This is a genomic window from Mycolicibacterium hippocampi, from assembly GCF_010723735.1.
Classification (GTDB): Bacteria; Actinomycetota; Actinomycetes; order Mycobacteriales; family Mycobacteriaceae; genus Mycobacterium; species Mycobacterium hippocampi.
On sequence record NZ_BLLB01000002.1, the window covers coordinates 5131980 to 5189650 of the forward strand.

Sequence of the window (57671 nt, forward strand, 5' to 3'; positions counted from 1 at the left end):
ATCGTGCTGATCGTGCTGTCACCGGCGGTGTCAGGCGGGCCGACGTCGATGATCCGCAGCGTCGACTTCTCCTTCTTCCCGCTGGCCAACCCGGGCATCGTGTCGATCCCGCTGGCCTTCATCCTGGGCATCGTCGGAACCCTGACGTCGCCGGACGACGAGGATCCGAAGGTCGCCGCGGAGATGGAGGTGCGGTCGCTGACCGGGATCGGTGCCGAAAAGGCGGTCGCCCACTAGGAGCGCCCTCCGCCGGAACGGTATTCCAGCAGGCCGCTACTCGCGAATCGCCTGCTGGAATACCGTTCCGGCACTGAGGGGTCAGCGGATCAGCGGGGTAGCGGATCAGCCGCTCTTGCGGCGGAATTCGCGACGGCTCTCCAGCGGCCCGTGCGCCCGGGGCTGCTTGGCGCCGATGTCGGTGTGCGCGGAGCCTGAGGCCGACTTGGACTTCTTGCGCTCCAGCGCCTCGCGGAACTTGCGCTTGGTGTCGTCCTCGGAAGACTCCTGAGACTCTGCCGACTCCGTGGATGCCATGACCGCAGCCTAGCGCCTCAACGCAGTCCCGGCGGCATGCCGTAGACGTGTGAGATGGGCAGAGTCATCAGCACCCGCCGATCATCGACCATGGCTCTGCGGAAGTCCTCCCAATCGGGGTGCTCGCCGGAGATCTCGCGGTACAGCGCGACCAACCCCTCGACGGTGTCGTCCCCCGGGTCGGCCGCCGGCGGCGTGAGCTCGGCGTCCCCTTCGGCCACCGCGTAGGACCACCCGTCATCGGAACTGACGTGCAGCGCCGCCCGTGGGTCGCGGCGCAGGTTGCGGGTTTTGGCCCTGGGCTCGGTGATCGACACCGAGAGGGTCAGCGCCCGCGCATCGAAGTGGTAGGAGACGTTGGACAGCTGCGCCCGCCCGTCCCGTTTGATGGTGGCCAGCACGCCCAGCGAGTTCCCGGCGATCACCGCCAGCAGCTTGTCGTCGAAGACATCGCGCGTCATGACACGAGCCTACGACGCACATCCGTCTGGGATGATCGAACAGATGGCCCGAAACCAGGTAATCGACGGTGACGTCCTCGACGGCGTGTCCGCCACGACGCTGTGGACGTTGCGCAACCGCGCCGTCGAGGCCAAGCGCTCCGACGGGCTGATTCGGGATCCGTGGGCGATCACACTCCTCGACGCCATCGCCTATGACTACGAGAAGTTCGGCCGGCCGGGTCAGGTGCACGCCTTGAGGGCCAAGGCGTTCGACGCCGCGGCACGCGAGTACCTGGGCACCCATCCGAACGCGTCGGTGGTGGCACTGGCCGAGGGATTGCAGACCAGTTACTGGCGGCTGGCCCGCGATCACCTCGGCGCCGACTCCATCTGGTACTCCATCGACCTCCCGCCGGTCATGGAGCTGCGTGCGCAGCTGCTGCCCGCCGAGGACCGCATCGTCGGGCTGGCGCAATCGGCCCTGGACCGTAGCTGGATGGATCGCGTGGACGCCACGAACGGGGTGTTCATCACCGCCGAGGGGTTGTTGATGTACCTGGAGCCTGATGAGGCGCTGGGGCTCATCGGCGACTGCGCACAGCGCTTTCCCGGTGGCGCCATGATGTTCGACTCCATTCCCCACTGGTTCAGCGGCCGAACCCTGCGGGGTCTCAAACTCTCCAGGCGCTACGCCGCACCGCCGATGCCGTTCGCGCTCAGCGCCGACGAAGGAGTCGCGCTGGCCGGCAGCGTCCCCGGGGTGCGCGCGGCACACGATGTCAGGCTTCCCACCGGCCGGGGCTGGTTCAAGATCGCTGCCCGGCCCAACCTCGACCGTGGACTCCTGCGCCGGATCCGGCCGAGCGTCACGCTGCTGGAGTTCGGCTGATGACGCGATATGCCGCGTTTCTCCGTGGGGTCAACGTGGGCGGCGTCAACCTCAAGATGGCCGCTGTCGCCGAGACCTTGCAGGACGCCGGGTTCACCGACGTCACGACGATCTTGGCGAGCGGCAACGTGCTGCTCGACAGCCGATCCGGGGTGGCCGCCGTCAGGCAGAAGGCCGAGCGGGCCCTGCGCGACGAATTCGGTTACGACGCCTGGGTGCTGTGCTACGACCTCGACACGATCGCAGAGATTTCGGCGGCGTACCCGTTCGAGCGCGAGGTCGAGGGCCATCACTCCTACGTCACCTTCGTCAGCGACGAGACCGTGCTGCGCGAACTCGCCGAGCTCGCCGACCGGGCCGGCCCTGGTGAGAAGATCGAAGTCGGGTCCGGGGTGCTGTACTGGCAGGTGCCCCGCGACGGCACCCTCGACAGCACCATCGGCAAGACGATGGGCAAGAAGCGCTACAAGTCGTCGACCACCACGCGCAACCTGCGCACCCTCGACAAAGTACTGCGCAGACAGCGCGGAGCGGAGATGGATCACCGATGACTGCAAAGCACACCGTCGACCTGACCGGGGTGCCGGAGACGGCGCTGATGACGCTGCTGGTCCGCGCGTCCGAGGCCAGGCGGCCCGACGGCATCCTCGACGACCCGATGGCAATCCACCTCGTCGACTCCATCCAGTACGACTTCGCCAAGTTCGGGTTCACCCGGCGCCAGGATATGGCGTTGCGCGCGTTGGCCTTCGACAAGCAGGCCCGCCGCTACCTGCTCGACCATCCCAGAGCCACCGTGGTCGCGCTCGCCGAAGGTCTGCAGACGAGCTTCTTCCGCCTGGACGCCGCCGGCGTCGGTCACGACTTCCGCTGGTTGACCGTCGACCTACCCCCGATGGTCGAATTGCGCCGCAAGCTGCTTCCTGCGTCCGACCGGGTGGAGATGTGTGGGCAATCGGCGCTGGACTTCAGCTGGATGGACAAGGTCGATACCGACGCCGGAGGCGTCAATCCGGCCACCGAACATGGTGTCTTCATCACCGCTGAGGGGCTGTTGATGTATCTGCAGCCCGAGCAGGCGATGGCGCTGATCACCGAGTGCGCGACACGGTTCCCGGGCGGCCGGATGATGTTCGACCTGCCGCCGTCGGCCTTCGCCGCGCTGGCGCGACGCGGCGTGCGGACGTCCCTGCGCTACCGGGTGCCGCCGATGCCGTTCACGCTGTCGGTGTCCGAGGCAGCGGACCTGGTCAACACGGTTCCCGGGGTACGCGCGGTGCACGACGTTCCCGCAGAGCGGGCCCGCGGAGCGGTGCTCAACGCAGTGCTCTGGACGGTGCAGCGCACACCGCTGCTCGACCCGATACGGCCGGTGACCACCCTGCTCGAGTTCGGCTGATCAGCCGAACGCCGTCTCCACGTAGCGCAGCGCTTCCACCTTGTCGACACCGAGCGCCCGCGCCGCGGAAACATAGGTGTTCGCTGCGGTGGCCATCGCGGCGTCGGCCGGGTCCGAACGCGCCACGAAAGTGCCGAAACGTCCCCTCGTTTCGAGAATGCCCGCTGCTTCCAACTCTCGGTACGCGCGCGCCACGGTGTTGACTGCCAGGTTGATCTGACCCGCCAGCTCGCGGACCGTCGGCAGCCGGGTGCCCGGAGTGAGCTCCCCGTCTCGGATACCGTCGATGATCTGCGATCTGAGCTGGTCGAACAGCGGCCTGGCAGCGTGCGGATCAACGCGTACCCAATCCCCCAACTCGGCCACGTGCCCAGTATCACCCACAGCGGCTAGTTTGGTGGGGTGCAGGTGACGGTATGCAGCGGAGCCGGGATCTCCGCCGAGAGCGGAGTGCCGACGTTCCGCGACGTCGAGACGGGTTTGTGGGCCAAGGTCGACCCCTACGAGATCTCCAGCGCGGAGGGCTGGCGTGAGCACCCCGAACGGGTGTGGGCCTGGTATCTGTGGCGCCACCACATGATGCGGGCCGTCGCGCCGAACAACGCGCACCGCGCGGTCGCGGCGTGGGAGGACTACGCCGACGTGCACGTCGTCACGCAGAACGTGGACAACCTGCACGAGCGCGCCGGCAGCAGCCAGGTGTACCACGTACACGGCAGCCTGTTCGATTTCCGTTGCGACGAATGCCAATCCGTGTACTCGGGCGAGGTGCCGGCCATGCCGGAGCCGGCCGAATCGGTGGTGCCGCCGCGTTGCGAATGCGGTGGGCTGATCCGGCCCGATGTGGTGTGGTTCGGCGAGGCGCTGCCCGATGACGCGTGGCAGCAGTCGGTTGACGCCGTGGTCGGCGCCGACCTGGTCGTAGCGGTCGGCACGTCGTCGGTGGTCTATCCGGCGGCCGGACTTCCGGAGCTGGCGGTGGCCAACGGCACCCCCGTGATCGAGGTCAACCCCGAGCCCACCCCGCTGTCGAGGAGCGCGACGGTGACGCTGCGGGAGTCGGCGGCCACCGTGCTGCCCGGGTTGTTGCAGCGGCTACCGGCCCTGCTCGGCTGAGGGCGCTTCGCGATCAGGCAGGCTTGACCGCGACGCCGATCGCGAATTCGGCGACCGGCACCGGCACCCAGGCGGGAAACGTCCAGTCACGGCGGGCCCCGGTGACCTGAAATCCGGCGCCGACGATCGTCGACTCGGTGTGGCGGTGGGTGTGGCAGTTGCCCAACAGCCTCGGCCAGAACGTGGCGTCGGCGAACTTCTGCAGGCGAGCGCGCGCCCCGGTGCCGGCGACGTGTTCGAGGTAGCGCAGCTGACCGCCGGGACGCAGTACCGAAAACAGCTGCCCCAGCACCTGTTCCGGGTCGTCGACGGAACACAGCACCAGCGAGCACACCACCGCGTCGAACTGCCCGCCGCCGAGGTACTTCTCCACGGTCTCGGTCTCGACCGTGACCGGTATCGGGGCCGTCGCCGCGGCACGTTCGGCCAGCACCGCGAGCCGGCGCTCGGGCTCGACGGCGACCACCTCGATAACGGTGTCGGGGTAGAACTCGAAGTTGGTGCCGGTGCCGGCCCCGACCTCCAGGACGCGGCCTGACAGCCCGGCCAGGTTCTCCCGCCGCAGGCGGCGCAGCGATTCGGGCTCCCGCGCCGACATCGCTGTCCACAGCCGCGCGAAGAACGGGTTATCGACGGTGTCGCTCATCAACGATCTCCTTCAGCCAGGTCACCATCTCGCATGGTGAGTCGGACGGACGGACGGCCCCGGACACGACGTGCCCGAAACACACCGCACGCAGCACACGGTCGGCGAACTCCTCGACATCTCCCCACGGCAGATACGGACGCGAGATCAGCATCGCCGCGACCCCGTGAGCTGCGGTCCACAGCTCCAGAGCGAGCATCGTGGCGTCGCCCGGAGGATAGATTCCCTGGTCGATCAGAGCCTGCACCGACGCACGCATGTGGACGAACGCCGAAATGTTCAGTGTCGTGTCGACGTCGCTGCCGGGGTGCCCCTCCCCCATGGTCGCAATGCGGTACAGCTCTGGGGTTTTCAGCGCGAAGCGCACGTACGCCAATCCCTGGGCCCGCAACACGTCGACCGTGGATGCGCCACCGGTTTGGCCTGCGTGACCGGCGACTTCCTGCATCTCTGCGTCGAGCTTTTCGAAGTACTGCACGCACACCGCATCCAACAGCGCGTCCTTGTCGGCGAAGTGCAGGTAGATCGACGGCGGGGTGACCCCGACCCGTTGCGCCACCGACCGGATCGAAACTGCTTTCGCGTCACCGGTTTCCAACAGCAGATCGGTGGTGGCGCCCAGGATCTCTTCTCTGAGCTGATCGCCCGAGCCCCGGGGGGCGCGGTGCCGCCGCAGGCGCTGGACGGTCACGCTAACCGGCTTCTCGTCCCGATGCGACGCGGTCGCCGGCCGGAGGCGGGCCCGGTGCTCGATCGTCGTCGACGTTCTCGCTGAAGCCGATTCGTTCGTGCAGCCGGGCCAATGGTTTGGGAGCCCACCAGTTCCAGCGACCCAGCATGTGCATGAAGGACGGCAGCAGCAGCATCCGGACCAGCGTGGCGTCGGCCAAGATCGCCAGCGTGAGGCCGACACCGAACATCCGCATGAACGCCACTTTAGCCGTGATCAACGCCGCGAAAGAGATCGACATCACCAGTGCCGCGGCGGTGACGACACGACCGGTTCTGGCAAGCCCGAGGGCGACGCTCTCGTCGTTGTCCGCGGCGGTCTGCCCGGATTTGAGCCAGTACTCGCGGATCCGCGAGATGAGGAACACCTCGTAGTCCATGGACAGGCCGAACGCGATGCAGAACAACAGCACCGGCATGTTGGCCACCAGAGTGCCGGTGGGTGTGGTGCCCAGTGCTCCGAGGTGGCCTTCCTGGAATATCCACACCAGGGCGCCGAACGCCGCGGTCAAGGACAAGACGTTGAGCACCAAGGCTTTCAGCGGCAGCACAACGCTTCCGGTGAGCAGGAAGAGCAGCACGAACGTGATCGCGGCGATGATGGCGAGAACCATCGGCAGCCGGGAGGTGATGGCACCGGCACTGTCCCGGTTGATCTGGGCGAGGCCGGTCAGCTGCGCCTGCTGACCGGCGGGTGGCTCCACCGAGTGCAACCGGTCGAGCTGGGCCTCGGAAGCGTCGGTGAACAGCGGCGCCGAGCTGGCCACGGTGAAAAACGCGCTGCCGTCGGTCCAACCGGTGGCAGCCGACGGCGGACCGGACACAGCTCCGTCGACGAACGTGCCGCCCGGGGCGGAGACCGAGGAGACGTCCTGGACACGGGAGAGTTCGGCGGCGTAGTCGTCGAGCGCGTCAGGGCGGACGCCGTCTGTGCTCGGCAGCACGACAGTGACATTCGTCGAGGAGTCGACGGCGAAGTCCTCCCGCAGCGCGTCGCCGATCTGGCGTGCCGACGCCGACTGGGGAAGCACCCTGTCGTCGGGAAAGCCCCATTTGGCGCCGAGGAACGGGACACCGAGCAGCACCAACAGCGCGACGACCGCGAAACCGATCGGCACCGACCGCCGCATCACGAACTTCGTCGATCGGTACCAGAACATCTGCTCGATCGGCCTGGGCGCGGGCTCGGGCCTACGAAAGATGCGCCGCAGCAGCTTGCGCACATCCAGCGAGTCCAACCGGTCGCCGGCGAGAACGATTGCGGCCGGTGCCACCACGATTGCCGCCAGCGCCGCGAACCCGACCACGGCGATGCCCGCGTAGGCGAACGATTTCAGGAAGTACATCGGGAACAGCACCATCGCCACCATGGCCAGAGCGACCGTCATCGCCGAGAACAGCACAGTGCGGCCTGCGGTCACCATGGTGCGCACCAGCGCGCGGTTCCGCTCGGCGGAGCCGATCAAAGGGCCAGAGTCGGCGGAGCCGATCAAAGGGCCGGAGTCGGCGGAGCCGATCAAAGGGCCGGAGTCGGCGAGTTCGTCGCGGTATCGGCTGATGATCAGCAGCGTGTAGTCGATCGCCAACGCGAGGCCCATCGCGATCGTCAGGTTCAGCGCGAAGATCGAGACGTCGGTGACCATCGTGACGGCGCGCAACACCGCCATGGAGCCCAGGATCGCGAACGCGCCGACAGCCAGCGGCAGCGCGGCGGCGAGCAAACCGCCGAACACCCACACCAGCACGACGAAGCTCAGCGGGATCGCGATGGCTTCCATCGTCAGCAGGTCTTTTTCACTCTGGGTGTTGATCTGCACGTAGGTCATCGCGACGCCACCGGCCCGCACGGTGACCCCGTCCCGGTCGTGGACGAGTTCGTCCGTCAGTTCCTTCGCGTGCCGCTGGGCGACGCTCTCGCCACCGGTGATGCCCGCGACGATCAGGCCGGTCCTGCCGTCCTCGCTGATCAGTGGCGCGGTCGCGGCAGGCGGCGCGGTCCACGCGGAGGTGATGTTCGCGACGTACGGGGAGCGCTCCAGCCGGGCGGCGATATCGGTGCCGGCGTCCGTCGCCGCGGCTCCCTCGACGCCATCCGCGGAGGTCACGCTGATCACCAGTTCCATGTCGCCCTGACCGAACTTGTCGACCAGCAGCGCGGTGGCGTTGGCAGACTCCGACGTCGGATCCTGGAAGCCGCCGGCGGACAGGTGTTGGGTCACGGGCACGCCGAAGATTCCGCAGCCGATCATCATCAGCAGCGCGGCGACGAGGATGCGCCGCGGTGCTGCGATGGCGGTCGAAGCGATGCGCTGGAGCACAGGCCCCCTCCTTGGATATCGCCGCTAAGTTATCAACGATAAGTTAGTGGGTCAATGGCGTGCGATGAGTTTGGGGGCAGTTCCGAGTCGACATGATCATGAACCAGCCCGCTGCACAGAATTCGGCTCCGGCGATAGATTCGTCCACGATGACGACCGAACAAGAGACCCCCTCGACATCTGGTGGCGGCGACATCGGCCTACTGCTGCTGCGACTCGGCGTGGGCGCAGCCCTCCTTCAGGCCGGACTGATCAAGGCCATGGACTTCTCCACCACGTCCCAGTTCATGGCCGATGCCGGCTGGCGGCTGCCGAAGTTCGCGGCGTTCATGGTGACCGCGGCGGAGACGCTGGGCGGCATCGGCCTGCTGCTCGGAGCGCTCACCCCGCTGGCGGCTAGTGCCGCGGTCGGCTCCATGCTCTGCGCGTGGTCGGTGAATGTCTCCGGTTCGGCTTTCTGGTCCGAACCGTTCAACATCCCGTTCCTGATCGGCGTCGGCGCGCTCGCGCTGCTGTTCACCGGGGCGGGCGGTTACTCCGTCGACCGCCTGGCCTTCGACCGTCCGCACTGGCCGAAGCGGGTCGCCGTCGTGCTGCTGGTCATTGCGTTCGCGGCAGCTGTGCTGACCTGGGTCGCGCTGTACGGCGTCAACCCGATCCACCTCACGACACCGACTCCGTGAGGGCTACCAGCCAGTAGCTCACCGACCCTACCGAGCGGTAAGGATTGCCACCATTTTCCGAATCGCGGCTCACAGATTCCTTAATGGTCGTGGTTACTGTTCAGTACATGTGGATCGACGACACCAGTGCTGATGTCATCAAGGTTGACTTCGAGGCTCTCTACCACGGCGATGTCCTGGTAGAGGGAGTCACCGCGGAGCAGCTCGACGACGAGCACGCCCTACCCACCGCAGTGTGAAAAACGCGTGCCCCACCGGGGCGCGCGTTCCTCGCTGATCGGTTGCCGGACGCCGGCGTGCGCTCCGTCTGGATGCGCCCCGACGTCTGCGTCGCATCTACCGGCTACACCGTCGCCTTCTCCGCGGCCGGTGCCAGCATGTCCGCCAGTCGCCCGCTGATCAAGCTCTCGGCCTCGCCGACAATGCGTGCGACCAGGTCGCCGACCGTCGGGATGTCGTTGATCAGTCCCATGGCCGTGCCCACCGTCCAGATGCCGGCGTCGATGTCGCCGTCATCGAACACCTTGCGACCGCGCACCCCCGCGACAAGGTCCTTGACGTCGGAGAACTGACCGCCATCGGCGAGGATCTCCACCACCTCACGCGACACCGCGTTCGAGGCCACCCGGGCAGTGTTGTGCAGGCTGCGGAAGATCAACTCGGTCCCCCGCTCGTCACCGGCGACGATGGCTTCCTTGACGTTGTCATGGATGCAGGACTCCACGGTGCACATGAACCGGGAACCCATGTTGATGCCGTCGGCGCCGAGTGCCAGCGCAGCGACCAGTCCGCGGGCGTCGGCGAAGCCGCCCGAGGCGATCATCGGGATCTCGATCTTGTCGGCCGCGGCCGGGATCAGCACCAGCCCCGGGATGTCGTCCTCACCCGGATGCCCGGCGCACTCGAAACCGTCGATGCTGATGCCGTCCACACCGAGGCTCTGCGCCTTGACCGCGTGCCGCACCGACGTGCACTTGTGCAACACCTTGATGCCGTTGTCGTGGAACATCGGCAGGTGCGGCGCGGGGTTGGAACCCGCGGTCTCGACGATCTTGATGCCGGCGTCGACGATCACCTGGCGGTACTCGTCATACGGCGGTGGGTTGATCGCCGGCAGGATCGTCAGGTTCACCCCGAACGGCTTGTCGGTCAGATCCCGCGTCCTGGCGATCTCGTTGGCCAGATCCGCAGGCGTCGACTGGGTCAGCGCGGTGATAAAGCCCAGGCCACCCGCATTGGCCACCGCCGCGACCAGTTCCGCGCGGCCGACCCACTGCATACCGCCCTGGGCGATCGGATGCTCCACACCGAAGGTCTCGGTGAACTTCGTGGTGATGCTCATGTGTGCTCCCTGCTCTTCGCGCAAGCGCTCATCGCGGCGCCATCCGGATGGCGCCGTCGAGGCGGATCACCTCGCCGTTGAGCATCGGGTTCTCCACGATGTGCACGGCCAGCGCGCCGTACTCGTCCGGGTCACCCAGGCGCGCCGGGTGCGGCACCTGCTTGCCCAGCGAGGCCTGGGCCTCCTCGGGCAGCGAACCCAGCAGCGGCGTCTTGAACAGACCCGGGGCGATCGTGACGACGCGGATGAACTCGCGGGCGAGGTCACGGGCGATCGGGAGGGTCATGCCGACCACGCCGCCCTTGGAGGCGGAGTAGGCGGCCTGGCCGATCTGCCCGTCGAACGCCGCCACCGAGGCGGTGTTGACGATGACGCCGCGCTCCTCGCCAAGAGGTTCGGTCTTGGCGATGCGCTCGGCCGAGAGGCGCAGCACATTGAAGGTGCCGATCAGGTTGACCTGGATCACCGCGTTGAAGTAGTCGAGCGGGAACGGTCCGTCCTTGCCCAGTGTCTTGATCGCGTTGCCGATGCCGGCGCAGTTGACGTTGATCCGCAGCGGACCCATCTCCTCGGCGGCGTCGAGCGCGGCCGTGACCTGCTCCGGGTCGGTCACGTTGGCCTCGACGAACTTGGCACGCGAGCCAAGTTCCTTGACCACGTCCTCGCCTTTGAGGTCGATCACGACGACCGACGCTCCCCGGTCGAGCAGTCGCTTCGTCGTCGCGAGTCCGAGCCCGGACGCACCTCCGGTGACGACGGCTACGGCGTCTTTGATCTCCACAGATCGGTTCCTTTCTCTATTCTTAAACCCATTCCTGCAGAACAGCTTCGGTGTCAGCTCCGGGCACCCCGGGCGGCTTCGGCGCGGCCGGAGCGCTGCGGGAGAACCGCGGCGCGGGCGCCGGGTACAGGTAGTCGTTCTCGCGGTAGAAGGTGTCGCGCTCGGTGTTGTGCGACTCGGACTCGACCTCGTCGAACGACAGCACCGGCGTCACGCACGCGTCGGTGCCGGCGAAGACGCCGGCCCAGTGATCGCGGTCGTGGGCGGCGAACGCCTCGGTGAGCCGGGCCCGCAGTTCGGGCCAGCGGCTCATGTCGTTCTGGTCGGGCAGCTCGGCCGGGTCGAGGCCGACACCGGTGAGCATCTCGGCGTAGAACTGCGGCTCGATGGCACCCACCGCGACGTGACGGCCGTCGGCGCAGGTGTAGGTGTCGTAGTACGGGGCACCGGTGTCGAGCATGTTGACGCCACGTTCGTCGCTCCACATGCCCATCCCGCGGAATGCCCACATCATCATCGAGAGCACGCTCGAGCCGTCCACCATCGCGGCGTCGACCACCTGGCCCTCGCCGGAGCGTTCCCGCTCCCATAAGGCCGAGAGCACGCCGACGAGCAGGAACATCGACCCACCGCCGAAGTCACCGACGAGGTTCAGCGGCGGCACCGGCCGTTCACCGGCCCGCCCGATCGCGTGCAGTGTTCCGTTGAGCGAGATGTAGTTGATGTCGTGGCCGGCCTGCTGGGCACGCGGGCCGTCCTGACCCCACCCGGTCATCCGCGCGTAGATGAGCTTGCTGTTGACCTTCGCGCAGTCCTCGGGGCCGAGGCCCAGACGTTCGGTGACACCGGGCCGGAAGCCCTCGATCAGCACGTCGGCCTTGGCCACCAACTGCAGCACCAGGTCGCGACCCTCGTCGCTCTTGAGGTTGGCCGTCACCGATCGCCGATTGCGGAGAAGGTAGTCGCCACCCGGCTTGGTCGCAGGTCCGGGACCCTTTCCCGGACGCTCGATGCGAACCACGTCCGCGCCGAGGTCACCGAGAATCATCGCCGCGTGCGGTCCCGGGCCGATACCGGCGAGTTCCACGACGCGCAGCCCTTGCAGTGGTCCAGCCATGCCAAACCGCCCTTCATCAGAATCGCTCAGTTGACCGCCGACATAGCTTACTTGTATAACCAAGTCGACCGGCCACGGGGCATCGACCCCAGATGAGGGGACGTGCATGACGACCATCGATTCCGGCGCCAACACATACGCGGGCTTCGACGACCTGACGATCTCACTGGACGCCGGTGTCCTCACCGTGACGTTGAACCGGCCGGAGAGCCTCAACTCGCTCACCGCCCCGATGCTGAGCACCTTCGCCGACACCCTGGAGCGCGCCGCGGGTGACCCGCAGGTGCGGGTGGTCCGCATCGGTGGAGCCGGCCGGGGTTTCTCCTCCGGCGCGGGAATCAGCGAGGAAGACCACTCCAACCCCGGCGCCGCCGGAACACCGGCCGACGTGCTGGACGCGGCCAATCGCTGCATCCGCGCGATCGTGAACCTCCCGCAGCCGGCCGTCGCCGTGGTGCATGGCGCCGCCGCCGGTGTCGGAGCCTCCCTGGCACTGGCGTGTGACATCGTATTGGCCTCGGAGAAGGCCTTTTTCATGCTGGCGTTCACCAAGATCGGTTTGATGCCCGACGGTGGGGCCTCGGCCCTGATCGCCGCGGCGGTGGGCCGGATCCGCGCCATGCGAATGGCATTGCTCGCCGAGCGCATCTCGGCGGCCGACGCGTACGGGTGGGGGTTGGTCAGCGCGGTTCATCCCGTCGAGGAGTTCGACGCCGCGGTCGACCAGGTGATCGCCACGCTGGTGGCCGGCCCGGCGGTCGCACTGCGCAAGACGAAGGACGCGGTCAACGCCGCCACGCTGACCGAACTGGAGAGCGCGCTCGAACTCGAGAAGCAGGGCCAGTTGGCGCTGCTGGCGTCCAACGACTTCCGCGAGGGCACCAGAGCCTTCCAGCAGCGCAGGACCGCGAACTTCACCGACTCCTGAGGCGCGAGCCCGCTCTTTCATTGAGATTGCATACCTGGCGGAGAAGTGCGAGTGGGAGCCGCCGCCAGCGCAGTCTCACCGGCTGAGGGCTCCGGATCCCGCACCAAAAATCGTTCGACGCGCACGCCGGGCGTCGGCGACCATCGGTGAGTGAGCACACAATACGAGATCGAACAGCCGGTGGCCGAGGCCGGCTGGCGTGTGCTCGCGCCGTTCCGGTTCCGCGAATTCCGGCTACTGATCGCGGCTGTATCCCTGTCGATCTTCGCCGAGGGCATGTGGACCGTGGTGATGACACTGCAGGTGATCGCACTCGACAACGACCCGGTGTCGCTGTCCTTGGTCGCAGCCTGCCTGGGCGCCGGCCTGGTCGCGTTCGTGTTGGTCGGCGGGCTGGCCGCCGATCGCCTCAGCCAACGCGGCATCATCATCGTCGTCCAGGCCGTCAACACGGCGGTGGTATCGACGGTGGCCGTTCTCGGTGTTGTTGGGGCACTACAGATCTGGCACATGGCGGTGGCAGCCGCGGCGCTGGGCATCGCTGCGGCGTTCTTCTTCCCGGCCTACAGCGCCCTGCTGCCGCGGATCCTGCCGGCCGAGCAACTGCTCGCCGCCAACGGCGTAGAAGGTGTGGTGCGCCCGGTGTTCCAGCGCGCTGCCGGACCTGCTGTCGCAGGCCTGGTGGTCGGGGCGACACTGCCGTCGCTGGGCGCGGCGGTGGTGGCTGCATTGTTCGGCTTGGGATTGCTGCTGCTGGTCGCCACCAGAGCGCCGGTGAAACTTCCTGCACCACAGCCTGAGCGGAAGCTGCTGCAGGACCTGCGGGACGGCTTGGTCTTCGTGCTCGGCACGCCCTGGTTGCTGTGGACGCTGTTGTTCGCCAGCGTGTTCGTGCTGGTGGTGCTCGGCCCCATCGAGGTGCTGCTGCCCTTCATCGTCCAGGAGCGGTTCACCCACGGTGCTCAGACCTACGGGTTCATCCTGGCATTCTTCGGGATGGGAAGCGCGCTGGGTGCTCTCGGCGTCTCATCGAGGCGGCTACCGCGCCGCTATCTGAGCGTGATGATGGCGATGTGGGGCCTCGGGTCGATCCCACTGGTGATCGTCGGGGTCACCTCGTCGTTCCCGCTGATGGCCGCGGCGACGTTCGTCATCGGCGTCACCGACGGCGCGGGCATGGTCATCTGGGGCACGCTGCTGCAGCGCCGGGTCCCGCCGGCGATGCTGGGCAGGGTGTCGAGCCTGGACTTCTTCGTGTCGCTGGCGTTCATGCCGGTGTCATTCGCGGTCGTGGGCCCGCTGTCCAAGGTCGTCTCGATGGAGGCTATCTTCCTGGTGGCCGGAGTAACACCGATGCTGCTGGCCGCGGTGGCCGTGTGCGCCGCCAGGATGCGCCGCGACGAACTCGCCCACCCGCTGCGCTGAGCCTCAACCGGTTTGCGGCGCAATCACTGCGGTACCGGCACGTCACCCCCCAGTAACGCCGCTCCATTTGGCTCTGTGCATGACCAAGAAGTTCCATCTGGCGTGGTTCCTCAATTTTGTCGCCGACGAATGGAACGGCACCTGGGGCGACGGCGCCCGTGACTTCACCGGGGAGTTCTATGTCGAGATGGCTCGCGACCTGGAGCGCGCCAAGTTCGACTACGTGCTCATCGAGGACAAGCTCATGGTGTCGACGGCCTACGGCGGCACCATGGAGTACGACCTCAAGCACGGCGTGAATCCCAAACACGACCCGGTTCCGCTCGCGGTGCTGATGGCCAACGCCACCGACCGACTGGGTGTCGTCCCTACGATGTCGACAAGCTTCTACCCGCCGTTCCTGCTGGCCCGACTGTGCAGCACCATCGACCACATCGCCCGCGGGCGGTTCGGCTGGAACGTCGTCACCTCCGCCGAGGACCGCGCCGCCCAGAACTTCGGGCTCGACAAGCTCTACGAGCACGACGAGCGGTATGTGCGTGCCAGCGAATACCTCGATCTGGTCGGCAAGCTCTGGGAGTCGTGGGAACCCGACGCCGTCGAACGCGACCACACCACAGGGGTATACGCCAACTACAAGAAAGTGCACACCGTCGATTTCGTGGGCAAGTACTACAAGTCGCGCGGCCCGTTGAACACCGCACCCTCCCCGCAGTACCGTCCCACGATCGCCCAGGCCGGCGCGTCGCCGCCGGGCCGGGAGCTGGCCGCCCAGCACGCGGACACCATCGTGGCACCGGCCAACGGCGTCGAGGCGATGAAGGCCTACCGTGACGACATCCATGCCCGGATGACGGCACACGGTCGAGATCCCGAGCACTGCAAAGTGTTCTATTTGGTCTCCCCCATCGTCGCCGACACCCGCGAGGAGGCGTTGGCCAAACGCGATCGCTGGTTCAACGATCCGCTGTACATCGAGTACATGTTGGCCGAGATCTCGTCGATCACCGAGATTGATTTCGCCCAGTTCGATCTGGACGAGCCACTACCGGAGGTGTGGACCAACGGTGAACGCGGGTCGCTGGAGAGCTTCATATCCCGGGGCAAGGACAAGACCTTGCGCGAACTGGTGACGGGTAGCGGACTCACCGGAAATGTCCAGTTCGTCGGCACACCCGACGAGGTCGCCGAGGAGATGGGTTCGGTGATGGAGCAGGTGGGCGGCGACGGCTTCCTGATCACCAGCCCGGTGATGCGGCTCAACCGCCGCTACGTCACCGAGATCACCGACGGCCTGGTGCCCGCGCTGCAGAAGCGGGGCCTGACCCGCGGCGACTACACCACCACGATGCTGCGCGACCACCTGCGCGAATTCTGAGGATGACGGTCATCGAAGCGCGACCGCGCAACTCGGGCATCGACGACTCCGGCCGCTCCGCGGTTGCGGTCGGGGTCGCGGCTTTGAAGTCGGGCGGAATGGTGATCGTGGTCGACGCTGAAAACCCGGACGATGACGGCGATCTCATGATCGCCGCCTCTCATGCCACACCCGATCGAGTGGCGTTCATGATGCGTCACACAAGTGGCATCCTCTGCGTCCCGATGCTCGTGACCGACCTCGATCGGCTGCATCTGCCTCCGATGGTTGCGCTCAACGAGGATCCCAACGGTGCCGGCTACACGGTGTCGGTGAACGCCCGCAACGGTATCGGCAGCGGAATCTCGGCGGCTGACCGGGCCAGGACAATATCGATACTTGCCGACCCCAGCAGCAAGCCGAGTGACCTGAACAGACCCGGCCACGTCTTCCCGTTACGGGCGGTCGAGGGAGGGGTGCTTCGCCGGGCAGGACACACGGAGGCAGCCGTCGATCTGGCTCGGTTGTCGGGGCTGCCACCCGTCGCGGTGATCTGCGAGGTTGTCGACGACGACGGTGCGGCACTGCGCGGTTCCCGGCTGCGCCTCTTCGCCGCCCAACACCGGTTGCCCATCGTCACGATGTCCGAACTGGTCACCTATCGACGCAGTACCGAACGGCTGGTCGAATTCAAGGCGGCCAGCCGACTGCCCACCGACTACGGCGTGTTCCGGGCGTGCGGTTTCCGTTCGGTACTCGATGGCCGAGAGCATCTGGCGCTGGTGATGGGAGATATTGCGGAGCCGGGGGTTTCGCCCACACTGGTACGCGTCCACACCGAGTGCTTGATAGGCAACGTCTTCGGCTCCGAGGGCTGCGACTGCGATGCACAGTTGGCCTATGCGATGAAGATGGTTGCAGCCGAGGGCCGAGGTGTTGTGCTCTACCTACGTGGCCACGCAGACCCACACGGAGGCACGGATGCCCGCGATCAGGGGGTGGCCGCGCAGATCCTCGCAGACCTCGGGGTGCGGCACATGCGCCTGTTGACGAACCATCAGGTCGGTCGGACCGAGCTGGTCGGCTATGGCCTCGAAGTCGTCGAAACACTGCCACTGCCTGCCTGATTCAGTCCACGATGTAACCGGGGCGAATCACCAATGGCAGATTGCGTTAACAATGTGCTGCTTCCATGTGCGGGTCGGGGGTGGCGAAGGGAGCACCGAACAGTGTCAGCGGGCGAACCATACGGGCGGTGTAGGCCGAAGTTCCGGCATACCGGGTCGATCCGTCCCGACGTGCTCTACCAACGACAGCGCCACAGTCCGGACCGGCTGAACAACTCTCAACGGCGCACCTACGACCTGCTGCGGTCGTCCATCCTGTCGACGAGCAAAAGCCTGCTACTTGTCGAACGGGAACTCACCGATGCCCTCTCGGCCAGCCGGGGCACGGTGCGAGCCGTACTACAGCAACTAGCCCGGGAGGGTCTGGTCACCCGCGAACCAAAGAATGGAACCCGAGCCACCGGTTCGCTGCTGCTGCCCCTCGATGAGCTCAGGACGATGGCCCAGCTTCCCGGCGACTGTTCTCCCCCGGTCGAGTCCCGCACGATCGAATGCCGGCCGGTCGGTTGCCCGCCGGTGGTGCGTGACCGCCTGCGGCTGACCGCCGGCTGGAACGTCCTGATGATCGAAAGCCTGATGGTCCACGACGGGCTCACGATCGGGGTCGCAGTCGGCTACATCGGCGTGAGCGAGTCGCAGTCTCGCCGTATCGATGCGGAGGGTCAGGACGTCATCTCGATCCTGGAGCGGCAGCTCGGCATCCGCATCGGCCCCAGCCGCACCACCGTCAGCGCCGTCACCGCCGACGAAGAGACCGCTGACCTGATCGGTGTCGACATCGGCGCTCCACTGATCTGGCTCGAGGATGTCCTCGAAGACCAGGAGGGACGGCCCAGGGCTCTATCGCAGCTCCGCCTGCGCGGTGACCGAGTCGCGTTCAGCGCCAACGCCCGTCGAACCGCTTGAAGGTTCAGAAGCTGGTCAGGTTTCCGCGTAGGTGCGGGGAGCCATAGGAAGTCCGAGCGAGTCCGCGTACCTGTAGCTCCGGCACCAAGCCATCGGCGATCTCGGCTACCACCCGCCGGTTGAGGGGCCCGGCCACGAACAGCACACCGTCACCGCCGACCTCACCGATCATCTTGCCCAGCTGGTCGGCCACCTCAGCCGGGGTGCCCACCGGTTCGATGGCATGAGTCTGCGCCGCGACTTCTCGCAGGGTGCGGCCTGGATCACCCAGACGTGCAGCCAACGAACTCTGGTGGCCGTTGGTCTCGAACGTCGCGGACAGGTCCCGCAGCGGGGTGTCGACGTCGTAGGGCGAAAAATCGATATCGGTGATGAAGCCGAGACCCGCCAGCCCGGCCTCGGGATTTTCCCAGACCTCGTCGTCGTGACGCTTCTTGCGGTCCACCGCTTCCGCATGGGTCTCCCCCAGGTAAGGCGTACACAGGAACAACACCTTGACTCCGGCGGGATCTCGCCCCGCCGCTTCCGCACGGCCGAGGACGTCGTCGCGGTACTCCTTCATCTCCTCCACAGAGGTCGCTGCGGCGATGATGCTGTCCGCGTTCCGGGCGGCGAATTCACGGCCGGCAGATGATCCGCCGGCCTGGATCAGAGCCGGCCGGCCCTGGGGAGGCGGGGCGGTGTTCAACGGTCCGCGACTGCGAAAGAACCGACCGCTGAAATCCACCGGTCGCACCTTGGTGTGATCAGCGAAGACTTCGGCCTCGAGGTCGGCAACCACGGCGTCGGCGTCCCACGACGACCACAATGCGCAGACCGCATCGGTCATCTCCTGCGCGATCTCGTAGCGGAGGTCGTGCGCCGGCTGGCCCTGGTTGCCGTAATTCTGCGCGGCCCGGTCCGAGCTACCCGTCACGATGTTCCACCCCGCCCGGCCGGCGGACAGGTTGTCCAGCGTCGCGACCAGCCGGGCCAGCAGGTAGGGCTGATACTCCGTCACCGCCAGCGTGGGGACAACACCGATATGCTTTGTTGCGCTGAGCATCACAGTGGCCAGCACTGCCGGATCGTGCTTGGGCACCGCTCGTGCGTGCTGAAGGTAGTAACGCGTCGATGCTTCGTACCCATCGGGCACGTAGGCGGAGTCTTCGATGATCAGATAATCGAAGCAGGCACGTTCGAGCGCGCGGATGAAATCGACATGGAACTCACCGTTCATCCAGCTGGTTGCGGCGTTGCCGCGCCACTGACTCTTCCAGTCGTGCACCCCGAAGCCGTTGCCGAGAAACCAGGCCAGGTGCATCCTTTGATCGCTGTCCACCCGAGCCTCCTCGCCGACGCCGACCCCTGGTTCCCCCACCACCGGATGTTGTGTGTTGTGGAACCACTCAATCCGGCGTGCGTCATCGACGTGTGTCGGACAACGAACGACCCCATTGCGCCGGGCCCGGGCGTCGACCCCGGGTGACGGTGATCACCGGTTGGCCGCGCCCGCGTAAAGCTGCCGACTTCTCATCGGCGAAGAGATGAAACAAACCATTTGTTAATTGGTGTCAACACATCCACGCCACCCGCCTGAAGAGGAGGATTTCATGAGAATCGACCTTCACGAGCTCTTGACCTTCGGCGGTGTGCAGTGAGGCCCAGCCCGACCCGGCCTGTGCGGCCCGAGACGCTCTACCAGCGGAACCGCCAGACGCCCGACCGCCTCAACAACTCGATGCGACGGACCTACGACTTGCTGCGTTCGACCCTGCAGAACGGACGTGGTGACCAGTTTCTCGTCGAGGGCGAGCTCATCGACGCGCTGTCGGCGAGCCGCAACACCGTCCGGGCAGTGCTGCAGCAGCTCGCCAAGGATGGCCTGGTGACCCGAAGCCCCAAACGCGGGACCCGATCGGCGGCCGCAGTGATGCTGCGCATCAACCAGCTTTCTCCCGTAAGGGAATTCGGTGGCGACGCGAGTATCCGCACCGAGCTCAAGACCCTCGAGTATCGAACCCTGGGGGGTCTGCGGCTGGTGCGCGAACGACTGCGCCTACCGTCCGATTGGACGGTGCTCATGATCGAGTCGCTGCTCATGCAGGACACGCAGCCGCTGGGGATTTCGGTGAGCTATATCGCGATTCACCCCGACGAGTCCCGCGACCTCGAGTTCAACGAGCCCGACCCCCTCCTCTTCCTGGAGAGGCAGCTCGATGTGAAGATCACCGGCAGTCGTACCACGATCGGCGCCACGGCGGCCGACGCGCAGTCGGCAGCCCTGGTCGGTGTAGTGCTCGGCGCACCGATGATCTTCTTGGAGGACATCCTCGAGGATGCGAGCGGCCAGCCGCGTGCGCTGTCGCAGTTCCGGATGCGTAGCGACCGGATCGCCTTCACGGCGTGTGCGTCGCGTTCGGCCTGACTCCGCCCACAGTTCCAAAGCGCTCACCTGTCGGCCGACCTGTGGCTGACGCGGTTGGGCGACGAACCGATTCGCGAGGTCGGGTCAGTGAGTGGTGCTCGGTGTTGGCCGACCACAGCGCGGCATAGCGGCCGCCCAGTGCCAGCAGCTGCTCGTGGGTGCCGTCCTCGACGATCAACCCGTTGTCGACGACCAGCACACGCTGCGCGGCGCGGGCGGTCTGCAGTCGGTGGGCGATGACGATCGTGGTGCGGCCCCGCGACACCTGAGTCATGGCACGCTGCACCTGCGCCTCGGTGGCCAGGTCCAGGTTGGCCGTCGCCTCGTCCAGCAGCAGGATGCGCGGGTCCACCAGCAGGGCTCGGGCCAGCCCCAGCAGTTGGCGCTGCCCGGCCGACAGCGAACCGCCCTGCTCACTGACGGGAGTGTGGTATCCGAGGGGCAGTTCAGCGATGAAGGCGTGCGCACCGACCGCACGGGCGGCTTGTTCGACGAGCAGATCCGGCGCTTCCGGGTTGCCGTAGGCGATGTTGGAGCGAATCGTTCCGGAGAACAGAAACGGCTCCTGCGGCACATAGCCCAGTTGGCGGCGGTACGCCACCAGGTCGAGCTCCCGCAGAGGCAGCCCGTCGATCAACACGGTGCCGCAGGTGGGGTCATAGAACCGGGCGATCAATTTGACCAGGGTCGACTTGCCCGCCCCGGTAGTGCCGACCAACGCCACCGTCTGACCCGCCGGGATCTCCAGGGACACATCGTTCATCGCGACAAGGCCGGTGCTCGGGTAGACGAACGTGACGTGTTCGAGCTGGATCCGGCCGTCGAGCCGCTCCCTGCGGGCACCCGACGCCGCCGCAGGTGTAGCACTCGGCGTCCTCAACAGCTCGCGTAGCTGGGTCAGCGCAACACCGGCCTGCAGCCACTGATCGAACACGAAGGACAGCTGCTGAATCGGTGTGAAGAACAGATCCAGGTACAGCAGGAAGGCGATGAGCACGCCGTAGCTGAGGTCGCCTGCGGCCAGGCGCGGTGCCGCGACCGCGAGGGCGATCGCCTTTGCAACGATGCTGAGCAGTAGCAGGAAGGGAAAGAACCGGGCCATCAACTCGGCCGAGCGCACCCGCGCCGTGCAGTAGGAGTCCGCCAGCACCGCGAACCGCGCCTCGTTGGCCGGTTGCTGGCAATAGGCCTGGCTCACCGCAACGCCCGCCAGACTCTCCTGCATGTTGCCGTACAGAACCGAGACCCGCTCACGGGCAAGCAGATAGGTCCGCCCCGACTCGCGGCGGAACCACAGCGTCGCAGCGATGAGGAACGGCAGCACCACGGCGGTCGCCAGCGCCAGCTGTGGATCGAAGATGGCCAGCGCCACCGCCACCCCGGCGCAGGACAGCAGGCTCACCATCGCCGTCAGCAGGCCCTGCTGCAGGAGCTGGGCGAAGGCCTCCACATCGGAGGTCATCCGGGTCATGATGTGGCCCGCCATGAACTGCTCGTAGTAGTTGAGCGCGAGCCGCTGCAGATGGGCGAAGGTGCGCACGCGCAGACCGAACAGCACCCGCTCCGCCGTTCGCTGGGTGAAGACGACCATCACCCTGGTGTTGATCCAGATCAACACCTGCACCGCCGCAAGCACCAGGCACACCACGACCAGAGCCCGGTGGGAGTTCTTCAGGACGCCGTGGTCGAGCCCGTACCGAATCAGCATCGGCGCGGAGATCCACAACAGCCCGTCGAACACCACCAGCAGGCTCGCCAACAGCAGTGGCCGGCGGAACGGTCGGAAAACGCTGCCCATGGAGAGTTCCCGAACCGGCGCGGTCGCCTCGGCCATGTCGATGTCCGGGCTGTCCCGCAAGGGCGGCAACGCCCGCACCGCGTCCGTCAGCTTGGGGGAGACGCTCGACAGCCCGGCCAGCGTGGAGGCATCTCCACTCATCCCGGGACCCTGCGACCCCGAGGCCGCCCGGGTGGCCGCCTCGCTGGTGAAGCTGCTCATCTTCGGCGCGCCCATCCGGGACACTCCCTCGGGCCAAGCGGCCTCGTCGAGCTCGGTCACCGGCGCCTCGGCCGATGCCGAGGCGGCGGATTCCGCTGCGGGGCCGGTCAGCAGCTCTCGAAACAGCTCCGACCGCCCGAGCAGCTCCTCGGTCGTTCCGCTGTCGACGATCCGGCCCCGGTCCAGCACGATCACCCGATCGGCGAGCATCAGGGTCGAGCGTCGGTGCGCGATGAGCACCGTGGTGCGTCGGGCGCGCACCTCCTCCAGTGAGCGGTGCACTGCGTGTTCGGTGCGTGCGTCGATCGCCGACGTGGCGTCGTCGAGGATGAGCACCGTCGGGTTGGTCAGGGCCGCGCGAGCCAGCGCCAGTCGCTGGCGTTGGCCACCGGACAGCGTGAAGCCACGCTCTCCGACCAGCGTGTCGTAGCCTTCCGGCAGCCCCGCGACGAATCCGTGTGCGTGCGCGGCCACGGCGGCGCGCTCGATTTCGTCGTCGCCGGCGTCGGGGCGGCCGAATGCGATGTTGTCCCTGATCGTCGTGGAGAACAGGAACCCTTCCTCGAAGACGATGCCGACCGTCGCGCGCAGCGAGGTCAGGCTGTAGTCGCGGACGTCGCGCCCGTCGAGCCGAACCGTGCCGGCGGTGGGGTCGTGAAAGCGGGCCAGCAGATGGGCCAACGTCGACTTTCCGGACCCGGACGCGCCGACGATGGCCACCGTCTCCCCCGGCACGACCCGCAGACAGATGTCGTGCAGGACCGGCTCGCCACCGGAATAACCGAAGTCGACATGGTCGAGTTCGACCAGGCCGACCGGTTCGGTGAGCACGACAGGATCCGGCCGCTCCCGGACGCGCGACTCGATCGACAGCAGCTCCACGATCCGTTGCGCTCCGGCCCGCGCCTGCTGGCTGGTAGCCATCAGCCCGGACAGGAAGCGTACCGGCGCGACGAGTTGCAGGATGTAGCTGCCGAAGGCCAGGAACACACCCAGGGAGACCCGGCCCTCCATCACCAGCCACCCCCCGAGTGCCAGCATCGCAAGCTGGGTGAGGCCCGGAATGGCGTCCAGTGCGGCGGAATAGACAGCGGTGATCCGGGCTGTGCGCAGTCGGGACTGAAACAGCTTGCCCGCCTCGGCATGCAGTGCGTCCTGTTCCTGGCTCTCCTGGCCGAACGCCTTGACGACACGGACACCGGTGACTGCTTCCTCGACCACTCCGGCGACGCTGCCCTGGAAGCGTTGGTCCATCCAGCTGGCCGGAAAAGACCTGCTGCGGAATCGCATCGCGACGATCAGGAAGGTGGGCACCGACACCACCATGATCAGCGCGAGCAGCGGCGACAGCACCACCATGACGACCAGGGAGACGACGAGGAGTGCGATGTTGCCGTAGGCAACGCCGAGTTGTTGCAGGAACATCTGGATCAACGTCAGGTCGCAGGTGGCACGCGACATGATGTCGCCCGCCCGCAACTCGTCGCGGCGGGAGGCATCCAGGTACTGCATGTGATGGTGCACCCTGACCTGCAGATCACGCTGGGCGCGGACCGCCGCACGGCCGCCGACGGAGCGCCGCAGATAGTTGGCCACGAAGCTCGCCAGGCCCGCGGCCAGCAGGATGCCCAGCCACAGCGGCAGGGAGCGCCGGTGTTCGACGATCGTGTCGTCGAGGATGATCTGCTGGATCAGCGGGACCAGACCGATCAGACCCATGGCGATGATGGCGAGTACCACCCCGGCCCAGATGCCGATTCGGTTGCGGCGGCTCAGCACCGGCGCCAGCAGACTCAAGGTGCCGCGTCCGAACCGTCCATGGTGCTCCGACTCGACCGGGGGCAACGGAGAGGAGTTGCCGGTGTTCGCTTCCCGCATGTCGAGTGGAGCTGTCATCTCTTCATGGCACAACTTCTGCGATTCCGGCCGAAAACGTCGCGGTTGCCAGCGGATTGCGCTACCGCAACGCCTCAGACGGTGACGCGTGGGTCGGCGACGGCCTGCATGAGATCCACGATGATGTTGGCCAGCACGTATAGGGCGCCGATCACCAACGTGACGCCGGCGATCGTGTTGAAGTCTCCTTTGGAGATGGCTTGAGCGATGAAGAGACCGATGCCGGGCCGGGCGAAGATCAGCTCCACCACGATGCTGTTGCCGATCATTCCGGCGAGCTGCAGACCCAGCAGGGCGAACACCGGACCCACGGCGTTGCGTAGCGCGTGTTGCACCAGGATACGTTTCTCACCAATGCCTTTGGATCGGGCAGTGCGGATGTACTCCGATCGCATGGTGCCCTCCAGGCTGCTGCGCAGCACTCGGCCCACGGCGACGGCGGGCGTGATCGCGATGCACAGCGCGGGCAGAATGAGGTGTTTGAGCGCGTCCCAGAACAGCACTGGCCGGCCCGCCAGCAGGCTGTCGATCAACAGGAAATGAGTCGGCCCGGTGGGTGCGTCGTACATCGAGGTCTGCCCGGTGACCGGCAGGATGTCAAGCCAGCGGTAGAACACCAGCATCGCCAGCAGGCAGGCGAGAAACACCGGCACGGACGCACCGGAGATCATCACGACCCGGAGCACCCCCGACCCGCGCCAGCCCTGCGCCGTCGCCAAGCCGAGGAAGCATCCGATGATTGCGATGAGGATTCCGGCGACAAAGACCAGTTCCAATGTCACAGGGAGGAACTCGAGGATGTTTCCCGCCACCGGGGTCCGTGTCACGGTGGACATGCCGAGGTCGCCCTGTAACGCCTTGCCGAGATACCCGAGCAACTGCACAGGCAGCGGGTCGTTGAGTCCGAGTTTCTCCCGAGCGGCTTCGTAGACCTCGGGAGGTGCCTTCTCGCCGACCAATGCCACCACCGGGTCGACCGGGGCGATCTTCTGCAGCGTGAACACGACCACAACGAGCGCGAGCAACACGGGTACGGCGCCAAGGAAACGCCGGCCGAGTGTCATCAGCATGGCGGCTCCTACTCAGCGGTCGCGGATGCGGTCACGCAGTGCGTCACCTGCGAAGTTGCTGACGATGGCGATGAGCCCGACGGCCACGGCGGGGAAGATGGGGATCCACCAAGCACTGAAGATGTGGGTCAGACCCTGGGCACTCATCGCGCCCAACTCGGGCGCGGGTTGTGGAGCTCCGAGCCCAAGGAAGGACAGGCCGGACAGCAGCAGCACCAGGGCCGAGATGTCCAGGCTGGCAGTGACGATGGTGACCGGGACAGCCCCTGGGAGCAGATGACGGGTGAGCTGACGCCGCCGGCCGGCACCGGCGATGCGCGCCGCCTCCATATGGGGTGAGGCGCGCAACTTACGGATCTCGGCGCGCACGATCCGCGCGTAGAGCGGCCACCACACGATCGCGACGCCTATGAGGGTGTGGATGTAGGACGGGCCCATGGCAGCTACCACGGCAATCGCCAGAATTGGCCCGGGCAAGGAGAGGAATACGTCGGTGATCCGCATGAGCGCGGCGTCGACGATCCCCCCGGTGGCCCCGGCGATCAGGCCGATGAGGCCGCCGATCAGCACCCCGGAGGCGACCACTGCCAGCGCGCCCCACCAGCTTGTCGACATGCCGACCAGTACCCGGGACAACACGTCACGGCCCACGGTGTCGGTGCCCAGCCAGTTCTCGGCGCTGGGCGCGACCATCGCCTTTCCCGCAGGCACCAGCGGGTCGAAGGGGGCCAGCACGGGTGCGAAGATCGCCACCAGGAACATCACCGCGAGCGCGCCGAAGGCGAGCCAACTCGGCACCGAGGTGCCGCGGAAATAGTCCTTGACTGCCAGGGTGGCTTTCCACCCGGAAGGAAGCGGAACCCGAATTCCGGGTATGTACGGTTGTGCGACTGCCACGGTTCCTCCTGTGGGGACTGCATGGAACGTCTCTGGTGCGAAGTTCACACGCAACCGGTATCGCCAACAGATCGATCATGTTGCGAGGCGATTGCGCCTCGGGCCTTGAGGTTTCACCGGATGTCATATGCCGCGCTGCGCGCTCAACCCGGGGCGGGTGCGGGCGGCGGGAACCGGCGGGCGGTGCTGCGGGCGAGCATGGCACCGGCCGCAAGGACACCCGACACCACCGCCAGGCCGCCACCCGCACCGAGTGTGGCGATGAGGAGGTTGACGCTTCCGGCCCCGAGAAACGAGCCCATCCCACATGCGATCCGGTAGGTGGCCACCCCGGTGGAGGGATTCGGACTCAGCGCCACGATGAGTACTGGAGGCGCAGACAGGGCGATACCGTCGACCACGCCGAACAGGGCAGCGGCCGCGAAGAACCCGCGAAGATCCTGCACGGTGGCCAACAGGACCACCGCGGCGATGCCGAGCAGGAGCGCGCCCGCGAGGCATCGGGCCGGCGGTACCCGTTCGAACAGGCGCCCTGACAGAGCCAGCACTCCGATCTGCACCGCAGACAGGATCCCCAGCGCCACACCGATGTTCGCCGCAGAAAGCCCATAGGCATGGCCGACCAACGGCAGCGCAGTGTTCTCGATGCCACTACGCAGGTAGTTCCCGAACAGACCCAGCGCGAGTGACATCCGCAGAACCGGAGGCAAGCTCAGTTCCGGCAACCCGACCCGGGGCCGGTGACCGTCAGCGGGCGGCGGCAGCCCGGGCAACAGCAGTACTGCCGCCCCGGCAACCACGACACCGAGCCCGGCGCAGACCAGGAAGCTGAGTCGGTAACCGTCCAGTCCGGAGAGCAGCCCGGCGATGATGCCGCCGGTAGGTGCCCCCAGAGCCGCGCCGAGCAGCTGCAGCCCCTGGTTGGAACCCAACACCTTGTGGGGGCGGCTGTGCATCCGGACAGCGACCTGCAACGCTGCGCCTGCGACCACGGCGCTGGCGAAACCCTGCAGTACGCGCGAACCGATCAGGCCAGCTGTCCCCTCGGACAGCATGAAGCACGCCTCGCTGGCTGCGAACAGTGCGAGTCCGATCGCAATCGTCGCTCGTGCGTCGACGCGGGTGATCACCCGCGTTCCGAACACGTCGACAGCAACGACGCCGAGCGCCGAAACCAGGATGAACGCGGTCACCTCGGCGGTGGAAAGGCCCAGTTTGATGGCATAGAGCAGTTCGATCGGCGCGGTCATCGCCATGATGAAGCCGACCAGGACCATGGTGAGCGAATAGCTCCATGGGTGCGCGCCCGGAATATGCCCTTGCTCTGCTGGTGGGTTTGGCGTGGTCACCGCTGGCCACGCGGAATCTGGTTGATGTCAGTGCCCTCAGATCAGTGCCCTCAGAACTCGCGGAGGGTCTCGCGCAGAGTCGTTGTGGTGTAGGCGGTTCGGGTCAGGCCCCGCCGCTGAAGGGCCGGCACCAGCCCGTCACAGATGGACTCGATGTACTTTCGCGAGAGGTCCCAGCCGGGCTTGGCGATCAGGAAGCCGTCGCCACCGACGTGTTCCATGGCCTCGCCCATCTTCTCGGCGACCTGATCCGGGGTGCCGACGAGTTCCAGACCGCGCTTGGCCCGGTGCAGCACGAGTTGGCGCAGTGTCTTCGGCCCGGGGGTGCCGTCGCCGCGCATGAAGTACTCCAGCGACCCGCGTTCGCCGTTGGTGGTCAGATCCGCAGGCAACGGCTCGTCGAGATCGAACTGTTTGAAGTCGATCTCGGTGTTCGACGAGATGCTGACCAATGACTTCTCCACGTAGGAAGGATGATCGAGCAGACGGTCGACCTCCGCACGGGCTTCGGCCTCGGTCGCCGCGATCGTCGGGGAGACCACGAACAGAAGCTTGACGTCATCGGGATTGCGACCCGCAGCCGCGGCTCGGGCGCGGATGTCGTCGCGGTACTCCTTCATGCCCTCGAGACCGGTACCGACCGCGACGATCGCGTCAGCGGCACCGGCAGCGAACTGGCGGCCCTTAGGCGACGCACCCGCCTGCAGGAATGCCGGCCGGTGCTGCGGCGACGGCACCGTGTTCAACGGGCCACGGGACTTGAAATACTTCCCGTCGAAATCGATGGTGTGAACCTTGTTGAAATCAGCGAAAGTGTGGGTCTTTCGGTCCATCACCACCGCATCGGCCTCCCACGAATCCCACAACTGGTTGACGACGTCGAAATACTCCTCGGCCACGTTGTAGCGCTCATCGTGCTCGGGCAATCCCTCCAACCCGAAGTTCTGCGCCGCCCGATCCTCAGCCGAGGACACGATGTTCCACCCGAACCGGCCCTGTGCAATCGAGTCGACGGTCGAACACAACCGCGCCAACAGATACGGCGGATAAAAGCTCGTCGACATCGTCGACACCACACCGAGGTTGCTGGTACTGCACGCCACCTGCACGGCCAACGGCACCGGGTCGTGCTTCGGCGCGAACGCCGAGTGCTTCAGCGCGCCTTCCATGGTGCCGCCATACGCATCGGCCACCATCACGGTGTCCTCGATCATGATGAGGTCGAAGCAGGCCCGCTCCATGGCCCGCGCCATGTCGACGTAGAACCGCCCATTCGGCCACATCCGGACATCCGGTGAAGCGTCGTCGGTGTCCCACTCCGGCGGGATGAAGTTCATGAACCAGCCGAGGTGAAACTTCGTGGTCATGGGGATGCTCCTTCTCGTCGGGTTCGGTTGTCAGAACTCGCGCAGGGTCTCGCGCAGAGTCGTTGTGGTGTATTCCGTGCGCATCAGCCCGCGTCGCTGCAGGGCGGGCACCAATCCGTCGCAGACCTCGGTGATGTATTCGCGGGACAGGTCGCGCCCACCCCTGCTGATCAGAAAGCCGTCGCCGCCGATCTCCTCCATGGCCTGGCCCATCTTCTCGGCGACCTGATCGGCGGTGCCGACGAGTTCCAGTCCGCGGGTGGTCCGCTCGTGGACCAGTTCGCGGAGGGTCTTGGGTCCGGGAGCACCGTTGCCTCGCATGAAGTGTTCGAGTGATCCGCGTTCGCCGTTGGTGGTCAGGTCCGCCGGCAGTGGTTCGTCGAGATCGAACTGCTTGAAGTCGATCTCGGTGTTCGACGAGATGCCGACCAACGCCTTTTCCTCGAAGTTCGGGGCCGCCGCGAACCGGGCCACCTTTGCGCGGGCTTCGGCTTCGGTGGCGGCGATCGTCGGGGACACCACGAAGAACAACTTGATGTCATCAGGATTGCGGCCACTGGCCGCCGCCCGCGCCCGGACATCGTCGCGGTACTCCTTCATCCCCTCCACCCCGGTACCGACCGCGATGATCGCGTCAGCGGCACCGGCAGCGAACTGACGACCTTTCGGCGACGCACCCGCCTGCAGGAACGTCGGCCGATGCTGCGGAGACGGCACCGTGTTCAACGGACCGCGGGACTTGAAATACTTGCCATCGAAATCGATGGTGTGAACCTTGTTGAAATCAGCGAAAGTGTGGGTCTTCCGATCCATCACCACCGCATCGGCCTCCCACGAATCCCACAACTGGTTGACGACGTCGAAATACTCCTCGGCCACGTTGTAACGCTCATCGTGCTCGGGCAACCCCTCCAACCCGAAGTTCTGCGCCGCCCGATCCTCAGCCGAGGACACGATGTTCCACCCGAACCGACCCCCGGCGATCGAATCAGCCGTCGAACACAACCGCGCCAACAGATACGGCGGATAAAAACTCGTCGACATCGTCGCCACCACACCAAGATTGGAGGTGCTACACGCCACCTGAATCGCCAACGGCACCGGATCCTGCTTCGGCGCAAAGATCGCATTCTTCAACGACCCCTCCATGGTGCCGCCATACGCATCGGCCACCATCACCGTGTCCTCGATCATCATGAAGTCGAAACACGCCCGCTCCATACTCTTCGCCATATCCACGTAGAACCGCCCGTTGGCCCAATCGGCCACATCCGGCGAAGCCCACTGCGACTCCCAATCCGGCGGCGTGAAATTCATGAACCAGCCGAGGTGAAACTTCTTGGTCATGGGACGCTCCTTCTCGTTGGGTTCGGTTGTCAGAACTCGCGCAGGGTCTCGCGCAGAGTGGACTTGGTGTATTCGGTGCGGGTCAGCCCGCGTCGCTGCAGTTCGGGGACGAGCCCGTCGCAGACCGATTCGATGTAGCTGCGGGTCAACCCGCGCCGCCAGAGCAGGAAGCCGTCGCCACCGATTTTGTTGATCGCGTCCTCCATCTCGTCGGCGACCTGCTCGGGGGTTCCGATGAACTCCATCCCGAAGGAGGCGGCAGCGATCGCGAGTTGGCGCAGTGTCTTGGGACCGGGGGTGCCGTCGCCGCGCATGAAGTGTTCGAGTGAGCCGCGTTCGCCGTTGGTGGTCAGGTCCGCCGGCAGTGGTTCGTCGAGATCGAACTGCTTGAAGTCGATCTCGGTGTTCGACGAGATGGCTACCAACGCCTTCTCCACGAACCTGTCCGAGGAGCCGAACCGCTCGTGTGCGGCGCGGGCTTCGGCTTCGGTGGCGGCGATCGTCGGGGACACCACGAAGAACAACTTGATGTCATCAGGATTGCGGCCACTGGCCGCCGCCCGCGCCCGGACATCGTCGCGGTACTCCTTCATCCCCTCCACCCCGGTACCGACCGCGATGATCGCGTCAGCGGCACCGGCAGCGAACTGACGACCTTTCGGCGACGCACCCGCCTGCAGGAACGTCGGCCGATGCTGCGGAGACGGCACCGTGTTCAACGGACCGCGGGACTTGAAATACTTGCCATCGAAATCGATGGTGTGAACCTTGTTGAAATCAGCGAAAGTGTGGGTCTTCCGATCCATCACCACCGCATCGGCCTCCCACGAATCCCACAACTGGTTGACGACGTCGAAATACTCCTCGGCCACGTTGTAACGCTCATCGTGCTCGGGCAACCCCTCCAACCCGAAGTTCTGCGCCGCCCGATCCTCAGCCGAGGACACGATGTTCCACCCGAACCGACCCCCGGCGATCGAATCAGCCGTCGAACACAACCGCGCCAACAGATACGGCGGATAAAACTCGTCGACATCGTCGCCACCACACCAAGATTGAGGTGCTACACGCCACCTGAATCGCCAACGGCACCGGATCCTGCTTCGGCGCAAAGATCGCATTCTTCAACGACCCCTCCATGGTGCCGCCATACGCATCGGCCACCATCACCGTGTCCTCGATCATCATGAAGTCGAAACACGCCCGCTCCATACTCTTCGCCATATCCACGTAGAACCGCCCGTTGGCCCAATCGGCCACATCCGGCGAAGCCCACTGCGACTCCCAATCCGGCGGCGTGAAATTCATGAACCAGCCGAGGTGAAACTTCTTGGTCATCTCTATCCTCCTCGGTCCGTTACGCTTTGAAGCCATCACAGCCCACGCGCATGTCGCGGTGAATGCGTCACCGTGGCGTCTCTATTGCGCCGTCAGGAGGCAGTCCGCTCCGGGCTCTGCTGGTCTGTTTGGGTGAGAAGGCAAGCCGCGAAGCGGCTGCTGGTGCCGTCAAGCGAGTAGAGGATCGGCTCGTCTGTCGCACACCGATCGACCCGCTCCGGGCACCGCGGATGGAACGAACAACCCGACGGTACGGCGAGTGCACTGGCCGGTTCGCCCGGCAGGCGTACCGGCGCGGTACCCGGCGAGGGAATCGCGGCCAGCAGCGCTTTGGTGTAGGGATGCGTCGGGTTGTTGATGACCTCCACGGTGGGGCCCACCTCGACGATCTGGCCGAGATACATGACCGCCGTGCGGTCGGAGATGAACCGGGCGGCGGCCAGGTCGTGCGTCACGAACATCACCGCCATTCCGAGCTCTCGACGCAGTTCCTGCAGAAGGTTCAGTACCGACGCGGCCAGTGACGCATCGAGTGCCGACGTCGGCTCGTCGCACAGCAGCAGTTTTGGCGGAACGATGATCGCCCGGGCGAACGCCACCCGTTGGCGCTGACCGCCCGAGAGCAGGCCGGCCTTGACGCTCGCAACGTCGGGAGGCAGACCCACCTGACGCAGTGCCCGATCCACCAAGTTGCGCCGCTCGGCCCGGTTGGTCGTCTTGATCAGCCGTTCCCCGACGATCTCGCCGACCGTCAACCACGGTGTCAGTGAGGCGCCGGCGTCCTGAAACACCATCTGCGGTTGGCCGCCAGGGCGTTCGACGTTGCCTCTCTCCGGTTTCATCAGCCCGGCAACGACTCTCAGTAGGGTTGACTTGCCCGACCCCGACTCGCCGACCACCGCCACAGACTCGCCGGGGGCGATGTCGAGAATGACGTTGCGCAACGCATGGAGTTTGTCCTTGTGCAACAGGCCGCGCCGCACGTCGAAGTGCTTGTCGACGCCGTTGACCCGTGCGGCCGGCCGGGTGTCCTGCGGTTCCCTCATCGGCTTGAACGGCTCCGTCTCGGCGAGCTCGGCGATCACCGAGGTGGACTCGGGGACCAGACAAGCGGCGACACCGTCGTGGGTGGTGGCCGGAGTCGGGGCGGGGAGGGTTTCCTGGCAGGGCCCGACCGCGGCCGGGCAGCGGGGCGCAAACGCACAGCCGGGCGGGTGCGCACGAGGATCCGGAGGCTCTCCCGGCAGTGAGGGGATCGCGCGGCCGATCGGCAGGTCCAGGTCCAGACGCGCATTCAGCAGACCGACGGTGTAGGGGTGCGACGGCGCTCGCAGCACGCTGTCCATCCGACCGGCCTCGGCCAGCCGGCCGCCGTACATGACAGCAATGCGATCGCATACCTGCGAGGCCACCCCGATGTCATGGGTGACCAGAACGAACGAGGTACCCAGCTGGTCGCACAGGTCGCGGATCAGGCCCAGCACCTGCGCCTGGACGGTGACGTCGAGAGCCGTCGTCGGCTCGTCAGCGATGACCAGGTCAGGTTTGCCGGCCACCGCCATGGCGATCATCACCCGTTGGCGCAGACCACCCGACAACTCGTGTGGAAATGCTTTCATCCGACGTGCCGGGTCGGGGATGCCAACCAGATCGAGGAGGTGCAGTGCCTCTTCTGTCGAGCCCGCGGCTTCGACAACCTGGCGGCCCACCCTCATGGTCGGGTTCAGCGACGTCATCGGATCCTGGAACACCGCGCCCAGGTGCGTCTTGCGGACCCGCCGCCGCTCGTCGGCGGAGGCGGCGACCATATCCACACCGCACACCTCGGCGCGGCCGGTGATCCTGGGCGAAGGGTCACCGGAGAGCAGCCCGAGAAGGGCGTGGCCCATCACACTCTTGCCTGACCCGGATTCCCCCACTACGGCCAGGATCTCGCCGTGCCCGATGTCCAGCGTGACACCACGCAACGCGTTGACCGCAGCTCCCCGACGCTCGAAGGTGACTGCCAGGTCCACCACCCGGGCCCTCGGGGCAGGCGGTGCGTCGGACGCATCGATGGCAACATCGTGCGCTGTTGTCATGAGATTCCTCTTCTCTGGATGTGCACCACATCAGTTGCGCCGAATCTGCACTCCTGCAGGGTCTAGGCGCGTCTGATGACACCCGCGTCGAACACATAGGGCAGGTAGGAGTTTCCGACGAACCCGTCGATCTGCGCCTGGGTGATCGTGGTGTCCATCCGTCGACACAGCGGCACCCAGAGCGCCTCGTCTTGGATGGTCTCGGTGATCTGCAGATACACCTGGTTGGTCTCGGTGTCGGTGGGCTTGGTGATCGCCTCGTCCATGAGGCGGTCGACTTCGGGATTGCCATACTGAAAATAGTTGAGCGGTTTGGCTCCGGTACGCAGGAAGATCCGCATTGCTGTGTCGAGGTGCAACGCGTCGCCGCCGATGCCGGCGACCATGAGGTCGGGTCTGCGCTCGGCCGGCTGGTTGGCCAGGTCGAAGGACTCGGCGCTGGGCATGGCGCGGACGGTGATCTCCAGGCCGGTGGGGGCCAGCTGAGTCTGGATCAGCTCGGCCACCTGCTGCCCTGGCGCACCGTAGGAGGTCACCCAGGCCAGATCGACATTCTTGGACGCCAAGGTCGGCACGATCGCCTCCAGCGGCCCGGTGTCGACCGGTGGGTCGAAAGGCACCAGGCCTTCGGGAAACATGTTCTCCGGCCAGAAGTTCGCCTGCATCGGGGTCAGGCCCTGGAACGCGATCTCGACGATTGCGGCGCGGTCCAGGGCGGTCATCATCGCCTGACGCAGCGCCTTGTCGGCAAAGATTCCGGCATTGAAGTTCATCCACAGCACGATGACTGTGGAGCCGGGTACCGTGATGGTATTGAAATTCGCGTTCTGCTGGTAGGTCAGGACGTCGGGGATGGCGAAGCCCTTGGCCACCAGATCGAACGCCCCCTGGTCCAGTTGCAGTTTCTGAGTAGAGATTTCGGGCACGATCTCGATCCGGATGCTCTCGAAGTACGGCTCCTCACCCCAATAACCGTCGAACCGCTCCAGCGTGTACTGGCTGCCCGGCACGAACTCCTTCATCACATACGGCCCGGTCCCCGCATCGTGGGTCTTGAGCCACTCCTGCGCCAGATCATCTCCCACCGCATTGGATTCGACAGCCGTCGGACTCACCGCGAACATCTGCCACGGGCACGCCGCGTAATGCAGAAACGCATTGTTGGGCTCGGTCAGCGTCACCACCAACGTCGTCGGATCAGGCGCCTCCGACTTCGCGATACCCGCCACCATGTACGCCGGCCCCTCGTTGATCGCCGCCCGACGCTCAAAACTCTTGATCCACGCCGCCGCATCAGCCGCAGTCCCGTCATGGAACGTCACATCCGGCACCAACTTGAACGTGTACGTGAGCTGGTCCTCCGACACCGTCCACGACTCCGCCAGGCCGGGAACGATCTCCGAGGTACCCGACTTGTAGTTGACCAGCCCCTCGTAGCAGGCCGACATCACCTGCACCCCCTCCCCCTCGTACATGATGTCGGGATCAGGCACCTGCATGTCCTGCAGGAACGGCATCCGCAACGTCAGATTGCGCGCACCGTCCACACTCGCCTCACCACCACACGCAGCGACAAGATTGGCCAACGCGAGTCCCCCGACGGTCAGACCACTGACCTTCAGAAAACCACGCCGGTCCAGGGTAATTGGGGATCGAGTCACGAACGTCTCCTCGAACTGTGGGAGTGGAGGGTCGACGCGGCGGCGGACGATGGCGCTGCGGCAGGTGAGGTTCAGCCCTGCGCTGGGCCGTTCTCTTCGATACAAGATCAGTTTTCTGTTGGTCGACATCCAATCCGCGACGTATGTCAGCACCGCGTCGCCACGGTGGTTTTTCTATTGCGCCGTAACCGGGTGGCGAATTACAGATGTAACGAAGGGCGTGCCGGTCACTCAGAACTCGAGCAGGTTGTCGCGGAACATTTCGTAGCGATACCGATCCCGGGTGAGGCCGCGCTTCTGCAACTCCGGGACGAGGCCGTCGGTGATCTCACTGATCGAGCGACGGGTCAGAACATCCTGGGTGATCAGGAAGCCGTCGCCACCGACCTCGGCCATCACCTCACCCATCTGCTCGGCGACCTCGGCCGGCGTACCGAGGAACTCCACCCGCTGCCCGGTGCCGTACGCCGAGTGCGAGGCGACTTCACGTAGTGTCCGGTCGAGGTTCTGCCGGACGAACGCTGCCAGGGAGCTCTGGTGTCCGTTGGTGACCATCTGGTCGGCGAGCTCACGGATGGGGACGTCCAGGTCGAACACCGAGAAATCGATGTCGGTCGCGTACCCCATCCCCGCGAGCCGGAACCGCGGGTCGACGGCCGCGTCGGCGATCATCTTCTCTTTGCGCTCCACCGCGTGCCGGTGTGTCTCACCGAGGATGGGAGAGATCAGGAAGAGCACTTTGACGTCGTCGGCCTTGCGTCCGTGGCCCTCGGCGCGGGCCCGGACGTCATCTCGGTACTCGGTCATCTGGTCGACTGTCGTGGCCGACGCGATGATCGAGTCGGCGTATCGCGATGCGTACGCCCGGCCCTTCTCGGAGCCGCCTGCCTGGACGATCACTGGACGCCCCTGTGGGGAGCGCGCGGAGTTGATGGGACCACGCGACCTGTAGAAGCGGCCTTCGAAGTCCACTGCGTGCACCTTGTCGGGATCGGCGAACATCCCTTCCTGGTCGACGACCATCGAATCCGGCTCCCACGACTCCCAGAGCTGGGTGACGAGGTCGGTGAACTCCTCGGCCATGTCGTAGCGGACGTCGTGGTCCGGTTGCGCGTCGTGTCCGTAGTTCTGGGCGGCCCGGTCGGAACTGGCAGTCACCATGTTCCAACCGGCGCGGCCGCGCGACACATGGTCCATCGTCGACACCAGCCGCGCCAGCAGGTAAGGCGGGTACTCGGTGACCGCCAGCGTCGTCACGATGCCCAGCCGCTCCGTGTTCTGCGTGAGGATCGACGCCAGCACAGCGGGGTCGAACTTCGGTACCGCGTAGGCGTTCTCGAGATAGAAGTCGTGCTTTCCCTCCCAGGCATCGGGAACGAACGACGAATCCTCGAGGATGAAGTAGTCGAAACAGGCGCGCTCCAGCGACCGAGCCATGTCAACGTAGAAGTCGGGCAGCATGCCCTCGGACTTGTGCGTGCCGATCCACTGGTCGCGCCAGCCGTGAACTCGGTATCCGTTCATGAACCAGCCGAGATGGAACTTCGTGGCCTGCATCCGTACCTCCTCGCGACGTCCTGCCCCTTTCCGTCAGGGGCGACCGAAATGTAGCGACGCGTGGTTGCGGTACCGGATCGGTCCGGTTCCCGCGGTATTGCGCCGTGCCTACACGCGGGTGATCTTGTTGGGCGAGAAGACGTAGGGAATGTAGGAATCCTGCTCGATGCCATCGACATACGCGTGCATCACCATGTTCTGCGGTATGCGGCACAGCGGCACCCAGAGTGCCTCGTCTCTGACGAGTTCGGTGATCTGCAGGTACACCTGGTTCATCTCGGTCTCGGTGGGCTTGGCGATCGCCTCGTCCATGAGGCGGTCGACCTCGGGATTGCCATACTGGAAGGCATTGAGCGGTTTGGCTCCGGTACGCAGGAAGATCCGCATCGCCGTGTCGAGGTGCAACGCGTCACCGCCCATCGTGGCCACCAGCAGGTCGGGGCGTCGTTCGGCCGGCTGGTTGGCCATATCGAACCACTCGGCAGACGGCATGGCGCGGACGGTGATCTCCAGGCCGGTGGGGGCCAGCTGAGTCTGGATCAGCTCGGCCACCTGTTGTGCGGGTGCACCGTTGGACGTCACCCAGGCCAGATCGACATTCTTGGACGGCAGCGTCGGCACGATCGCTTCCAGTGGCCCGGTATCGACCGGTGGGTCGAAAGGCACCAGGCCTTCGGGAAACATGTTCTCCGGCCAGAAATTGGACTGCACCTCGGTGAGGCTCTGGAAGGCGGTGTCGACGATCGCGGCGCGGTCCAGGGCGGTCATCATCGCCTGCCGCAACGCCTTGTCGGTGAACACGCCGGCACCGAAGTTCATGTAGAGCGTCATCATCGACGCACCCGTTGTGGTGATGGCCTTGAACTGCGGGTTCTGCTTGTAGTTGAGGACGTCGGGGATGGCGAAGCCCTTCGCGACCAGATCGAACGCCCCCTGATCCAGTTGCAGTTTCTGAGTAGAGATTTCGGGCACGATCTCGATCCGGATGCTCTCGAAGTACGGCTCCTCACCCCAATAACCGTCGAACCGCTCCAACGTGTACTGACTGCCCGGCACGAACTCCTTCATCACATACGGCCCGGTCCCCGCATCGTGGGTCTTGAGCCACTCCTGCGCCAGATCATCTCCCACCGCATTGGATTCGACAGCCGTCGGACTCACCGCGAACATCTGCCACGGGCACGCCGCGTAATGCAGAAACGCATTGTTGGGCTCGGTCAGCGTCACCACCAACGTCGTCGGATCAGGCGCCTCCGACTTCGCGATACCCGCCACCATGTACGCCGGCCCCTCGTTGATCGCCGCCCGACGCTCAAAACTCTTGATCCACGCCGCCGCATCAGCCGCAGTCCCGTCATGGAACGTCACATCCGGCACCAACTTGAACGTGTACGTGAGCTGGTCCTCCGACACCGTCCACGACTCCGCCAGGCCGGGAACGATCTCCGAGGTACCCGACTTGTAGTTGACCAGCCCCTCATAACAGGACCTCATCACCTGCACCCCCTCCCCCTCGTACATGATGTCGGGATCAGGCACCTGCATGTCCTGCAGAAACGGCATCCGCAACGTCAGATTGCGCGCACCGTCCACACTCGCCTCACCACCACACGCAGCGACAAGATTGGCCAACGCAAGTCCCCCGACGGTCAGACCACTGACCTTCAGAAAACCACGCCGGTCCAGGGTAATTGGGGATCGAGTCACGGGCGTCGTCTCCTCAGACTGTGTGGTGCTCGGTGTCAGGGCGGTTCTGGCGGTGGATGTTTCGCCGCCGACCTCGCATACAAATCGCTGTAGGTGACAAACCGGGGTCACCGTCGTGGTGTTTCTATTGCGCCGGCCCCCACCGCGAAATGCCGGTGTAGCGGTTCCGCCGCTCAGATGGGTTCCAGCACCACCGGTGGGTTGGGCCCCAGCAGATCCCGGCGGCTGCGCAGTACGATCACCCCCAGCAGCGCCAGTCCCAGCAATGACGAGGTGATCAGCGCCGCCCGGGTGCCGAAGAGTTCCGCGCCGAGACCGATGGCTGCCATCCCGATGGGAAGCGCACCGATGGCTGTGCTGAGCACCCCCAACGCAACACCACGCTCGTTCGGGCCTGCCGACTCGATGGCCAACAAGCTCTGCATCGAACCGAACCCGGCCTGGCCGATACCGGCTATGAACAACGCGACGAAGGCGACAGCAAGCACTGGGACCATCGCGAAGACCAGCAGCCCCAGCAGCGCGATGGCCGATCCACAGGCGAACACCGTGCCGTAGCGGTACAGCGATCTGGTGGTGAGCACCAGACCGGCGGTGATCTGGCCCAGTCCCGGCGCCGCCGCGAGTGCACCCGCGAGTACCGCGCTCTGCGCGAAACCCTCGGCCACCACCGGTATCAGCGGAATGTAGCCGAACATGCACAGGTTCATCACGACTGTGATGGCGAGCATTGCCACGAACCGCCGACTGCGCCGTAACAGGGTCGCGCTTGTCGTCACCTGGTTTCGCAACGACACCGAACCCGCTGCTGGTGGCGTTGCGGCGTATCGGGGTCGCGGCACGAAGGCAAGCAATGCTGCGGAAACAACCAACAGCACGCCCATCCCGGCAAATCCAGCACCCATACCGAGCTGCTGGATCAAGATTCCGCCGACGAGGGTGCCGAACATCGCCGACCCCGCTTGCGCGGTCGCCTCGATGGTCATCGCCTGACTGGCCAGGCGGGGTCCCACGGTCTCGTAGATCAGGGGACGCTGGGCCGTCATGTTGACCAGGCCGCCGATACCGACGAGGAACATGAACGGAAACGTCATCCATACCTCGACCCGGTCGGATTGCACCGCGGCGAACATCAGGAACTCGACCGGGATCAGTACCAACTGCACGCCCAGGATCAGCCGCTTGCGTTCGAACCTGTCGCTGATCACTCCGGCGAAGAATCCGCCGAGCAGCATCGGGACGAAGAAGAGCGCGCCGACCACCTGGTTGAGGACGGGCGACCCGGCGATCTGGGTCAGCAGGTAGCTGGTGGTGAACAGGACGCCCCACCGGGTGGTGTGCCAGAGCAACGAGCTGAAGAACAGGTTTCGGTAGCCGGGCACCCGCATCAGCGCGCGTAACCGCCCGGTGTCGGCCGCGTCACCGGGGACCGCGATCAGGTCGTCGGCGGTCATGCGCCCGCCCCCGTCGCAGCGCGATGACGCACCAGCACCCCGATCAGGACGGGGAGCGTGAGAAGTGCCGAGCCGAGGGTGAGGGCGGTGAATCCCGCCCAGTTCATCACGATCCCGCAGACGACGCTCGCCAGCCCACCGCACACCGCGGTGGTGAGATCCGCGGTGCCCTGGATCGGCACCCGGTACTCCCAGGGGACGTGTTCGATCAACAGGCTCGAACCGCCGATGAGGGCCAGCGTCCAGCCCAGCCCGAGCGCGAACATCGCCACGAACATCAGGGCCACGCTGTCCGAGGACAGCGCCGACAGCCCGCAGGCGGCCAGAAGCACCAGCGATCCGGCGCGCAACGTAGCCAGCCTCCCCCGACGGTCGGCGTAGCGGCCGACAAGCGGGCTGAACGCGAACATGCCGGCGATGTGCACCGACACCACCAGCGAGCTGACCGCTTCGTGATCGTGCGCCTTCATGTCGATCGGCGTCATCGCCATCACCCCGACCATCACCGCCTGCGCGGTGACCATTGCCAACAGAGCCAGGCGCGCCATCGGCGAGGCGGCGATGGCGCGCGCGGACTCCCTCAGCCGTATCGGTCGCGCCCCGACGTTCACACCGTGTTCAGCCGCCGCGACCAGAAGTGGGTCGGGCCGCAGCCGGACCGCCACATTCACTGCGGCGCAGAAGAAGAAGAAAGCACTGAACAGCCACGGGCCTGCGTAGAGCTCCAGACCGAACCACGCCACCCCCAGATGTTCGGCCGGGACCACCAGCGTCGGCCCGAACACCGCCCCGAACGTCGACGCGAACAGGATTCGACCCATCGCGCGACCGCGCTGCTCCGGCTCGGCCAGGTCGGTCGCCGCGTACCGGGCGAGCAGGTTGGTGGCCGACCCGGCCCCGTACAGCAGCAGGCCGAGCAGGAACACCGCGAGCCCCGACAGTTGCACGCCGAGACATGCGATCACACCGCCGACGGCGGCCAAGCCGTAACCAGACTGCATCCCGGCTCGCCTGCCATATCGGCGCATCACCCGCGACAGGATCTGCGCCATCGCGCCGGAACCGGCCGTGACCGCCGCGGTCGAGACACCCACCCATGGGGTGCTGACACCGACGATGTCCTCCACCACAAACCCGCCGACGGTGATGGCCGCCCCCAGGGCGGCCGCTCCGACCACCTGGCCGACCACCAGAACGCGCAGGGTCCTTCGTTGTAGTACGGCCCGTTCGGCGACCGACAGGGGAAACGCCGGGGAGATCGCACTGACCTCGTTCGTCATCAACCGCCGGCTCAGAACTCGCGCAGGGTCTGTCGAAGGGTCTTTCCGGTGTATTCGGTCCTGGTCAGGCCGAGGCGCTGCAACTCGGGCACCAGTCCGTCGGTGATCGACGAGATGTAGTTGCGATTCAGATCCCAGCCCGGCTTCATGATGAGGAAGCCGTCACCGCCGATCTCCTCCATCGTCTCGCCCATCCTGCGGGCAACCTGCTCGGGTGTGCCGATGAACTCGACACCGGTGGTCGCCCAGTCGATCGCCAACTGGCGCAGCGTTTTCGGGCCACCGCTGCCGTCGCCGCGCATGAAGTGCTCCAGCGAGCCCCGCTCCCCGTTGGTGGTCAACCCCTCCGGAAGCGGCTTGTCCCAATCGAACTGCTTGAAATCGATCTCCGTATTGGACGAGATCCCCGCCAACGACTTCTCGATATAGCTGTCGGTCGCGACGAGACGGTCGAGCTCCGCCCTCGCCTCGGCCTCGGTGGCCGCCACCGTCGGTGATACACAGAACATCAGCTTGATGTCGTCGGGGTTGCGTCCCGCCGCAGCCGCCCGGGACCGGATGTCGTCGCGATAGGACCGCATGCCTTCGATGCCGGTGCCCACCGCAACGATCGCGTCGGCGGCGCGGGCCGCGAACGCCCGCCCTCGCGGGGAGGCGCCGGCCTGCAGGATCGTCGGCTTGTGCTGCGGGGAGGGCACCGTGTTGAGCGGCCCCCTGGATTTGAAGTACTTGCCGACGAAGTCGATCGTGCGCACCTTGCGGTAGTCGGCATAGGTGTGGGTCTGGCGGTCCATCACCACCGCGTCGGCATCCCAGGAATCCCATAGTTCGCAGACCAGATCGTAGTATTCGTCGGCCACGTTGTAGCGCTCGTCGTGCTCCGGCAGCGCGTTGAGACCGAAGTTCTGCGCCGCCCGGTCCTCGGCTGAGGACACGATGTTCCAGCCGAACCGGCCCTCGGCGATCGAGTCCACCGTCGACGCCAGCCGGGCCAGCAGATAGGGCGGGTAGAAAGTGGTGGACATCGTCGCCACCACCCCGAGCCGTGTCGTGTTCGTCGCAATCTGGACCGCCAGCGGTACCGGGTCGTGTTTGGGCGCGAACACCGAGTTCTTCAGCGAGCCCTCCATGGTGCCGCCGTAGGCGTCGGCCACCATGACGGTGTCCTCGATCATGATGTAGTCGAAGCACGCCCGCTCCAGGCTGCGCGCCATGTCGACGTAGAACTTTCCGTCGGGCCAGCGAGCCACATCAGGCGAAGCCCACGGTGTATCCCACTCCGGTGGAATGAAGTTCATGAACCAGCCCAGGTGGAACTTCTTCATCATCGCCATCTCCTTGCGGGTCGGTACGCACCTCATCAAACGACCATCCGGTGTCCCACCCGATTCGACGCCGTAGCAGGGGTATTACGCCGTCTGCTCCCTCCTCGCGTCGGATGGCACCGGGCGGCGAAAATGGCGCGAGAAACGCACTCGAAACACAGGTGGTCGAGACTGTGACAGCACCTCACTTCGGCCGAGGTGGGACGTCGATGTGGCGCAGGAGGCCCCATGACTCGGATTCGGCGTGGACCACGGTTCACCGCGCACCTGGTCAGTTCGTCCGTCGAGACCGGTCGCTCTCGTGTCGTGGACGATCTTCGTCAGGCGATCCTGTCAGGCGACCAACCGCCGGGCACCGCCATCCCGATCGACGAGGTGGCCGCCTACCTGGGCGTCAGCCAGATCCCGGTACGCGAGGCCCTCATGACGCTGGTCGGTGAAGGTCTGGTCGAACACCGCCCTCATGTGGGATACCAGGTGGCGACGCTCACCTTCGAAGAGTTCACCGACTTGTATCAGGTGCGCGAGGTGCTGGAGGCATCGGCGCTCGCCGCATCGGTCAAGAACGCGACGGCGGCCGACGACGTCGAGATCCGGACCAGCCACGATGGGGTGGATTCGGCGATCCGCGGTGCTGATCTCCGCTCCTTTCACAGCGGGTCCCGGCGGCTGCACCTGGCGATGATCCGGCCTTCCGGAATGAGCAGGCTGGTCCGGATGTATGAGTCGGCGTGGAATCTGACCGAGCCGGCTCGACCGATGGCGCGGGTGTCGGACGCGGCCCGGCGGCGGTTCCACGCCGACCACCACGACATGGTCGCCGCCTTCACCGAGCGCGACGCCGAGGAACTGGTGGCGGCGTCGCATCGGCATTACCAGCACCTTTGCGCCGAATTCGACTCGATGCGCGGCGACCCCGACACGTTCCGCTGCCCGTGACGTCCTATATGTGAGTCGTAACGATCGGTTGACAACCAGGTAGCGGTGGCCGAAACACCATGTCCCTAGCGTGGCGCTTCAACACCCCTTTGCCGACCAGGAGACCGCCATGGCAACCGAGACGCCCCCCGTTACGCCCGGGACCCATCGTGGACCGGCGGGCACGTCGGTCATCAAAGAGTCCTACCACCCGCGGCTCACCAACGAGGACCTGGCGCCGCTCGTCGAACAAAAATGGAACTGGTACAACATCTTTGCCTTCTGGATGGCTGACGTGCACAGTGTCGGTGGCTATGTCACCGCCGGAGCTCTGTTCGCGCTGGGGCTCACCAGTTGGCAGGTGTTCGTCTGCCTCATCGTCGGCATCTGCATCGTGCAGCTGTTCTGCAACCTGGTGGCCAAGCCCAGCCAGGTGCACGGCATCGCCTACCCCGTCGTGGCCCGCGCCTCCTTCGGCGTGATGGGAGCCAACATCGCGGCGATCATCCGCGGCAGCATCGCCATCGCCTGGTACGGGGTGCAGACCTTCCTTGCCGCCGGCGCCTTGACCATCGTGCTGCTCAAGCTCTTCCCCGGCCTGACCGCATACGCCACCGACGACAACAGCTTCCTGGGCCTGTCCTACGTCGGATACCTGAGCTTCGCGATCCTCTGGGTGCTCCAGGCGCTGGTGTTCTGGTGGGGCATGGAGATGGTGCGGTGGCTGTGCGACATCAGCGGCCCACTCATCTACGCGATGATGTTCATCCTGTGCTTCTACATGATGGCGCAGGCCGACTGGCAGATCAGCCTGACGCTGTCGGACCAGGAGCTGACCACTGGGCAACAGATCTCGGCGATGCTCGGCGCGATCGCCCTGGTGGTGTCCTACTTCGCGGGGCCGATGCTCAATTTCGGCGACTTCTCCCGGTATGCGAAGTCTTACAAGGAGCTCAAGCTCGGGAACCTGATCGGCCTGCCGATCAACTTCGTGGTGTTCTCTCTGCTGGTCGTTCTGACGGCCTCGGCCACCCTACCGGTGTTCGGCGAAGTGATGACCAACCCGATCGACACGGTGCAGGCCATCGACACCTACACCGCGATACTGCTCGGTGGATTCACCTTCGTGCTCGCCACCATCGGGATCAACATCGTCGCCAACTTCGTGGCGCCCGCATTCGACTTCTCGAATGTCAACCCGCAGAAGATCAGTTGGCGCACCGGCGGCATGATCGCCGCCGTCGGATCGGTGCTTCTGACGCCGTGGAACTGGTACAACAACGACGAGGCCATCTTCTGGACCCTGGGACTGCTGGGCGCGTTGATCGGACCGCTGTTCGGGCTCCTGATCGCCGACTACTACCTGGTCCGTAAGCAGCACATCGTCGTCGATGATCTCTTCACCATGGAGGAGTCCGGAACATACTGGTACAGCCGAGGATTCAACCCGGCGGCGGTCAAGGCGACAATCATCGCCGGCACCGCGTCGATAGGGTCGGTCGTGATACCGAAGGTCATCGGCGCCTTCGAGACGCTGGGCCAGTTCAGTTGGTTCATCGGCTGCTTCGTCGGCTTCATCGCGTACTACGCGATCGCATACCGGGCCAATGTCGCCGGCGTGGCCGATGAACGGGTCGCCGCCGAGGTTCCGTGACGGAGGCCCTGCAGATGAAGATCAAGGTCATCAACCCCAACACCACGCTGTCGATGACTGCGACGATCGCCGCAAGTGCCCGGGCCAGCGTTGCCCCGGGCACTTGCGTCGAGGCGGTCAGCCCGACCTCAGGTCCCGAATCCATCGAGAGCCACTACGACGAGGCGCTGGCCGCGGTCGGCATGTTGCGGGAGATCGAGGCAGGTGAGGTCGAAGGCTACGACGGGTACGTGATCGCGTGCTTCGGCGATCCGGGATTGCTTGCCGCACGCGAGGTCGCCCGGGGCCCGGTCGTCGGCATCGCCGAGGCCTCCATGCGAACAGCCGGGTACCTGGGTCGCAGTTTCACCGTGGTGACGACGCTGGCACGGACGGTCGGGCGAGCGTGGGACCTCGCGCACGAATACGGGGTGGCCGGGGCGTGCAGCGGAATCCGTTCGTGCGAGATTCCCGTCGTCGAACTCGAACGCGACCCGACGGCGTACACGAGCATTCGTGACGTGGCGCAAGAAGCTCTGGCCTGCGACGGGGCCGACGTCATCGTGCTCGGCTGTGCCGGCATGTCAGACCTGTGTGCCCGGTTGCAGGCTGATCTGGGCGTTCCGGTCATCGACGGGGTGGCGGCAGCGACCACCCAAGTGGAGGCACTCGTCCGGATGGGCCTGAGAACGTCCATCCGCGGCGAGTTCGCACCCCCACCGGCGAAACTCCACCGCTGATCCCGTGCGCGACGGTCGGGTCCGCACCGCGCAATGCAGGCTTTACCCCCTATGCCCGCGCCTGAAATCTCCCCCTCGTTGACTGCAGTAGTGACTGTCGTTGTCGTAGGAAATCCCAAGCCCATGTCGCGGACCCGTGCCGCGGCGGAGTTGGTCGCAGAGAAGCTGACCGGCTCTGCGCCCCAACACGTTATCGATGTCGTAGACCTCGGCGCAGCTCTGCTGGGCTGGGGCGATCCGAAGGTGGCCGAGGCCAAGGACATCGTGAAGTCCGCGGACTTTCTGGTGGTGGCTTCGCCGACGTTCAAGGCCACCTACACCGGCTTGCTGAAGCTGTTCCTCGACCAGTTCGGAGCCGGCGAACTCGGTCAGATCACCACGTTTCCGCTCATGCTCGGCGGCGCGTACACCCACGCGCTCGCGCCTGAGCTGACCTTGCGCCCGGTACTCGTCGAGATCGGGGCGAGCTGCCCGGCGCCGAGTCTGTACCTGCTCGACTCCGAATACGAGACTTCTCCCGATCTGGACGACTGGCTCGAGGTCGCGCGACGATTCGTGCCGGCGGTGTCATCGTGATCGCCGCGGTGGACGACCAGTTCGACCAGGCCTTGCTGCGGCAGGCATTCGGCTGCTTCCCCAGTGGTGTCACCGCATTCTGCGGCCTGCTCGACGGGGTTGCCGAAGGGATGGCTGCGAGCTCCTTTACGTCGGTTTCCCTCGATCCGGCACTGGTTTCGGTATGTGTGGCCAACACCTCGACCACCTGGCCGAAGCTCGCGAAGCTGGACCGCCTCGGCCTGTCGGTACTGGCCGGTGACCACGCACCGATTGCGCGATCGCTGTCCTCGAAGTCTGGTGACCGGTTCGGCGGCGTCGACTGGGAGGCAACCGACAGCGGTGCGGTCTTCGTGCACGGCGCCACGTTGTGGCTCGAGTGCGCACCGTTCAAACGCATCGAGGCCGGCGACCACGAGATCGTCGTTCTACAGATCGTGGCGCTGGCGATCTATCCCGATGTCGCGCCGATGGTCTTTCACCGCAGCAACTTCCGTGAGCTGGCCCCATCCGCCTGATGCAGTCAGGCCCGGGACAGTGCCGGCGGCCAGACGATCTGCGGAAAGAACGCGTTGTTCTCGATTCCGGTGACGTGGTTGTGGGCGATGGTGGAGTTCGGCGGTAGACACAGCGGGATCCAGATGGCGTCGTCGAGGATCATCTGGCTGATCTGCTGATAGATCGCATCCGACTGCTCCGCGGTCGGCTGGCGGACCGCCTCGTCCATCAGGTCGTCCAGTTCCGGATTCGAGTACTGATAGAAATTCAACGGTTTGGCGTCGGTGCGCAGCAGAATCCGAAACGTGGTGTCCAGGTGTAGTGCGTCGCCACCGAGGAAGGCCACCAGCATGTCGGGTCGATTCTCCGACGGCTGGTTGGCCAGGTCGAACATTTCGGCTGTCGGCATCGTCCGCACGGTGACGTCCAACCCGAGTGCGGCCAGCTGGGTCTGCACCAGCTCGGCCATCTGCTGACGCGGCGCCCCGAGGTCGGCACCCCAGGCGAGGTCGACCTTGTTCGACGCCAGGGTGGGCACCATCGCCGCCAGTGGCGCGGTGTCCACCTGGGACGGGAACGGTGCCAACGCGGTGGGGAAGGTGCGGTCGGGCCACATCCCCTCCTGCGCGGTCGTCAAACCACCCCAGGCGGTCTCGACTATCGCCGCCCTGTCCAGCGCGGTCTGCACAGCCTGTCTCAGCGCCTTGTCGGCGAAGATGCCCGAGTGTGGGTTCAGCCAGATCGCCTCCCCGACACCTCCGACCGCATTCACGACGGTGAACTGTGAGTTTTCCTGGTACTGAAGCACGTCCGGTATCGGGAAGCCCTTCGTCACGATGTCGAAGGCGCCGGAATCCAGCTGCAGCTTCTGGGTCGAGATGCTCGGCGTGATCTCGATGCGAACAGTCTCGAACGCCGGTTTTCCACCCCAGTAGTCGGGAAATGCCTTCAACGTGTAATGACTGCCTGGCACGAACTCGGCGATGCTGTACGGGCCGGTGCCCGCATCATGGGTCTTGAGCCATTCCTGGCCGAGGTCATCGCCGACCGCGTTGTGCGCCACCGCGGTAGGGCTCACCGCGAACGGCTGCCACGGACAGGCCAGGTAGTGCATGAATGCATTGTTGGGCTCGGCGAGCGTGACCACGAACGTCGCCGGATCGGGCGCATCGGTGCTGACGACACCGGCGACCATGTACGCCGGACCCTGGTTGATCTTGCCGCGTCGTTCGAAACTCTTGGTCCAGGCCTGCGCGTCGGCAACGGTTCCGTCGTGGAACTTCACACCCGGTTGCAGTGTGAACGTGTACGTCAGTTGATCGTCGGAGACTGTCCACGAGGTCGCCAACCCGGGGATGATCTTTCCGGTGCCGCTCTCGTAGCGCACGAGGCCCTCGTAAGCGGATTCCATGACCTGGACGCCCTCACCTTCGTACATGATGTCCGGATCGGGGATCTGCATGTCGGCCAGGAACGGCATACGCAAGGTGACGGTCCCACCGTCCGCACCGCCACCGCCACCGCTGCCGCCGCACGCGGCGATCAGCGATGCCAGGCTGATGCCGCCCACCGTCAGACCACTGGCCTTCAAGAAGGCGCGCCGATCCCATTCGGCCACGTTGGTGCGCGGGTGTGCGTTGTCGAACACGAATGCCTCCTGCTTGTAAGCCTTTCCGACCGAGAACCCGGCAACCGGTGACGTGTCCCGACCAGCAGTCAAACTGCACGGTGTGACGCACCCGCGTCGCCTCCGTGCCTCGCGCATTACGCCGGGCCTAGAACTCCAGAAGGTTCTCCCGGAATGTGCTGTGGTTGTAACCATCCCGGATCAGGCCCCGCCTACGCAGTGCAGGCGCGAGGCCATCGGCGATCTCGGCGATGTTGCGCCGGGTCACCGTCGGCGACAACAGGAACCCATCACCGCCGACCTCTTCCATGGCCTCCCCCATCTTCGCCGCCACCGTGTCCGGTGAGCCCACGAACGCCAGACCGGCATGGGTGTCGACGGTGGCGATGGCCTCGCGCAGCGTCTTACCGCGGGCACCTTCTATGAAGGTTCGCAACGTGCTCGTCTCGCCGTTGCCCCAGACGTCGGGCACCTCTTTGTCGAGATCGAAAGTGGAGAAGTCGAATTCACCACCAGAGGTGTAACTAAGTCCCCAGAGCGCCTTTTCGATCGCGTGGTCGCTCCACCGCGCGGCCTTCATGTCCTCTTCGCGGGCCTGCGCGACGCGGTCGCTGTCGCCGAGGACCGGGTCGATCAGGAAGAGGATCTTCAGCGTGGCGGGATCTCGGCCGTACTCCGTCATCCGGCGGTGCATGTCCTGGCGGAATGCCTTCATCTGCTCGATGCTGGTGCCGTGCGCGAGCATCGACTCCGCGTACTTCGCGGCCAGGTCCCGCCCCGCCGGCGAAGCACCCGCCTGTACGATCACCGGACGTCGCTGCGGGCCGGGAATGGTGTTCAGCGGGCCCCGGGTGCGGAAATGCTTGCCCTCGAAGTCGACCGTGTGCACCTTCCTGTGGTCGGCATACCGGGGGGTCTCCTGGTCCACCAGGACCGCACCCTCGTCCCACGAATCCCAGAGTGCGCCAACCGCTTCCATCCATTCCTTGGCCATCCCGTAGCGGTCGGCGTGCAGCATCAGCTCGTCGTAGCCGTACTGCTGGGCAGCACGCGCGGAACTGCCGGTGACCACATTGAGGCCCACTCTGCCGTCCGTGAGGTGGTCGAGGGTGGTCATCGTCCGGGCCGCCATGTACGGGTGGTAGAAGCTGGTCGACAGCGTGACGGCGATGCCGATGTGTTCGGTGCGTTGCGTCAGCAGCGGAATCAGCGGTACCGGATCGCACTTCGGGGCGAGCAGACCGTACTTCAGCGTGGTCTCCATCGACCGGCCATAGGCGTCTTCGACCATGCTGGTGTCCTCGACCAGCAGGTAGTCGAACCGGGCCCGTTCCAGCGAGGCGGCCAGGTCGACGAACAGATCGCCCTTCATCCAGTCGTGTCCGGTGCTGCCCGCCCACGGGTCCATTGCCCAGGTCTGCACGCTGAAACCGCTGCCCAAGAACCAGCCCAGATGAAACATCAGCACCTCCTACAGGTGCTTCAATCTGGCGCGTTGTTGTTTCCGGCCGGCGCAGCACACGCTTCGGCTGCATTACGCCGGCGCCGTCACCGGGTGCTCGGGTGCTAGACGCCGAACATCGGCGGCAGCGCAAGCACCATCACCAGGCCCCAGAAGAAGTGGGTGAGCATCGGTGCGAGCACTCCGCCGGTCGCCCGGCGTTCGAACGCACAGACCGTGCCGAGGACGATGGCGGCGAAGCCGAGCATGGGGTTGCCCGTGGTCGCGGCCGTGGCGATCACGTACAGCACGGTCGACACGATGACGGGGTGGTACTTCGCGAGCGCGGTGTAGACGGCGCCGCGGAAGAACATCTCCTCGGCCAGCCCGTTGACAACGGTGATGAAGACGATGAGCAGCAACGGGCCGGCTGTGGAGTATTCCAGCACTCGGGTGATGTACTCCCGCACGCCGGGAATCTGGCGGGCGACGAGCCCGCCGACCACGAAGGCGGCGCCGAGGGCCAACCCGACGAGGGTACCGGTGATGACCGGGCGCTGGTTGCGCCCCCGGAAGCACACGTGCCCGAGGTGCAGCGGGCCGGACGCGAATGCCCCGACCGCCCAGACCCCGGCCAGCGCGAGCGTGAGCCAGATGAACGAATCGTCACCGGGGGGCCGGCTCAGCGAGTAGCCGAGCAACACGGCGCCGATCAGCAGGACGACCGACACGACGATCTTGCGCCGGCGGATCACCGACGGCCACTCGTTGTACGGGGCCGCCCGATTGCGCGCGATCTGGATGAACTCGCCCGGCAAACCGGTGCGGGTCGGTGACGTCACGCGGGACTCCCCTTCGGCACCAGGCCGATCACGGTGTCCAGCCCGGCGCGAGCCGCACCCGCCACCGGACCTGGTACGAGCCCGAGCAGGCCCAGTACCGGCCGCACCACCGACGGCGTCACCGCACTGGCGATCTGCCGCAGCCGCCGGGTGTCGCCCCCGGCCCACTGGGGATCGGTGTCGGCGAGGTGATGGACGTCGGCGAGCGCGTTCACCGGACGCCGGTGCGGGCTCGCGACGGCCCGGCACATCGCGTCCTCAACACCGAGCAGCCCGCCGGGCGGCTCCGCGACGTGGTCGGCTATACCGAGCTTCGAGGCCATCATCGGGTGATCCAGCGATTCGATGAGATCCCCGGCGAGGCCACCGGGCACCGGCAGCACCGCCCCACTGACCCACGACACCAGGCAGGTCTCGACGCCGTACACCGCCACCGGCGCGCGCCAGATGCCCGCCACCCGCGCGTAGGTCTGCAGCAGGTCTCCGTAGGTGGTGGTCTCAGGACCTGCGATGTCGTACGCACCGGCCGGCACGGCGTCGACGTCGGCCGCCGCAACCAGGTAGTGCAGCACGTCGCGGATCGAAATCGGGTCGATCGGGTTGGCCGACCAGTCGGGCATCGGCAACAGCAGGAACCTGTCGGCGACGTACCGCAGCATCTCGAACGACGTCGAACCCGCCCCGAAGATCATGGCTGCGCCCAGCCACACCACGTCGGGCCCACCGTCGACGGTCAGCGCCTCTGCGACCTCGGCTCGACTCGTCAGGTGCTCGGACAGCGACTCGTCGTCGGGTACGAAGCCACCGAGATAGACGATGCGCCGCACCCCCGCCTCCTTGGCCGCGGCCGCGACGTTGGCGGCGGCGCGATTGTCGGCTTCGCGGAATCCGGGCTCCCCGATGCCGTGAACCAGGTAGTAGACAACATCGATCTTTCCGGCATCGGCGAAGGCCTGACGCGCCGAATCCCGGTCGTGAGCATCCAGCTCCACCGTCGAGACGTCGTCGCGCCAACCGAAATCGTCGAACCGCCCGGGGTGGCGACTCGCGGTGACCACGTCATGGCCGTCGGCGAGCAACGCGGTGACAAGGCGCGAGCCGATGTATCCGGTCGCACCGGTGACGAGTGTCCGCACGGGTTTCACGGTACGGCTGTACCCGGAGCCCTCCCGTCCGGAACCCGTTTCAGGCGTTGCCTGCATCACGGTGCAGCTTGACCAGCTCCTGATACAGCTGCGCGTTCGTCCGGAGGTTGGCGACTTCGTCGTCGCTGAGCTCACGGCGCACCTTGCCCGGAACCCCGGCCACCATCGACCGCGGCGGGATCACCGCACCCTGGGGCACCACCGCGCCGGCCGCGACCAGCGATCCGGCCCCGATGCTGGCGCCGTTGAGCACCACCGCCCCCATGCCGATCAGCGAGTCGTCCTCGACGGTGCAGCCGTGCAACACCGCGTTGTGCCCGACGCTGACGCCCGCGCCGATACGGGCGGGAAAGCCGGGGTCCACGTGAATCGTCACCCCGTCCTGGATGTTGGTGCCCGCACCGATCTCGATGGGTTCGGCCTCGGCCCGCAGGATGGCCCCGTACCAGGCGCTCGACCCGGCCGCCATGGTGACGCGGCCGATCAGGGTGGCGTTCGGCGCCACCCAGCTCTGTGGGTGGAGTTGGGGCGTGTGCCCGGCAATGGGCAGGATCAGCGGCTCGACCATGGCCGCCATCGTAGGACCGAGGCCGGGTGAGGAACGACCGCACGCAACGTGCGATCCTCACGTCGTGACAACACCATCCGCACCGTCGGCGTCCGAGTTGGCCCAGGGAGTCGACCTGACCGGCAAGACCTGTGTGATCACCGGCGCGTCCTCCGGACTGGGACGTGAGTCGGCCAGGGCACTGGCTGCCACCGGAGCCCACGTGGTCCTCGCGGCCCGCGATCAGGCGAGCGTCGACAAGACGACGTCGTGGGTGCTCGAGCAGGTACCCGGTGCGCAACTGTCGACAATCCACCTCGATCTGGCCTCGCTGGCCAGCGTCGCGTCCGCGGCCGCCGAGATCCAGTACCTCACCCCCGCGGTGCACGTGTTGATGAACAACGCCGGAGTGATGTTCACGCCTTTCGGCCGCACCGTGGAGGGATTCGAAACACATTTCGGCACAAACCATCTGGGCCACTTCGAACTGACCAGAGCGCTGCTGCCGACGCTGGTCGCCGCCGACGGCGCCCGGGTCGTCAACCTGTCGTCCGAGGCGCACCGGATGGGCGACGTCGACCTCGAGGACCCCAACTGGGAACACCGCGAGTACGACAAGTTCGTCGCCTACGGCGCGTCCAAGACCGCGAACGTGCTGCATGCCGTCGAGCTCGACCGAAGGCTGCGCGACAACGGGGTGCGGGCTTTTGCCGTGCACCCGGGGATAGTGGCGACCCAACTGGCCCGCCACATGGCCAAGGCGGACTTCGCCCGCCTGGGCGCGGTGCCGTCGGTGGAAGCCAACCCCGACGCGCGGCGCGTCGATGTCACCCGTGATTTCACGACCCCCGAATACGGTGCCGCGACACAGGTGTGGGCAGCGGTCAGCGACGAGCTGGACGGACAGGGCGGGGCGTATCTGTCCGACTGCCGGATCAGCGCCGCAGCGTCCTACGCAGTCGACGAATCCCGCGCGCTGGCGCTGTGGGACCTCTCGGAGCAACTCTGCGCACCCGGAGCGGCCGCACTAGGCTCGAGCGTGTGATCTGGACCGGTGGATGAGCGGCGCGGCCGAACCGGCGCGCGAGTCATCCGCGAAGGTCATCTACCTGCGGTCCTACGGAGAGCGGGACCGCGACGACCATGACGTGGTCGGGCGCGTGCTGGATGCGACGGTCGAGATGCTTCGCACGGCCGCATTCGTCGACCTGACCACCCGCGACCTCGCAGAACACGCGTGCGTGCCCCACGCCGAGTTGGGCGTGTACTTCAGGTCCAAGGCCGCCATCGTCGCCGAGGTGTACCTGGGCCTGCTGCGTGAGGCACCGCTGACCGTCGACGTCGAGCAGCCGGCGCGGGAGCGCGTGATCGCGCTGTTTCACCAGCTGGTGATGCTGGTCGCTGATGAGCCGGAACTGGCCGCAGCCTGTTCGAGCGCGATGATCTCCAATGAGCCCTCGGTGCGGGCCGTCCGCCGGCGCATCCACGCCGAGCTGCACCGGCGGGTCCGCGCTGCGTTGCGTTCGGACGCCTGGCCGGAGGTCGCCGAGACGCTCGAGTTCAGCTTGGTGGGCGCGATGGTGCAGGCCAGTTCGGGCTCGTCGACGTTTCCCGAGGCCGCTGACGAGCTGGCCGGCGTGGTGGCCGCGCTGCTGCCCGAGGATTCCTGAGCTCGTCGCACTCCCTGCGGCGCAGTCCCGACTTGGCCGTTGTCAATTTGTGCACATACCATGCCAGGCGACCTGAATAGCTGAGGAGCAGAACGTGAAGACCCACACCAGCAAGGCCATCGGCGTAGCTGTGAGTGCCGCCGCTATCGTCCTGTCGGTTCCGCTGGCAGTCAACGCCTACGCCGAGCCCACCACGACCCCGGTCGCCGAGATCCCCGATCCGCAGGGACCTGAGTGCGGGCCCTTCAAGGAAGCTGTGCCCAACTGGAAGGGCCTGGCCAACCTGCCGGTCAGCACCGCGCTGGCCAGCATCCCCGAAGTCAGCACCTTCAGCCAGGCGATCTCCGGTCAGGTGAACCCTGCCGTCAACGTCGCCTCGGTGTTCGACAACGGTCCCTACGTGATGTTCGCACCCACCAATGAGGCCTTCGCGGCACTGCCGCCCGAGCAGTTGGAGATGCTGCGCACCGATCCGGCGGCACTGACCCGGCTGGTGTACTACCACGCGTTCCTCGGCCTGCTGGGCCCCGACGACGTGAAGGGCCAACGCCCCACCCAGGAGGGCACCGAGATCGAGGTGACCGGCTCGGGTGGTGACGTCGAGGTCAACGAGACCACGAAGGTGCTCTGCGGCGGTATCCAGGCGCAGAACGCCCGCGTCTACATCGTCGACGCCGTGCTCGATCCGGCGCTGGCCCCGGCACCGATCACCCCGTCGACGACGAGCTCGACGGAGACCACCACGACCGAGACGACCGAGACCTCGGCTCCGACACCGACCGAATCACTGCCCGCGGAGTCGCCGGTGTCCCCGGCCGCCGAAGCACCCATCAGCTGACCGCGATTCGGCGTAGTCGGTCATGCTGAGCGTGACCAACTACGCCCGATCCGCCGGTCAGAGGCCCAGGTCGCGGCCGATGATCTCTTTCATGATCTCGGTGGTGCCACCGAAGATGGTCTGGATGCGGGAGTCCACGTAGTCACGGGCCACCCGGTACTCCATCATGTAGCCGTAGCCGCCGTGCAGCTGCACACAGTTGTCGATCACCTTCTTGGCGGTCTCGGTGGCCCACCACTTGGCCTTGGCGGCCTCGACCGCGGTCAGCTCACCGTCGACGACGCCCTGCAGGCACCGGTCGATGTACTGCTCGGTGACGTCGAGTTCGGTGTCCATCTCGGCCAGCAGGAACCGGTTGTGTTGGAAGCTGCCGATCGATTGCCCGAACGCCTTGCGGTCCTTGGCGTACTGCACTGTCTGTCGCCAGGTTTCGCGGGCGCCGGCGATCGCCGAGATGGCGATCGAGAGCCGCTCCGACGGCAGGTTGGTCATCAGGTGGTAGAAGCCGCGGCCCTCTTTGCCCAGCACATTGGCCGCCGGCACCCGGACGTTCTCGAAGTGCAACTCGGAGGTGTCCTGGGCGTGCAGACCCATCTTGTCGAGCTTGCGACCGCGGCTGAACCCCTCCATGTCGCGCTCGACGACCAGCAGCGAGAAGCCCTTGTGCCCGGCCTCGGGATCGGTACGGGCGACCACGACAACCAGGTCGCAGTTGATGCCCGACGAGATGAACGTCTTGGACCCGTTGAGGATCCAGTCTGCGTCCTCTCCTGAACCGTCGCGCACCGCCGTGGTGCGGATGCCCGCCAGGTCACTGCCGGCGCCCGGTTCGGTCATCGCGATCGCGATGATGGTCTCACCGCTGACGATGCCGGGCAGCCAACGCTTCTTCTGCTCCTCGTTGGACAGATCCTTGAAATACGGTGCGACGACGTCGTTGTGCAGACTCAGGGCGGGTCCGGCGACACCGGCCTTGGCCATCTCCTCGTCGATGACGGCGTTGAACCGGAAATCGTCGGTGCCACCGCCGCCGTACTCCTCGGGCATGTTGAACCCGATCAGCCCGTGCTTGCCGGCGGCCACGTAGGCCGACCGGTCGACGAGACGATCGGCCTCCCACTTCTCGGCGTTCGGAACCAGTTCGCTCTCGATGTACCCGCGCACGGTGTCGCGGAACGCCTCGTGCTCGGCGTCGTAGATCAGTCGTTTCATTCCGATTCCCTAACTCGGTTGGCTTACTTGGCTTACTTGGCCTTCCATACAGGCGGTCTTTTCTGCGCGAACGCCAGAGGGCCTTCCCTGGCGTCTTCCGTCGCGAACACGGTCGCCACCTCACGCATGGTTCGCGACCATCCGGGCTCGTCGGCGGCCACGACACCGTCGTCGGCACCGACGGCCACCCGCTTGCTGGCCTGAACGGCCAGCGGCGCGTTGACGGTGATGCGCTGGGCCAGTGCCAGCGCGGCGTCGAGCTCGGTCCCGTCGGGAACCACGTCGTTGATCAGGCCCCACTTGAGCGCCTCGGCGGAGGTGATCGGCTCGCCGGTGAACATCAGCTCCAGCGCGACCTTGCGCGGGAGTTGGTCGACGATGCGGAAGACACCGCCGGCGGCGGCGATCAGACCCCGCTTCACCTCGGGTAGACCGAATTTGGCGCTCTCGCCGGCGACGACGAGGTCGCTGGCGAGTGCGAGTTCGGTGCCACCGCCGAGCGCGGTGCCGTTGACCGCGGCGATGGTGGGCTTGTCGATGAAATGGCGGACGTAGCCTGCGAACCCCCACTTGGGGCGGTCGGGGTGACCGATGTTCTCACCCTTGGACAGCGCCTTGAGGTCGGCCCCGGCGCAGAAGGACTTGTCCCCCGCACCGGTGATGACGACCGCCCAGACGTCCGGGTCCCGCTGCGCCTCGTCCATCGCGTCGCCGACCGCCACGCTGACCGCGCTGTTGATGGCGTTGCGCGCCTCGGGCCGGTTGATCGTGATGACCATGACGTTGCCCCGGCGCTCGACGAGAGCGCCCGGGGCATCGGCTACCCGAGATTCAGAAGTCACAGCAGTTCCAGGATGGTGGCGTTGGCCTGACCGCCACCCTCGCACATCGTCTGCAGACCGTACTGGATTCCCTTGTCGCGCATGTGGTAGAGCATCGTCGTCATGATCCGGGCGCCCGACCCGCCCAGCGGGTGGCCGAGCGCGATGGCGCCGCCGTTGGGGTTGACCTTCTTCTCGTCGGCGCCGATGTCCTTCAGCCACGCCAGCGGGACGGGCGCGAACGCCTCGTTGACCTCGAACACCCCGATCTCGTCCAGCGAGAGGCCGGAACGCTCGAGCGCCTTCTGGGTGGCCGGGATCGGCGCGGTGAGCATGATGACCGGGTCGGCACCCGCGAGCACCGCGGTGTGCACCTTGGCAAGCGGCTTGAGCCCCAACGCCTTCGCCTTCTCCGCAGACATGAACAGCAGCGCCGCCGAACCGTCGGAGATCTGCGAGCTGTTGCCCGCGTGGATCACCCCGTCTTCCTTGAAGGCCGGCTTGATCTTGCCGATCGACTCCATCGTGCCGCCGCGACGGATCCCCTCGTCTTTGAGCACGACGTTGCCGTCCTGATCTTTGATCGCCACGATCTGATCGTCGAATGCACCGGAATCCTGTGCGGCTGCGGCCTTCTCGTGCGACCCGAGCGAGAACTGGTCCAGATCGGTGCGGCTGAGGCCCCACTGATCGGCGATCATCTCGGCGC

Annotated in this window: 52 protein-coding genes and 1 pseudogene (2 of these 53 cut by a window edge); 21 read left to right on the forward strand and 32 right to left on the reverse strand. The window is 66.0% G+C overall.

The features are described from left to right. Positions 1-237: the final stretch of a monocarboxylic acid transporter gene (locus tag G6N53_RS25615; protein WP_163893831.1), read on the forward strand. 1395 nt of this gene lie to the left of the window's left edge; 237 of the gene's 1632 nt are visible here — the last part of the coding sequence; its start codon lies off the left edge, out of view; the stop codon is at positions 235-237. Positions 238-342: 105 nt separating this feature from the next. Here the strand turns inward: G6N53_RS25615 and G6N53_RS25620 are convergent, their stop codons facing one another. Further along, a complete protein-coding gene (locus G6N53_RS25620; protein ID WP_163893833.1) occupies positions 343-534 on the reverse strand; it encodes a DUF5302 domain-containing protein in 192 nt (63 codons plus the stop codon). A gap of 17 nt (positions 535-551) precedes the next feature. Continuing rightward, positions 552-995, reverse strand: a complete 444-nt coding sequence (locus tag G6N53_RS25625; protein ID WP_163893835.1) for a PPOX class F420-dependent oxidoreductase — start codon at positions 993-995, stop codon at positions 552-554. On the opposite strand from G6N53_RS25625, the gene G6N53_RS25630 reads away from it, so the two are divergent. The 3 genes from G6N53_RS25630 to G6N53_RS25640 are packed head-to-tail and all read left to right on the forward strand — an operon-like array spanning position 994 to position 3265. Further along, complete coding sequence (locus G6N53_RS25630; protein WP_371870863.1) at positions 994-1866, forward strand: class I SAM-dependent methyltransferase; 873 nt, start codon at positions 994-996, stop codon at positions 1864-1866. The genes G6N53_RS25625 and G6N53_RS25630 overlap by 2 nt on opposite strands. Further along, on the forward strand, positions 1866-2417 hold the full coding sequence (locus G6N53_RS25635) for a DUF1697 domain-containing protein (protein WP_163893841.1): 552 nt from the start codon (positions 1866-1868) through the stop codon (positions 2415-2417). Before G6N53_RS25630 ends, G6N53_RS25635 begins: the two co-directional genes overlap by 1 nt. After that, complete coding sequence (locus G6N53_RS25640; RefSeq protein WP_163893843.1) at positions 2414-3265, forward strand: class I SAM-dependent methyltransferase; 852 nt, start codon at positions 2414-2416, stop codon at positions 3263-3265. Before G6N53_RS25635 ends, G6N53_RS25640 begins: the two co-directional genes overlap by 4 nt. Here G6N53_RS25640 and G6N53_RS25645 read toward each other — a convergent pair whose 3' ends face one another. Next, a complete protein-coding gene (locus tag G6N53_RS25645) occupies positions 3266-3631 on the reverse strand; it encodes an Rv1152 family transcriptional regulator (RefSeq protein WP_163893845.1) in 366 nt (121 codons plus the stop codon). Positions 3632-3667: 36 nt separating this feature from the next. Between G6N53_RS25645 and G6N53_RS25650 the strand changes: the two genes are divergently transcribed. Beyond that, complete coding sequence (locus tag G6N53_RS25650) at positions 3668-4381, forward strand: NAD-dependent deacylase (protein ID WP_205390463.1); 714 nt, start codon at positions 3668-3670, stop codon at positions 4379-4381. A 13-nt stretch (positions 4382-4394) separates the two neighbouring features. On the opposite strand, the gene G6N53_RS25655 is transcribed toward G6N53_RS25650, so the two are convergent. From G6N53_RS25655 to G6N53_RS25665, 3 genes are read right to left on the reverse strand one after another with little or no spacing between them, the layout of a single operon-like run. Further along, positions 4395-5027 carry a class I SAM-dependent methyltransferase gene (locus tag G6N53_RS25655; RefSeq protein WP_163893847.1) on the reverse strand — a complete coding sequence of 211 codons (633 nt, stop codon included), beginning with the start codon at positions 5025-5027 and terminating at the stop codon, positions 4395-4397. Then, positions 5008-5718 (reverse strand): TetR/AcrR family transcriptional regulator, encoded by a 711-nt coding sequence (locus G6N53_RS25660; protein ID WP_163893849.1) that lies wholly within the window; start codon positions 5716-5718, stop codon positions 5008-5010. The genes G6N53_RS25655 and G6N53_RS25660 overlap by 20 nt, the downstream gene beginning before the upstream one ends. Position 5719: 1 nt before the next feature. Next, entirely contained in the window at positions 5720-8074 is a 2355-nt protein-coding gene (locus G6N53_RS25665; protein WP_163893851.1) for an MMPL family transporter, read from the reverse strand. A 149-nt stretch (positions 8075-8223) separates the two neighbouring features. Here G6N53_RS25665 and G6N53_RS25670 point away from each other — a divergent pair, with 149 nt between their 5' ends. Together G6N53_RS25670 and G6N53_RS30480 are read left to right on the forward strand one after the other, a co-directional pair. Beyond that, on the forward strand, positions 8224-8757 hold the full coding sequence (locus G6N53_RS25670; RefSeq protein ID WP_163893853.1) for a DoxX family protein: 534 nt from the start codon (positions 8224-8226) through the stop codon (positions 8755-8757). A 107-nt stretch (positions 8758-8864) separates the two neighbouring features. Further along, positions 8865-8996 (forward strand): hypothetical protein, encoded by a 132-nt coding sequence (locus G6N53_RS30480; protein ID WP_159234564.1) that lies wholly within the window; start codon positions 8865-8867, stop codon positions 8994-8996. Between the two features lie 104 nt (positions 8997-9100). On the opposite strand, the gene G6N53_RS25675 is transcribed toward G6N53_RS30480, so the two are convergent. From G6N53_RS25675 to G6N53_RS25685, 3 genes are read right to left on the reverse strand one after another with little or no spacing between them, the layout of a single operon-like run. Next, a complete protein-coding gene (locus tag G6N53_RS25675) occupies positions 9101-10099 on the reverse strand; it encodes an NAD(P)H-dependent flavin oxidoreductase (RefSeq protein WP_163893855.1) in 999 nt (332 codons plus the stop codon). Positions 10100-10127: 28 nt separating this feature from the next. Continuing rightward, positions 10128-10880: a 3-hydroxyacyl-CoA dehydrogenase gene (locus G6N53_RS25680; RefSeq protein WP_163893857.1), complete on the reverse strand. Its 753-nt coding sequence runs from the start codon at positions 10878-10880 to the stop codon at positions 10128-10130. Between the two features lie 22 nt (positions 10881-10902). Then, positions 10903-11997 (reverse strand): CaiB/BaiF CoA transferase family protein, encoded by a 1095-nt coding sequence (locus G6N53_RS25685; RefSeq protein WP_163893859.1) that lies wholly within the window; start codon positions 11995-11997, stop codon positions 10903-10905. A gap of 106 nt (positions 11998-12103) precedes the next feature. Here G6N53_RS25685 and G6N53_RS25690 point away from each other — a divergent pair, with 106 nt between their 5' ends. The 5 genes from G6N53_RS25690 to G6N53_RS25710 all read left to right on the forward strand — a co-directional run bounded on the left by G6N53_RS25690 (position 12104) and on the right by G6N53_RS25710 (position 17740). Continuing rightward, entirely contained in the window at positions 12104-12925 is an 822-nt protein-coding gene (locus G6N53_RS25690; RefSeq protein ID WP_163893861.1) for an enoyl-CoA hydratase, read from the forward strand. Positions 12926-13093: 168 nt separating this feature from the next. After that, complete coding sequence (gene tet(V) / locus G6N53_RS25695; protein ID WP_205390601.1) at positions 13094-14350, forward strand: tetracycline efflux MFS transporter Tet(V); 1257 nt, start codon at positions 13094-13096, stop codon at positions 14348-14350. Between the two features lie 79 nt (positions 14351-14429). After that, positions 14430-15728 carry an NtaA/DmoA family FMN-dependent monooxygenase gene (locus tag G6N53_RS25700; RefSeq protein WP_163893866.1) on the forward strand — a complete coding sequence of 433 codons (1299 nt, stop codon included), beginning with the start codon at positions 14430-14432 and terminating at the stop codon, positions 15726-15728. A 2-nt stretch (positions 15729-15730) separates the two neighbouring features. Further along, positions 15731-16834, forward strand: a complete 1104-nt coding sequence (gene ribB / locus G6N53_RS25705) for a 3,4-dihydroxy-2-butanone-4-phosphate synthase (protein WP_163893868.1) — start codon at positions 15731-15733, stop codon at positions 16832-16834. Positions 16835-16936: 102 nt separating this feature from the next. Continuing rightward, complete coding sequence (locus G6N53_RS25710; protein ID WP_163893870.1) at positions 16937-17740, forward strand: GntR family transcriptional regulator; 804 nt, start codon at positions 16937-16939, stop codon at positions 17738-17740. Between the two features lie 4 nt (positions 17741-17744). Here the strand turns inward: G6N53_RS25710 and G6N53_RS25715 are convergent, their stop codons facing one another. Continuing rightward, entirely contained in the window at positions 17745-19061 is a 1317-nt protein-coding gene (locus G6N53_RS25715; protein WP_237166641.1) for an NtaA/DmoA family FMN-dependent monooxygenase, read from the reverse strand. A gap of 315 nt (positions 19062-19376) precedes the next feature. Between G6N53_RS25715 and G6N53_RS25720 the strand changes: the two genes are divergently transcribed. Further along, positions 19377-20147, forward strand: coding sequence for a UTRA domain-containing protein (locus G6N53_RS25720; RefSeq protein ID WP_163893871.1), 771 nt, complete (start codon positions 19377-19379; stop codon positions 20145-20147). Here the strand turns inward: G6N53_RS25720 and G6N53_RS25725 are convergent. The 14 genes and pseudogenes from G6N53_RS25725 to G6N53_RS25790 all read right to left on the reverse strand — a co-directional run bounded on the left by G6N53_RS25725 (position 20119) and on the right by G6N53_RS25790 (position 42478). Further along, entirely contained in the window at positions 20119-24042 is a 3924-nt protein-coding gene (locus G6N53_RS25725; protein ID WP_163893873.1) for an ABC transporter ATP-binding protein, read from the reverse strand. The genes G6N53_RS25720 and G6N53_RS25725 overlap by 29 nt on opposite strands. A gap of 74 nt (positions 24043-24116) precedes the next feature. After that, positions 24117-25112: an ABC transporter permease gene (locus tag G6N53_RS25730; RefSeq protein WP_163893875.1), complete on the reverse strand. Its 996-nt coding sequence runs from the start codon at positions 25110-25112 to the stop codon at positions 24117-24119. A 12-nt stretch (positions 25113-25124) separates the two neighbouring features. Next, on the reverse strand, positions 25125-26009 hold the full coding sequence (locus G6N53_RS25735; RefSeq protein ID WP_163893876.1) for an ABC transporter permease: 885 nt from the start codon (positions 26007-26009) through the stop codon (positions 25125-25127). Between the two features lie 143 nt (positions 26010-26152). Next, complete coding sequence (locus tag G6N53_RS25740; RefSeq protein WP_163893877.1) at positions 26153-27286, reverse strand: MFS transporter; 1134 nt, start codon at positions 27284-27286, stop codon at positions 26153-26155. Between the two features lie 122 nt (positions 27287-27408). Continuing rightward, positions 27409-28725: an NtaA/DmoA family FMN-dependent monooxygenase gene (locus G6N53_RS25745; RefSeq protein WP_163893879.1), complete on the reverse strand. Its 1317-nt coding sequence runs from the start codon at positions 28723-28725 to the stop codon at positions 27409-27411. A gap of 30 nt (positions 28726-28755) precedes the next feature. Continuing rightward, positions 28756-30072, reverse strand: a complete 1317-nt coding sequence (locus G6N53_RS25750) for an NtaA/DmoA family FMN-dependent monooxygenase (protein ID WP_163893881.1) — start codon at positions 30070-30072, stop codon at positions 28756-28758. Between the two features lie 29 nt (positions 30073-30101). Further along, positions 30102-31410 (reverse strand): annotated as a pseudogene (locus tag G6N53_RS25755) (NtaA/DmoA family FMN-dependent monooxygenase). A 92-nt stretch (positions 31411-31502) separates the two neighbouring features. After that, positions 31503-33491, reverse strand: a complete 1989-nt coding sequence (locus tag G6N53_RS25760) for a dipeptide ABC transporter ATP-binding protein (protein WP_163893884.1) — start codon at positions 33489-33491, stop codon at positions 31503-31505. Positions 33492-33553: 62 nt separating this feature from the next. Then, positions 33554-35152: an ABC transporter substrate-binding protein gene (locus G6N53_RS25765; protein ID WP_237166642.1), complete on the reverse strand. Its 1599-nt coding sequence runs from the start codon at positions 35150-35152 to the stop codon at positions 33554-33556. A gap of 231 nt (positions 35153-35383) precedes the next feature. Continuing rightward, on the reverse strand, positions 35384-36709 hold the full coding sequence (locus G6N53_RS25770; protein ID WP_163893887.1) for an NtaA/DmoA family FMN-dependent monooxygenase: 1326 nt from the start codon (positions 36707-36709) through the stop codon (positions 35384-35386). A 108-nt stretch (positions 36710-36817) separates the two neighbouring features. Next, a complete protein-coding gene (locus G6N53_RS25775; protein WP_163893889.1) occupies positions 36818-38416 on the reverse strand; it encodes an ABC transporter substrate-binding protein in 1599 nt (532 codons plus the stop codon). Positions 38417-38589: 173 nt separating this feature from the next. Further along, positions 38590-39870, reverse strand: a complete 1281-nt coding sequence (locus G6N53_RS25780; protein ID WP_163893891.1) for an MFS transporter — start codon at positions 39868-39870, stop codon at positions 38590-38592. After that, positions 39867-41150 carry an MFS transporter gene (locus tag G6N53_RS25785; RefSeq protein WP_163893893.1) on the reverse strand — a complete coding sequence of 428 codons (1284 nt, stop codon included), beginning with the start codon at positions 41148-41150 and terminating at the stop codon, positions 39867-39869. Before G6N53_RS25785 ends, G6N53_RS25780 begins: the two co-directional genes overlap by 4 nt. A gap of 11 nt (positions 41151-41161) precedes the next feature. Beyond that, a complete protein-coding gene (locus tag G6N53_RS25790; RefSeq protein WP_163896375.1) occupies positions 41162-42478 on the reverse strand; it encodes an NtaA/DmoA family FMN-dependent monooxygenase in 1317 nt (438 codons plus the stop codon). Between the two features lie 225 nt (positions 42479-42703). Here G6N53_RS25790 and G6N53_RS25795 point away from each other — a divergent pair, with 225 nt between their 5' ends. From G6N53_RS25795 to G6N53_RS25815, 5 genes are all read left to right on the forward strand, one after another. Continuing rightward, the gene (locus G6N53_RS25795; RefSeq protein WP_163893895.1) at positions 42704-43414 is read left to right on the forward strand and encodes a GntR family transcriptional regulator; all 711 of its coding nucleotides are present in this window, start codon (positions 42704-42706) and stop codon (positions 43412-43414) included. A 109-nt stretch (positions 43415-43523) separates the two neighbouring features. Continuing rightward, positions 43524-45047 carry an NCS1 family nucleobase:cation symporter-1 gene (locus tag G6N53_RS25800; protein ID WP_163893897.1) on the forward strand — a complete coding sequence of 508 codons (1524 nt, stop codon included), beginning with the start codon at positions 43524-43526 and terminating at the stop codon, positions 45045-45047. Between the two features lie 14 nt (positions 45048-45061). After that, positions 45062-45766, forward strand: a complete 705-nt coding sequence (locus G6N53_RS25805; protein WP_163896376.1) for an aspartate/glutamate racemase family protein — start codon at positions 45062-45064, stop codon at positions 45764-45766. Between the two features lie 51 nt (positions 45767-45817). Beyond that, positions 45818-46342: an NADPH-dependent FMN reductase gene (locus G6N53_RS25810; protein WP_163893899.1), complete on the forward strand. Its 525-nt coding sequence runs from the start codon at positions 45818-45820 to the stop codon at positions 46340-46342. Continuing rightward, positions 46339-46839, forward strand: a complete 501-nt coding sequence (locus G6N53_RS25815) for a flavin reductase family protein (RefSeq protein ID WP_237166644.1) — start codon at positions 46339-46341, stop codon at positions 46837-46839. Before G6N53_RS25810 ends, G6N53_RS25815 begins: the two co-directional genes overlap by 4 nt. Before the next feature lie 5 nt (positions 46840-46844). On the opposite strand, the gene G6N53_RS25820 is transcribed toward G6N53_RS25815, so the two are convergent. From G6N53_RS25820 to G6N53_RS25840, 5 genes are all read right to left on the reverse strand, one after another. Then, positions 46845-48467 (reverse strand): ABC transporter substrate-binding protein, encoded by a 1623-nt coding sequence (locus G6N53_RS25820; RefSeq protein WP_237166645.1) that lies wholly within the window; start codon positions 48465-48467, stop codon positions 46845-46847. Between the two features lie 127 nt (positions 48468-48594). Next, a complete protein-coding gene (locus tag G6N53_RS25825) occupies positions 48595-49908 on the reverse strand; it encodes an NtaA/DmoA family FMN-dependent monooxygenase (RefSeq protein ID WP_163893903.1) in 1314 nt (437 codons plus the stop codon). Between the two features lie 104 nt (positions 49909-50012). After that, positions 50013-50705 carry a CPBP family intramembrane glutamic endopeptidase gene (locus G6N53_RS25830; protein ID WP_275999235.1) on the reverse strand — a complete coding sequence of 231 codons (693 nt, stop codon included), beginning with the start codon at positions 50703-50705 and terminating at the stop codon, positions 50013-50015. A gap of 20 nt (positions 50706-50725) precedes the next feature. Then, the gene (locus tag G6N53_RS25835) at positions 50726-51874 is read right to left on the reverse strand and encodes an NAD(P)H-binding protein (protein ID WP_163893906.1); all 1149 of its coding nucleotides are present in this window, start codon (positions 51872-51874) and stop codon (positions 50726-50728) included. A 40-nt stretch (positions 51875-51914) separates the two neighbouring features. Further along, complete coding sequence (locus tag G6N53_RS25840; protein WP_163893908.1) at positions 51915-52442, reverse strand: gamma carbonic anhydrase family protein; 528 nt, start codon at positions 52440-52442, stop codon at positions 51915-51917. 64 nt (positions 52443-52506) lie between these two features. Here G6N53_RS25840 and G6N53_RS25845 point away from each other — a divergent pair, with 64 nt between their 5' ends. The 3 genes from G6N53_RS25845 (at position 52507) to G6N53_RS25855 (ending at position 54929) form a co-directional block, all read left to right on the forward strand. Then, complete coding sequence (locus tag G6N53_RS25845) at positions 52507-53466, forward strand: SDR family NAD(P)-dependent oxidoreductase (RefSeq protein ID WP_237166646.1); 960 nt, start codon at positions 52507-52509, stop codon at positions 53464-53466. Between the two features lie 13 nt (positions 53467-53479). After that, positions 53480-54091 (forward strand): TetR/AcrR family transcriptional regulator, encoded by a 612-nt coding sequence (locus tag G6N53_RS25850; protein ID WP_163893912.1) that lies wholly within the window; start codon positions 53480-53482, stop codon positions 54089-54091. 94 nt (positions 54092-54185) lie between these two features. Further along, positions 54186-54929: a fasciclin domain-containing protein gene (locus G6N53_RS25855; protein ID WP_163893914.1), complete on the forward strand. Its 744-nt coding sequence runs from the start codon at positions 54186-54188 to the stop codon at positions 54927-54929. Positions 54930-54986: 57 nt separating this feature from the next. On the opposite strand, the gene G6N53_RS25860 is transcribed toward G6N53_RS25855, so the two are convergent. The 3 genes in view from G6N53_RS25860 to G6N53_RS25870 are tightly spaced (at most 32 nt apart) and all read right to left on the reverse strand, a layout consistent with a single transcriptional unit that may run on beyond the window. Further along, the gene (locus G6N53_RS25860) at positions 54987-56141 is read right to left on the reverse strand and encodes an acyl-CoA dehydrogenase family protein (RefSeq protein ID WP_163893916.1); all 1155 of its coding nucleotides are present in this window, start codon (positions 56139-56141) and stop codon (positions 54987-54989) included. A 32-nt stretch (positions 56142-56173) separates the two neighbouring features. Continuing rightward, the gene (locus G6N53_RS25865; protein WP_264062268.1) at positions 56174-56983 is read right to left on the reverse strand and encodes a crotonase/enoyl-CoA hydratase family protein; all 810 of its coding nucleotides are present in this window, start codon (positions 56981-56983) and stop codon (positions 56174-56176) included. Then, positions 56980-57671: the 3' portion of a thiolase family protein gene (locus tag G6N53_RS25870; protein WP_163893920.1), read on the reverse strand. It continues 454 nt past the right edge of the window; 692 of the gene's 1146 nt are visible here — the last part of the coding sequence; its start codon lies beyond the right edge, outside the window; the stop codon is at positions 56980-56982. The genes G6N53_RS25865 and G6N53_RS25870 overlap by 4 nt, the downstream gene beginning before the upstream one ends.

Excerpts from the sequence above, each read along its gene's own strand:
- G6N53_RS25635 (WP_163893841.1), top strand. The coding sequence starts at position 1,866 with ATGACGCGATATGCCGCGTTTCTCCGTGGGGTCAACGTGGGCGGCGTC.
- G6N53_RS25860 (WP_163893916.1), bottom strand. The coding sequence starts at position 56,141 with ATGAAACGACTGATCTACGACGCCGAGCACGAGGCGTTCCGCGACACC.
- G6N53_RS25685 (WP_163893859.1), bottom strand. The coding sequence starts at position 11,997 with ATGGCTGGACCACTGCAAGGGCTGCGCGTCGTGGAACTCGCCGGTATC.
- G6N53_RS25770 (WP_163893887.1), bottom strand. The coding sequence starts at position 36,709 with ATGCAGGCCACGAAGTTCCATCTCGGCTGGTTCATGAACGGATACCGA.
- G6N53_RS25840 (WP_163893908.1), bottom strand. The coding sequence starts at position 52,442 with ATGGTCGAGCCGCTGATCCTGCCCATTGCCGGGCACACGCCCCAACTC.
- G6N53_RS25630 (WP_371870863.1), top strand. The coding sequence starts at position 994 with ATGACACGAGCCTACGACGCACATCCGTCTGGGATGATCGAACAGATG.
- G6N53_RS25790 (WP_163896375.1), bottom strand. The coding sequence starts at position 42,478 with ATGATGAAGAAGTTCCACCTGGGCTGGTTCATGAACTTCATTCCACCG.
- G6N53_RS30480 (WP_159234564.1), top strand. The coding sequence starts at position 8,865 with ATGTGGATCGACGACACCAGTGCTGATGTCATCAAGGTTGACTTCGAG.
- G6N53_RS25740 (WP_163893877.1), bottom strand. The coding sequence starts at position 27,286 with ATGGTCCTGGTCGGCTTCATCATGGCGATGACCGCGCCGATCGAACTG.
- G6N53_RS25750 (WP_163893881.1), bottom strand. The coding sequence starts at position 30,072 with ATGACCAAGAAGTTTCACCTCGGCTGGTTCATGAATTTCACGCCGCCG.
- G6N53_RS25700 (WP_163893866.1), top strand. The coding sequence starts at position 14,430 with ATGACCAAGAAGTTCCATCTGGCGTGGTTCCTCAATTTTGTCGCCGAC.
- G6N53_RS25745 (WP_163893879.1), bottom strand. The coding sequence starts at position 28,725 with ATGACCACGAAGTTTCACCTCGGCTGGTTCATGAACTTCATCCCGCCG.
- G6N53_RS25620 (WP_163893833.1), bottom strand. The coding sequence starts at position 534 with ATGGCATCCACGGAGTCGGCAGAGTCTCAGGAGTCTTCCGAGGACGAC.
- G6N53_RS25780 (WP_163893891.1), bottom strand. The coding sequence starts at position 39,870 with ATGACCGCCGACGACCTGATCGCGGTCCCCGGTGACGCGGCCGACACC.
- G6N53_RS25795 (WP_163893895.1), top strand. The coding sequence starts at position 42,704 with ATGACTCGGATTCGGCGTGGACCACGGTTCACCGCGCACCTGGTCAGT.
- G6N53_RS25760 (WP_163893884.1), bottom strand. The coding sequence starts at position 33,491 with ATGACAACAGCGCACGATGTTGCCATCGATGCGTCCGACGCACCGCCT.
- G6N53_RS25805 (WP_163896376.1), top strand. The coding sequence starts at position 45,062 with ATGAAGATCAAGGTCATCAACCCCAACACCACGCTGTCGATGACTGCG.
- G6N53_RS25640 (WP_163893843.1), top strand. The coding sequence starts at position 2,414 with ATGACTGCAAAGCACACCGTCGACCTGACCGGGGTGCCGGAGACGGCG.
- G6N53_RS25850 (WP_163893912.1), top strand. The coding sequence starts at position 53,480 with ATGAGCGGCGCGGCCGAACCGGCGCGCGAGTCATCCGCGAAGGTCATC.
- G6N53_RS25725 (WP_163893873.1), bottom strand. The coding sequence starts at position 24,042 with ATGACAGCTCCACTCGACATGCGGGAAGCGAACACCGGCAACTCCTCT.
- G6N53_RS25690 (WP_163893861.1), top strand. The coding sequence starts at position 12,104 with ATGACGACCATCGATTCCGGCGCCAACACATACGCGGGCTTCGACGAC.
- G6N53_RS25670 (WP_163893853.1), top strand. The coding sequence starts at position 8,224 with ATGACGACCGAACAAGAGACCCCCTCGACATCTGGTGGCGGCGACATC.
- ribB (WP_163893868.1), top strand. The coding sequence starts at position 15,731 with ATGACGGTCATCGAAGCGCGACCGCGCAACTCGGGCATCGACGACTCC.
- G6N53_RS25800 (WP_163893897.1), top strand. The coding sequence starts at position 43,524 with ATGGCAACCGAGACGCCCCCCGTTACGCCCGGGACCCATCGTGGACCG.
- G6N53_RS25810 (WP_163893899.1), top strand. The coding sequence starts at position 45,818 with ATGCCCGCGCCTGAAATCTCCCCCTCGTTGACTGCAGTAGTGACTGTC.
- G6N53_RS25655 (WP_163893847.1), bottom strand. The coding sequence starts at position 5,027 with ATGAGCGACACCGTCGATAACCCGTTCTTCGCGCGGCTGTGGACAGCG.
- G6N53_RS25675 (WP_163893855.1), bottom strand. The coding sequence starts at position 10,099 with ATGAGCATCACCACGAAGTTCACCGAGACCTTCGGTGTGGAGCATCCG.
- G6N53_RS25825 (WP_163893903.1), bottom strand. The coding sequence starts at position 49,908 with ATGTTTCATCTGGGCTGGTTCTTGGGCAGCGGTTTCAGCGTGCAGACC.
- G6N53_RS25625 (WP_163893835.1), bottom strand. The coding sequence starts at position 995 with ATGACGCGCGATGTCTTCGACGACAAGCTGCTGGCGGTGATCGCCGGG.
- G6N53_RS25785 (WP_163893893.1), bottom strand. The coding sequence starts at position 41,150 with ATGACGAACGAGGTCAGTGCGATCTCCCCGGCGTTTCCCCTGTCGGTC.
- G6N53_RS25730 (WP_163893875.1), bottom strand. The coding sequence starts at position 25,112 with ATGCTGATGACACTCGGCCGGCGTTTCCTTGGCGCCGTACCCGTGTTG.